Annotated in this window: 46 protein-coding genes, 1 tRNA gene and 1 rRNA gene (1 of these 48 only partly in view); 18 read left to right on the forward strand and 30 right to left on the reverse strand. The window is 59.2% G+C overall.

Annotated elements, in window-relative coordinates; translation table 11 throughout:
• A protein-coding gene (locus ACM110_RS08955) for a GGDEF domain-containing protein (RefSeq protein ID WP_416127521.1) crosses the window boundary here: on the forward strand, positions 1-758 show its 3' portion. It extends 232 nt beyond the left edge of the window; the window shows 758 of its 990 coding nt (coding positions 233-990); its start codon lies beyond the left edge, outside the window; the stop codon is at positions 756-758.
• A 122-nt stretch (positions 759-880) separates the two neighbouring features.
• On the opposite strand, the gene ACM110_RS08960 is transcribed toward ACM110_RS08955, so the two are convergent.
• The 3 genes from ACM110_RS08960 to gabD all read right to left on the reverse strand — a co-directional run bounded on the left by ACM110_RS08960 (position 881) and on the right by gabD (position 5,137).
• A complete protein-coding gene (locus ACM110_RS08960) occupies positions 881-2,095 on the reverse strand; it encodes an HDOD domain-containing protein (RefSeq protein ID WP_416127476.1) in 1,215 nt (404 codons plus the stop codon).
• 136 nt (positions 2,096-2,231) lie between these two features.
• Positions 2,232-3,509, reverse strand: coding sequence for a 4-aminobutyrate--2-oxoglutarate transaminase (gabT, locus tag ACM110_RS08965; RefSeq protein ID WP_416127477.1), 1,278 nt, complete (start codon positions 3,507-3,509; stop codon positions 2,232-2,234).
• A 185-nt stretch (positions 3,510-3,694) separates the two neighbouring features.
• Positions 3,695-5,137 carry an NADP-dependent succinate-semialdehyde dehydrogenase gene (gabD, locus tag ACM110_RS08970; protein ID WP_416127478.1) on the reverse strand — a complete coding sequence of 481 codons (1,443 nt, stop codon included), beginning with the start codon at positions 5,135-5,137 and terminating at the stop codon, positions 3,695-3,697.
• A 349-nt stretch (positions 5,138-5,486) separates the two neighbouring features.
• Between gabD and ACM110_RS08975 the strand changes: the two genes are divergently transcribed.
• From ACM110_RS08975 to ACM110_RS08990, 4 genes are all read left to right on the forward strand, one after another.
• Positions 5,487-5,563: transfer RNA gene (locus tag ACM110_RS08975), tRNA-Arg, on the forward strand.
• A 182-nt stretch (positions 5,564-5,745) separates the two neighbouring features.
• The gene (locus tag ACM110_RS08980; protein WP_253434592.1) at positions 5,746-6,741 is read left to right on the forward strand and encodes a restriction endonuclease; all 996 of its coding nucleotides are present in this window, start codon (positions 5,746-5,748) and stop codon (positions 6,739-6,741) included.
• Positions 6,742-6,822: 81 nt separating this feature from the next.
• Entirely contained in the window at positions 6,823-7,830 is a 1,008-nt protein-coding gene (locus ACM110_RS08985; RefSeq protein WP_416127479.1) for an Abi family protein, read from the forward strand.
• Between the two features lie 646 nt (positions 7,831-8,476).
• On the forward strand, positions 8,477-8,770 hold the full coding sequence (locus tag ACM110_RS08990; protein ID WP_253434590.1) for a DUF3077 domain-containing protein: 294 nt from the start codon (positions 8,477-8,479) through the stop codon (positions 8,768-8,770).
• Between the two features lie 82 nt (positions 8,771-8,852).
• Here ACM110_RS08990 and ACM110_RS08995 read toward each other — a convergent pair whose 3' ends face one another.
• From ACM110_RS08995 to ACM110_RS09015, 5 genes are all read right to left on the reverse strand, one after another.
• On the reverse strand, positions 8,853-9,119 hold the full coding sequence (locus tag ACM110_RS08995) for a hypothetical protein (RefSeq protein ID WP_416127522.1): 267 nt from the start codon (positions 9,117-9,119) through the stop codon (positions 8,853-8,855).
• 20 nt (positions 9,120-9,139) lie between these two features.
• The gene (locus ACM110_RS09000; RefSeq protein WP_416127480.1) at positions 9,140-9,742 is read right to left on the reverse strand and encodes a hypothetical protein; all 603 of its coding nucleotides are present in this window, start codon (positions 9,740-9,742) and stop codon (positions 9,140-9,142) included.
• Positions 9,739-10,305 carry an RNA polymerase sigma factor gene (locus tag ACM110_RS09005; RefSeq protein ID WP_416127481.1) on the reverse strand — a complete coding sequence of 189 codons (567 nt, stop codon included), beginning with the start codon at positions 10,303-10,305 and terminating at the stop codon, positions 9,739-9,741. The genes ACM110_RS09000 and ACM110_RS09005 overlap by 4 nt, the downstream gene beginning before the upstream one ends.
• A gap of 1 nt (position 10,306) precedes the next feature.
• The gene (locus ACM110_RS09010) at positions 10,307-12,019 is read right to left on the reverse strand and encodes a vWA domain-containing protein (protein ID WP_416127482.1); all 1,713 of its coding nucleotides are present in this window, start codon (positions 12,017-12,019) and stop codon (positions 10,307-10,309) included.
• Between the two features lie 87 nt (positions 12,020-12,106).
• On the reverse strand, positions 12,107-12,670 hold the full coding sequence (locus ACM110_RS09015; protein WP_416127483.1) for a YbhB/YbcL family Raf kinase inhibitor-like protein: 564 nt from the start codon (positions 12,668-12,670) through the stop codon (positions 12,107-12,109).
• Between the two features lie 139 nt (positions 12,671-12,809).
• Between ACM110_RS09015 and ACM110_RS09020 the strand changes: the two genes are divergently transcribed.
• Positions 12,810-14,333, forward strand: a complete 1,524-nt coding sequence (locus ACM110_RS09020) for an FAD-dependent oxidoreductase (protein ID WP_416127484.1) — start codon at positions 12,810-12,812, stop codon at positions 14,331-14,333.
• 69 nt (positions 14,334-14,402) lie between these two features.
• Here the strand turns inward: ACM110_RS09020 and ACM110_RS09025 are convergent, their stop codons facing one another.
• The 11 genes from ACM110_RS09025 to ACM110_RS09075 form a co-directional block, all read right to left on the reverse strand.
• Positions 14,403-15,908, reverse strand: a complete 1,506-nt coding sequence (locus ACM110_RS09025) for a YdgA family protein (RefSeq protein ID WP_416127485.1) — start codon at positions 15,906-15,908, stop codon at positions 14,403-14,405.
• A 245-nt stretch (positions 15,909-16,153) separates the two neighbouring features.
• Complete coding sequence (locus ACM110_RS09030; protein WP_416127486.1) at positions 16,154-16,789, reverse strand: NADH:ubiquinone oxidoreductase subunit N; 636 nt, start codon at positions 16,787-16,789, stop codon at positions 16,154-16,156.
• Between the two features lie 93 nt (positions 16,790-16,882).
• A complete protein-coding gene (locus ACM110_RS09035; RefSeq protein ID WP_416127487.1) occupies positions 16,883-18,331 on the reverse strand; it encodes an efflux transporter outer membrane subunit in 1,449 nt (482 codons plus the stop codon).
• Positions 18,328-19,215, reverse strand: a complete 888-nt coding sequence (locus ACM110_RS09040; RefSeq protein ID WP_416127488.1) for an efflux RND transporter periplasmic adaptor subunit — start codon at positions 19,213-19,215, stop codon at positions 18,328-18,330. The genes ACM110_RS09035 and ACM110_RS09040 overlap by 4 nt, the downstream gene beginning before the upstream one ends.
• Complete coding sequence (locus ACM110_RS09045) at positions 19,212-19,421, reverse strand: DUF1656 domain-containing protein (RefSeq protein ID WP_338584109.1); 210 nt, start codon at positions 19,419-19,421, stop codon at positions 19,212-19,214. Before ACM110_RS09045 ends, ACM110_RS09040 begins: the two co-directional genes overlap by 4 nt.
• A complete protein-coding gene (locus ACM110_RS09050; protein ID WP_416127489.1) occupies positions 19,418-21,490 on the reverse strand; it encodes an FUSC family protein in 2,073 nt (690 codons plus the stop codon). The genes ACM110_RS09045 and ACM110_RS09050 overlap by 4 nt, the downstream gene beginning before the upstream one ends.
• On the reverse strand, positions 21,487-21,915 hold the full coding sequence (locus tag ACM110_RS09055) for a MarR family winged helix-turn-helix transcriptional regulator (protein ID WP_416127490.1): 429 nt from the start codon (positions 21,913-21,915) through the stop codon (positions 21,487-21,489). The genes ACM110_RS09050 and ACM110_RS09055 overlap by 4 nt, the downstream gene beginning before the upstream one ends.
• 112 nt (positions 21,916-22,027) lie before the next feature.
• Positions 22,028-22,312, reverse strand: coding sequence for a type II toxin-antitoxin system RelE family toxin (locus ACM110_RS09060; protein ID WP_416127491.1), 285 nt, complete (start codon positions 22,310-22,312; stop codon positions 22,028-22,030).
• Positions 22,302-22,547 (reverse strand): type II toxin-antitoxin system Phd/YefM family antitoxin, encoded by a 246-nt coding sequence (locus ACM110_RS09065; protein WP_338584105.1) that lies wholly within the window; start codon positions 22,545-22,547, stop codon positions 22,302-22,304. The genes ACM110_RS09060 and ACM110_RS09065 overlap by 11 nt, the downstream gene beginning before the upstream one ends.
• A gap of 81 nt (positions 22,548-22,628) precedes the next feature.
• The gene (locus tag ACM110_RS09070; RefSeq protein ID WP_416127492.1) at positions 22,629-22,874 is read right to left on the reverse strand and encodes a DUF2789 domain-containing protein; all 246 of its coding nucleotides are present in this window, start codon (positions 22,872-22,874) and stop codon (positions 22,629-22,631) included.
• A gap of 129 nt (positions 22,875-23,003) precedes the next feature.
• The gene (locus tag ACM110_RS09075) at positions 23,004-23,465 is read right to left on the reverse strand and encodes a YbaK/EbsC family protein (protein ID WP_338584103.1); all 462 of its coding nucleotides are present in this window, start codon (positions 23,463-23,465) and stop codon (positions 23,004-23,006) included.
• A gap of 196 nt (positions 23,466-23,661) precedes the next feature.
• Here ACM110_RS09075 and ACM110_RS09080 point away from each other — a divergent pair, with 196 nt between their 5' ends.
• Together ACM110_RS09080 and ACM110_RS09085 are read left to right on the forward strand one after the other, a co-directional pair.
• A complete protein-coding gene (locus ACM110_RS09080; RefSeq protein WP_416127493.1) occupies positions 23,662-24,192 on the forward strand; it encodes an NfeD family protein in 531 nt (176 codons plus the stop codon).
• A 2-nt stretch (positions 24,193-24,194) separates the two neighbouring features.
• Positions 24,195-24,953: a slipin family protein gene (locus ACM110_RS09085; RefSeq protein WP_218440998.1), complete on the forward strand. Its 759-nt coding sequence runs from the start codon at positions 24,195-24,197 to the stop codon at positions 24,951-24,953.
• Between the two features lie 7 nt (positions 24,954-24,960).
• Here ACM110_RS09085 and ACM110_RS09090 read toward each other — a convergent pair whose 3' ends face one another.
• From ACM110_RS09090 to ACM110_RS09105, 4 genes are all read right to left on the reverse strand, one after another.
• Positions 24,961-26,502 carry an efflux transporter outer membrane subunit gene (locus ACM110_RS09090; protein ID WP_416127494.1) on the reverse strand — a complete coding sequence of 514 codons (1,542 nt, stop codon included), beginning with the start codon at positions 26,500-26,502 and terminating at the stop codon, positions 24,961-24,963.
• Positions 26,499-27,563 carry an HlyD family secretion protein gene (locus ACM110_RS09095; RefSeq protein WP_416127495.1) on the reverse strand — a complete coding sequence of 355 codons (1,065 nt, stop codon included), beginning with the start codon at positions 27,561-27,563 and terminating at the stop codon, positions 26,499-26,501. Before ACM110_RS09095 ends, ACM110_RS09090 begins: the two co-directional genes overlap by 4 nt.
• A 26-nt stretch (positions 27,564-27,589) precedes the next feature.
• Complete coding sequence (locus tag ACM110_RS09100; protein ID WP_416127496.1) at positions 27,590-29,122, reverse strand: MFS transporter; 1,533 nt, start codon at positions 29,120-29,122, stop codon at positions 27,590-27,592.
• 218 nt (positions 29,123-29,340) lie between these two features.
• Positions 29,341-30,258 (reverse strand): LysR family transcriptional regulator, encoded by a 918-nt coding sequence (locus ACM110_RS09105; RefSeq protein ID WP_416127497.1) that lies wholly within the window; start codon positions 30,256-30,258, stop codon positions 29,341-29,343.
• A 358-nt stretch (positions 30,259-30,616) separates the two neighbouring features.
• On the opposite strand from ACM110_RS09105, the gene ACM110_RS09110 reads away from it, so the two are divergent.
• Positions 30,617-30,871: an RHS repeat-associated core domain-containing protein gene (locus ACM110_RS09110; protein ID WP_416127498.1), complete on the forward strand. Its 255-nt coding sequence runs from the start codon at positions 30,617-30,619 to the stop codon at positions 30,869-30,871.
• A gap of 737 nt (positions 30,872-31,608) precedes the next feature.
• Here the strand turns inward: ACM110_RS09110 and ACM110_RS09115 are convergent.
• From ACM110_RS09115 to ACM110_RS09130, 4 genes are read right to left on the reverse strand one after another with little or no spacing between them, the layout of a single operon-like run.
• Positions 31,609-32,475: an ABC transporter permease gene (locus ACM110_RS09115; protein ID WP_416127499.1), complete on the reverse strand. Its 867-nt coding sequence runs from the start codon at positions 32,473-32,475 to the stop codon at positions 31,609-31,611.
• Positions 32,476-32,496: 21 nt separating this feature from the next.
• Complete coding sequence (locus ACM110_RS09120) at positions 32,497-33,357, reverse strand: ABC transporter ATP-binding protein (RefSeq protein WP_416127500.1); 861 nt, start codon at positions 33,355-33,357, stop codon at positions 32,497-32,499.
• 5 nt (positions 33,358-33,362) lie between these two features.
• On the reverse strand, positions 33,363-34,388 hold the full coding sequence (locus ACM110_RS09125; RefSeq protein ID WP_416127501.1) for an ABC transporter substrate-binding protein: 1,026 nt from the start codon (positions 34,386-34,388) through the stop codon (positions 33,363-33,365).
• An 18-nt stretch (positions 34,389-34,406) separates the two neighbouring features.
• Positions 34,407-35,294 (reverse strand): TauD/TfdA dioxygenase family protein, encoded by an 888-nt coding sequence (locus tag ACM110_RS09130; RefSeq protein ID WP_416127502.1) that lies wholly within the window; start codon positions 35,292-35,294, stop codon positions 34,407-34,409.
• 229 nt (positions 35,295-35,523) lie between these two features.
• On the opposite strand from ACM110_RS09130, the gene ACM110_RS09135 reads away from it, so the two are divergent.
• Positions 35,524-35,889 carry a tryptophan synthase subunit beta gene (locus ACM110_RS09135; RefSeq protein ID WP_416127503.1) on the forward strand — a complete coding sequence of 122 codons (366 nt, stop codon included), beginning with the start codon at positions 35,524-35,526 and terminating at the stop codon, positions 35,887-35,889.
• A gap of 153 nt (positions 35,890-36,042) precedes the next feature.
• Here the strand turns inward: ACM110_RS09135 and lapD are convergent, their stop codons facing one another.
• Together lapD and lapG are read right to left on the reverse strand one after the other, a co-directional pair.
• Complete coding sequence (gene lapD, locus ACM110_RS09140) at positions 36,043-37,989, reverse strand: cyclic di-GMP receptor LapD (protein WP_416127504.1); 1,947 nt, start codon at positions 37,987-37,989, stop codon at positions 36,043-36,045.
• A gap of 14 nt (positions 37,990-38,003) precedes the next feature.
• Positions 38,004-38,696 (reverse strand): cysteine protease LapG, encoded by a 693-nt coding sequence (gene lapG, locus ACM110_RS09145; RefSeq protein WP_416127505.1) that lies wholly within the window; start codon positions 38,694-38,696, stop codon positions 38,004-38,006.
• A gap of 197 nt (positions 38,697-38,893) precedes the next feature.
• Here lapG and ACM110_RS09150 point away from each other — a divergent pair, with 197 nt between their 5' ends.
• The 8 genes from ACM110_RS09150 (at position 38,894) to ACM110_RS09185 (ending at position 50,170) form a co-directional block, all read left to right on the forward strand.
• A complete protein-coding gene (locus ACM110_RS09150; RefSeq protein ID WP_416127506.1) occupies positions 38,894-39,604 on the forward strand; it encodes a GntR family transcriptional regulator in 711 nt (236 codons plus the stop codon).
• A gap of 654 nt (positions 39,605-40,258) precedes the next feature.
• Positions 40,259-41,035 (forward strand): DUF3050 domain-containing protein, encoded by a 777-nt coding sequence (locus tag ACM110_RS09155; RefSeq protein WP_416127507.1) that lies wholly within the window; start codon positions 40,259-40,261, stop codon positions 41,033-41,035.
• Positions 41,032-41,961 (forward strand): diiron oxygenase, encoded by a 930-nt coding sequence (locus tag ACM110_RS09160; protein ID WP_416127508.1) that lies wholly within the window; start codon positions 41,032-41,034, stop codon positions 41,959-41,961. The genes ACM110_RS09155 and ACM110_RS09160 overlap by 4 nt, the downstream gene beginning before the upstream one ends.
• A gap of 13 nt (positions 41,962-41,974) precedes the next feature.
• On the forward strand, positions 41,975-45,391 hold the full coding sequence (locus ACM110_RS09165; protein WP_416127509.1) for a non-ribosomal peptide synthetase: 3,417 nt from the start codon (positions 41,975-41,977) through the stop codon (positions 45,389-45,391).
• Between the two features lie 29 nt (positions 45,392-45,420).
• A complete protein-coding gene (locus ACM110_RS09170) occupies positions 45,421-45,888 on the forward strand; it encodes an SRPBCC family protein (protein ID WP_416127510.1) in 468 nt (155 codons plus the stop codon).
• Between the two features lie 178 nt (positions 45,889-46,066).
• Positions 46,067-46,567: a sigma-70 family RNA polymerase sigma factor gene (locus ACM110_RS09175; RefSeq protein ID WP_416127511.1), complete on the forward strand. Its 501-nt coding sequence runs from the start codon at positions 46,067-46,069 to the stop codon at positions 46,565-46,567.
• Positions 46,567-47,580, forward strand: a complete 1,014-nt coding sequence (locus tag ACM110_RS09180) for a FecR domain-containing protein (protein ID WP_416127512.1) — start codon at positions 46,567-46,569, stop codon at positions 47,578-47,580. The genes ACM110_RS09175 and ACM110_RS09180 overlap by 1 nt, the downstream gene beginning before the upstream one ends.
• Before the next feature lie 88 nt (positions 47,581-47,668).
• Positions 47,669-50,170, forward strand: coding sequence for a TonB-dependent siderophore receptor (locus tag ACM110_RS09185; RefSeq protein WP_416127513.1), 2,502 nt, complete (start codon positions 47,669-47,671; stop codon positions 50,168-50,170).
• Positions 50,171-50,300: 130 nt separating this feature from the next.
• On the opposite strand, the gene rrf is transcribed toward ACM110_RS09185, so the two are convergent.
• Positions 50,301-50,416, reverse strand: a 5S ribosomal RNA gene (gene rrf / locus ACM110_RS09190).
• Positions 50,417-50,419: the final 3 nt, after the last annotated feature.

Genomic DNA, 50,419 nt, shown 5'->3' on the forward strand with positions numbered 1-50,419 from the left:
AGCTGCTGCTGTCCGACTACAACCAGTGGCGCGACAGCATTTACCCGGACGATCTGGAATACGCCGAGCGCAGCCTGGCGGAGGTGCTGGACAAAGGCGCCGTCGAAGACCGCGAATACCGCATCATCGACGGCGAAGGCCAGGTGCGCTGGCTCAGCGACAAATGCTTCATCAACCGTCAAGCCGAGCCGGGTCAACCGGTGATCATTGTCGGCCTCGCCGAAGACATCACCGACAAAAAGCACATGGAAACCGAGCTGCAACGCCTGGCCACCACCGATGCCCTGACCCAGAGCAGCAACCGCCATCACTTCTTCGATGGCGCGCATCAGGAGTTCGAACTGGCACGGCAACAAGGCACGCCGCTGTCATTCCTGATGCTGGACATCGATGACTTCAAAGTGATCAACGACACCTACGGCCACCAGGAAGGCGACAACGTGCTGCAGCACATCGCCGACAGCGGCCGCGCGGCGCTTCGCCGTGGCGATCTGTTCGGGCGCATTGGCGGCGAGGAGTTCGCTGCGGTGTTCCCCGGCTGCACGCCGGAGATGGCCCTGCAAGTGGCCGAGCGCCTGCAACGGGAGATCCAGCGCCTGAGTTTCGACCACGATGGCCAGATTTTCGGCATCACCGTCAGCCAGGGCCTGACCAGCATCACTGCCGAGGATGAAAACGTGGAAAACCTGTTTGCCCGGGCGGATGCGGCGATGTATCAGGCCAAGCGCGACGGCAAGAACCGGATTGTCGTGGGCTGACAGCCCCGACACAGAACAAATGTGGGAGCGGGCTTGCTCGCGAAGAGGCCATATCAGTCGCCTTGGATGTCGACTGGCATACCGCTTTCGCAGCCCGCTCCAACAAGAATTTAGCGTGAAGTTTACTTCTTGCGCATCCGCATCAACTCCGGCAACCCGATCTTGAGCAGCCGCGCCGTCCGGCTCTTGGCCAGCTCTTCGATGCCTTCATGCTCAGTCAGGCGCGCGAGTTGCGCCGCCATGTTCATCACCAAGGCTTCGCGGGAGTAAACCCCGCCACCGAGCTGGTAGGCCGCCGCAATCAGCTGTCGCAGTTCCAGCGGCAGGCGCCAGCGGGTGCGTAGCGCCGAACCGTAGGCTGCGCCAAACTCGGCGAGCGCTTCGCCCACCTCCTCCTGCTCATCCAGCTCGCCACCGGCCTGCTTCCATTCCTGCAAGCAACGCAGCAACGCCAGATCACCCAAGCGATGCAACATGCCAGCGCAATAGCAGCGCGCCTGATCCAGATCGAGCAGCCGCGCCAGCGTCCGGGCGTATTCGGCCGTGTGCAGCGACAGGTCCCAATAACGCTCGGCGTAGTCCGCCAAATATGGATCGCTGAGCTTGGCACTGCGCTTGAGGGCCAGGCCCAGAATCAGGTTCATGCTTTGCCCGGTGCCCAAACGCTGCAGCGCTTGGGCCAGGGTTTGCACCGCCGCGCCATGGTGCTGCGCTGCGCTGTTGGCAGCGGCGATCAGCACAGCGGTGATTTGCGGATCTGTGCGGATCTCGTCTTCCAGCTTTGTCAGATCGAGCCCATTGGGATTGAGGCTGCGCTTGACCGCCAATTGCACGTCCGTCATCAGCGGCGCACCCTCCGCCAGTTCACGACGGCGCTCCAGATACACCGACAAGGTCATGCCCGGCGCCAGCGACGGCACCTCACACGAGACTTCTTCACCTGCGTTAAGCAGCAAATCCTGCAGGCGATGGGTCAGGCTTTCCATGTTCAGCGGTTTGGTCAGGTACGCGGCAGGCGCCAGCGGCAGCGCTTCGCGCACACTGGCGCTGTCGTTGCGGCTGCTCATCAGGATGAAGGGCAACGGTGGATTGCGATTGCGCTGACGGACGCTGCGCAACACATTCAGGCCGTCGACACCGGGCAGTTCCCAGTCGACGATCACCAAGTCATAAGGGTTGGCCGCCAGCAGCTCCAGCGCTTGTTGGCCGTCGGCGCACAGATCCAGCCGCGCATCGCAACGTACATTCAACAAGACTTCCTTGAGCAGGTCACGCGACCACGGGTCAGCCTCGGCGATCAACACTCGTGGAACGGCGGGTAAATTGACGACTGTCATACGGCTCTCCCTGGCAATGCCTGAACCTTAGCGAATGCTGGCCTTGCGATACAGCGCTAATACGCGGGTTATATTTCGGTTGGCATAAAAAAACCCGCCGAAGCGGGTTTTTTGTCGATCAGGTCACACTAAGCGATCACAGCTCGGAGAAGCACTCTTCGATGATCGCCAGACCTTTATCCAGTTGCTCGTCCGGCGAGGTCAGCGGTACCAGGACGCGCAGAACGTTGCCGTAGGTGCCGCAGGACAGCAGGATCAGGCCTTTGTCGCGTGCCTTGGCCACAACCGATGCCACAGCGGCAGCGTTCGGCTTGTGGCTGTCGCCGTTTTCGAACAGCTCGACAGCGATCATCGCGCCCAGGGCACGGACTTCGCCGATCACTGGGTACTTGGCCTGGATAGCCTTCAGGCCAGTGACCAGACGCTCGCCGACAGCCTTGCAGCGGTCCAGCAGGTGCTCTTCTTCGAACACTTCCATCACGGCCAGGGCCGCGGCGCAAGCGATCGGGCTACCGGCGTAGGTGCCGCCCAGGCCGCCTGGAGCGATGGCGTCCATGTATTCGGCCTTGCCGCACACACCGGCCAGCGGGAAGCCGCCAGCGATGGATTTGGCGAAGGTGGTCAGGTCGGCAGCAACGCCCATCTGTTCCATGGCGAAGAAGGTGCCGGTACGGCCAGCGCCAGTCTGTACTTCGTCAGCGATCAACAGGATGCCGTGCTGGTCGCACAGGGCACGCAGACGCTTCATGAATTCTTTAGGCGCAACGTAGAAACCACCTTCGCCCTGAACCGGCTCGATGATGATCGCTGCGATGTCACGCGGCTCAGCGTCGTTCTTGAAGATGCGTTCGATGGAAGCGATCGAGTCGTCGATGCTCACACCGTGCAGCTCGTTCGGGTACAGCGCGCGGAACACGCCGCCTGGCATCAGACCCATGCCGGCCGAGTAAGGCACGACTTTACCGGTCAGGCCCAGGGTCATCATGGTGCGACCGTGGTAAGCGCCGGTGAAGGCAATCACGCCGGCACGGCCAGTGGCGGCACGGGCGATTTTCACGGCGTTTTCTACAGCTTCGGAACCGGTGGTGACCAGCAGGGTTTTCTTGGCGAAATCACCTGGCACCTTGGCGTTGATTTTTTCGCACACTTCTACGTACGGCTCGTAGGCCAGAACCTGGAAGCAAGTGTGGGTCAGCTTGTTCAGCTGTTCGGTCACGGCAGCGATGATTTTCGGGTGCACGTGGCCGGTGTTCAGTACAGCGATACCGCCAGCAAAGTCAATGAACTCGCGACCTTCAACGTCGGTCACGGTAGCGTTCTTCGCGGACTCGGCGAAGATCGGGTGAATCTGGCCAACACCACGTGGAACTGCATTGGTACGGCGGGCCATCAAAGAAGCGTTAGTCTTGCTCATAAAGTCCTCATTCGCCGCTCATCGGGCGGCGTGGTTCAAGGAAAATGCAGCGGGGAAACAACGGTGGCAGCATGCGATGATCGACTGCCACGGCGTTCCCGGCCACAGAGAAAATTCCGGTTTGAAGCAACGCAAAGGGACAGCGCTCTCGTGCCCTTTGCGCTTGAAGCAATGCCTCGCCGGGCTTAGATGCCCAGGCAGAGGTATTTGATTTCCAGGTAATCTTCGATGCCGTACTTGGAGCCTTCACGGCCCAGGCCCGAGGCCTTGATGCCGCCGAACGGCGCGACTTCGTTGGAGATCAGGCCAGTGTTGACGCCGACCATACCGTATTCCAGGGCTTCAGCCACACGGAACACACGACCCAGGTCGCGAGCGTAGAAGTACGAGGCCAGACCGAACTCGGTGTCGTTGGACATCGCGATCACTTCGGCTTCGTCTTTGAAGCGGAACAGCGGCGCCAATGGACCGAAGGTTTCTTCCTTGGCCACGGCAGCGTTCTTCGGCACGTTGGTCAGGATGGTCGGCTCGAAGAAGTTGCCTTCCATCGATTTGCCGCCGGCCAGTACGGTAGCGCCTTTGGCAACGGCGTCAGCGATGTGCTCTTGCACCTTGGCGACAGCTTTTTCGTCGATCAGCGGGCCAGTGGTGGTGCCGTCTTCCAGACCGTTACCGATCTTGAGTTTGGCCACGGCCACTTTCAGTTTCTCGGCGAACGCGTCGTAGACCGAATCCTGAATATACAGGCGGTTGGCGCAGACGCAGGTCTGGCCGTTGTTGCGGTACTTGGAAATAATCGCGCCTTCGACGGCCTTATCCAGGTCCGCGTCGTCGAACACGATGAACGGCGCGTTGCCGCCCAACTCCAGGGACACTTTCTTGATGTCCTTGGCGCATTCCGACATAAGTTGACGACCGATTTCGGTCGAACCGGTGAAGGACAGTTTGCGTACGATCGGGTTGCTGGTCAGCTCGCTGCCGATGTCGCCGGCGCTGCCGGAAACCACGCTGAACACGCCAGCAGGAATGCCGGCACGCTGAGCCAGTTCAGCCAGAGCGAAAGCCGAGAACGGCGTTTGCGAAGCAGGCTTGAGCACCATGGTGCAACCGGCGGCCAGGGCCGGGCCGGCTTTACGGGTGATCATTGCCGCCGGGAAGTTCCACGGGGTGATTGCAGCGGTCACGCCGATTGGCTGCTTGATCACGATCAGGCGCTTGTCTGGCTGGTGGCCCGGAATCACGTCACCGTAGATGCGCTTGGCTTCTTCGGCGAACCACTCGATGAAGGAAGCGGCGTAAACGATTTCACCCTTGGCTTCGGCCAATGGCTTGCCTTGTTCCAGGGTCATCAGGCGAGCCAGGTCGTCCTGGTTCTCGATGATCAGCTCGAACCAGCGACGCAGCTTGTTCGCACGTTCCTTGGCGGTCAGTGCACGCCAGGCCGGCAGCGCTTTGTCAGCGGCTTCGATTGCACGGCGGGTTTCGGCCGCGCCCATTTTCGGCACGGTGCCCAGAATTTCGCCCGTTGCCGGGTTGTTGACCTTGATCGTCTGACCATTGTCCGCATCTACCCAAGCGCCATCGATGAAGGCTTGTTGGCGGAACAACTGGGTGTCTTTAAGCTGCATGTCGGCTTTCCTTAACAGCACCGCGCACGCGCGGAGCAAATTATGATTGTAGAAAGGCGCCTCAGTAGGCTGCCGTCAGGGAAATCATTCACCGGGCTGAAGCACATAAATAGCGCACTGATTGAACTCGTGCGGTTCAGCACCCAGACAAGAGCGTTTGAAATCTCAAACGAATCCTAGGATCAAAGGGGGTAAAGGACAATAGGGCGTTCGAAAAAAAGAACGAAAACCTCTTTTTTGCTGCATTTTTCTGATCAACGTAGCAAACGCAGGTTACGCTTTGGAAAAACGCAGGCGATTCAGCAGCATGGACGCCCGCAGTGCATATGAGTATCATGGCGCCCGCATTGCACCAGTAGCTCAGCTGGATAGAGTACTGCCCTCCGAAGGCAGGGGTCGTGGGTTCGAATCCCGCCTGGTGCACCATATAGCAGAAACGAGAAAGCCTCAGGCCGTAGGGTCTGGGGCTTTTTTTGTGTCCAGAATTCGTCAATTGCTGTTGGGGCATGAAACACCTACCTTATCCTGCGTTTGTCTCAATGCGTTCAATATGGCGATCAACCCCAAACCGCGTACATACCGGCGCGATCGATGTCCAAGGAAGTGATATGGCGAAAATGTGGATGATCCGTGGCGAATCTGGCCGGCTATACGATGATTTTCGTGAGCGTGGCGTCGCCGCAATTGGATGGTCAAAACTCGCGCCATTAGCCAAACCTGGTATGACGCGCAAAGAAGTCACTCGCCTCTACCAAGACATTGAGCCCAACATCAAACCCGGCACCGCTATTTCAGGCGCCTCGCAAGTATGGCGCTTCATCAATGAAATGCAGCCTGGTGACTGGGTGGTGACCTACTCGCCCGCCAACCGCACCTATTTAGTGGGCAAAATCACTGGCGACTTCAAACACAATCCTGATCTGGCCGATCTGGGAATGTCGTTGACCCGTCCGGTGCAATGGCAGGCTCAGGAAGTCGACCGCGATAGCCTGAGTACTGCCAGCAAGAACAGTCTCGGCTCAACGCTTACTGTATTTGTTGTACCTGATTTTGCCCTTCAGGAGCTGAAAGCGATGGCGGCCGGGGACAAGCCGCCCGCGTTACCACCAGTTGAAGAAGAGTATCCCGACAGCGATCCTCTGGCAGGCATGGAAAGTTTGGCTCTCGAACGCATTAAGGACCTGATCAACGCTTTGCCCTGGGATGATATGCAGCACTTGGTCGCAGGAATCTTGCGGGCCATGGGCTACAAAACCCAGGTCTCCCCGGCTGGCCCTGATCGTGGAAAAGACATCATCGCGTCACCCGACGGGTTTGGCTTTGAGAACCCGCGAATCATCGTTGAGGTCAAGCATCGCAAAGAGAAAATGGGCCGCCAGGAAATCTGCAGTTTTCTGGGCGGACGGCACAAAGATGATCGCGGGCTGTATGTCAGTACCGGCGGTTTCAGCAAAGATGCTTACTACGAAGCCGAGCGAGCCAGTGTGCCGCTGACGCTATGGACGTTGGACAACCTCGTACGAACATTGATTGAGCACTATGCCCAGACGGATTCGGAAACCAAACGACTGGTACCGCTGAAGCTGACGTACTTGCCGCTATAAATTCGTCTTTTGATTCAGGTTTCAACCCCAAATTTTAACCAACAAAACGAGGCTGCCATCGGTAGCCAAGGTGGTGTGCCGATGACGCAAGGCTATCCAAAACCGTGGCAGAGCTATCAAGAGCAGCTTGAATTGCTGATGGCTCGCGGGATGGTAGTGACTGATAAACCCAAAGCAATGGAGTATCTGGAGCGCATCGGATACTACCGCCTCAGTGGTTATTGGTTTGCCTTTCGCGAGCGCACCGAGCTCTGCTGCCCAATCAATCAGCAAGGCAGAAAACAACCATCCAAAACAAAACCGACTCGCTTTCCACTCGATGATTTCAAGCCTGGGACTACATTCCAGAATTCGGTCGACCTTTACGTTTTCGATAAGAAACTGCGGCTATTGATTCTGGATGCTTTGGAGCGCATAGAAATTGCGTTACGGGTGGACATTTCCCACGGGCTTGGCAAACATGAAAAGTTTGCTTACCTAAGGTCCGAGCTGTTCCACGAAAGCTTTTCTAAACAGCTGGACGGCAAAACTGGTCTGACTAAACATCATGTCTGGCTTGGCAAGCACGCTGCGTTGATCAATCGCTCGAACGAAGACTTTATTCGCCACAATAAGGAAAAATATGGCCTTCCGTTAGCGGTCTGGGTGGCGTGCGAGGTTTGGGATTTCGGCACGCTTTCGATGCTTTTTGCCGGTATGACTGAGGCGGATCAAGATGATATCTCGCAAGAGTACGGCATCAGCAATGGCAGGGTCTTCGCCAGTTGGCTTCGAAGCCTGAACTATCTACGCAATGTGTGCGCCCATCACAGTCGTCTGTGGAACCGAAACATCGTCGATCAACCGAAGCTGCCACCGATAGACCAAGCGCCGACATTGTCCGCGTTCCATGACGACGCACACCGTCGAGCTCGTCCGTTTATGCTTTTTTGCATCACTCAACACCTGATGAAGGTCATCAATCCATCATCGAGCTGGGGAAAACGCTTGAAGGCACTGCTGCTAAATGACTTCCCCAATCTGACCCATCTGGATCTCAACCTTGACGGCATGGAAATTGACCAAGACTGGCAGAAACGCGACTGGTAGGCGGCAAAAGCCAGGCAATAAAAAACCCCTGAGCAGTCTCAGCGCCGGAGCGCATCAACCGACAGGGGCCGTGTTGTGGGCGATTATAAGGATTGAGGACTTCTCGTCAACTACCGATAAGCAGGCGCAACCACATGAACGCGGAAGCAACTATCAAGGAAAACTTGACAGTTCGGTTCGGTGGATTGAGCCGAATTCGTCCAATTTCTGGGCAGTTTCTTGGGTGGCTCGCTAAAATTGTTGCTGACGTTTTTCCCAGCACTTCGTTACGAATTTCAAGGTTGCAGGAGATAAGTCCGCACGATACCCTTCCGCCGTCGCTGCCAATTCAGCGGCCGGGCTTGGTAACCCGATGGAATAAAGGCGCAACAGCGCCCCAAACACGTTTGCAGGCGTTTTTTTTCGTCTGTGATCTTGTGCTATGGCGGCTGTGCGTGGGACGTCTTCGGACGTGCCGGTTTCCTTGATTCCCCGGTTTACCAACCTGCGCACAGTTGCCACCCATTCGCTTGGTATCGAATGCGCGGCAACTTCTTAAATCAAGGAAGTGAACAATGCGCAGCATCAATCCGTACGAAATTCGGCTTACCCCCCAACGCGATTTCCAATCGCAATCCCACCGTACCTCCATCAACGGAGGTGGCAAATGACCGATCCAACAGAACTGAAAACCATCGGCTTAACGCCTGCCATCTATTGCCTGGATAAGGCAGTCTTTCACGTCACTCGCGATGTGCCTCTCGGCGACGCGCTAGGCATGGCTTCTGACTTTCTTTTCCTTGCCAAGGCACTGACCAGAGATGCGGCCTATGACAAAGAAAGCGATCGCCATGCCTGGGCGGCACATTATCTAACGGCGCTGAGTAAGGCATTGGTAGATGATGCTGTGAAAGTGCTGACGCGAGACGAACCTTCGCGGAAGGGTAAAACCAAAGAATAGCGGCAACCCACCATTCAAATTGCGGATCCTGATTTGTACGGATCTGCAATTTGAAAGAGCAGTGCTTTCCTAAGTGCCGCTTTCACTCAGTCGTCCAGTCAAACTCGTCGTACTCATCATCCTCGTCGTCCTCAATCTCTTCATCATAAAGAACGTCTTCCTCAGGCGCTTCTTCCGCCTGCTTCGCCAGGAGAAACTCCTTACGACTCTCCGTCACTGCTCGCCGCAATTCCTCACCCTTGACCGGGCAGCTGAGCATTTGGGCGATGCGGTCCATTTTTTTTGCCACGGCATCCTCCAACGCATCGGCTATAGGCCGATAGTGCGCGCTTTCGGGGGTTGATGCCAAATCGTGGAGCATCGCTCTCTTCAGTTTTTCTTCAATTCCTCGAGTCGGGCGCTGAGGTTTTCCTTGGGAAAGCGCTTGTGCAATGTCGCCATCAAGTCATCCGCTGCGTGTGTCTGACCGGCCTTCTGCAGGCGAATCACTTCAAGCAATTGCTCATCCAGGGTTGTCACCGGAGCGGCTGCGCGTTTGCTGACCTTTGCTTCATCGGCCATTTCGGCGCTGATCGATTCGCTCTGCGCGGGGGCGGCGAAACCTGCCATCGGTGCGGCCGGCGCTGGCGCTGCGAGGGAGCGCGCAACCGACGACGGCGCTGGCGCAGCTTCTTTTTTAGTGACCGGTGCGGACGCTTTGGGCGCGAAGTCGTAACTCGCGGGCTGTTCTGGGTTTCGCTGTACCAGCGCCAGCATCAGCGCCACGCCGACAAGGCTGGCAAATGCGACCTGCCAACGAGGTTGCTGGCAAGCCTGAACCCAGCGTTGCCACAGGTTCTGTTTCGGCGCAGGGACTTCACGCTGTGCGGCAGACAGGATAAACACGTCGAGATGAGCCGGTGGTTCGCCGGTCGAATGCTCGCGGAAATGCTGAAGCACCTGGTCTTCCGGTGGTTTGCGGGCGTCAGTCATGTCAGTACCTCCTCGGCCAGCAGCCGACGCAATTTTTGCTGGGCGTAACGCAAGCGGCTTTTGACGGTTTCCAGCGGGGTTTCGGTGAGGGTGGCGATTTGTGGCAGATCGAGTTCGCCGTGGGCCCGCAATAGAAACACTTCACGCTGGTCGGCGGGCAGATTTTGCAGGGCCGCTTCCAGGCGTTGACCGTCGCGACTCAGGCTCAGTAATTGCTCGGGATCAGCAGCATTGTCGATCACCGCGTGGGCCTGCTCGTCATAGCTGTCATGCAAGGGATTGTGGATTCCGTGTTTGCGCCAATGATCAATCAGACGGTTGCGGGCAATCTGGTAGAGCCACGTACGAAAATTCGCCCGGCCCTGTGGCTGACTGGTGCTGCGGATCAGACTAAACCAGGTCTCCTGATAAACCTCTTCCGCCAGCTCGGCCTTGCCGCTGAGGCCGAGCAGGAATCGGTAAAGCCCCTGGCGGTGACGGGCGTACAAAATCTCGAACGCCGACCCATCCCCCGAGCGATAGCGCGCCAGCAGTGATTCATCGCTCGCTTCAGCGGCTGACATATCAGTTGTAGCCTCCCTTAAGCGGCTGACTGTTGGATGCCGTGGTGGTGCGTAGACTTTGCGCCAGCTCAACCAATTGCACGAACTCGCTGCGCAAACCGAATCGATCTTCGCCCCGTGCGCCACGGGCCAGCGCTTCGGTGTCTTTGAGGCTGAATTCGCCAGTGTAGCGCCCGTCCTTGAGCTGCTGGGAAAACGCCGCCACCGCCGCCGCAAAGCGCAGATCATCGCTGGGTTTTCCAATCGGAGCGTTGACGATCGGGCGTTCGATCAAGCGACTATTCCCACCTTCCGGTAACTGATAACGCACACGCAGCATCGCCAATTCGCCGTTTTTATCAGCCACAGCAACGCCCGATTTACCGTAGCGCAACGGTTCCAACCAACCTTTCTCGCCCGCTGGGACAATTTCGTACAACGCCGTCACTGTGTGTCCCGCACCGATTTCGCCGGCATCGACTTTGTCGTTACTGAAATCCTCACGCTTCAACGCGCGGTTTTCGTAGCCGAGCAAGCGGTACTCACTGACCTGCGCCGGGTTGAACTCCACTTGCAGCTTCACATTTTTCGCTACCACGGCGAGGGTCGAGCCGAGCTGATCCACCAGCACCTTGCGCGCCTCACGCAAGTTGTCGATGTAGGCGTAGTTGCCATCGCCGGCATCGGCCAATTGTTCCATCAAGTGTTCATTGTAGTTATCCACACCGAAACCCAGGGTGGTCAGGGAAACGCCGGTCTTGCGTTTATCCACAGCCATTTGCTTGAGGCTGTCGAAGTCGCTGATACCGACGTTGAAGTCACCGTCCGTGGCGAGCAGGACACGGTTGATGCCGTTGGGGATAAACGCCTGTTGCGCCTGTTGATAAGCCAGTTCGATACCCGATGCCCCGGCGGTGGAGCCGCCTGCGGTCAATTGATCGATGGCTGTACGAATCTTCGCTTTTTCCCCTCCAGAAGTGGACTCCAGCACCACGCGCGATTCGCCGGCGTAGACCACCAATGACACCCGGTCCTGCTCACGCAATTGGTCGACCAGTAATTTCAGCGTGCTCTTCACCAGCGGCAGACCTTCGCGGCGATCCATCGAACCGGACACGTCCACCAGGAACACCAGGTTCGCCGGCGCCAGTTCCGCGACGGTACGGTCTGACGCTTTGATACCGATGCGCAGCAAGCGGGTATGCGGATTCCACGGCGACGCAGCCAGTTCAGTGGTCACGCCGAAGGGTGAGCCATCAGTCGGCAAGGCGTAGTCATAAGGGAAGTAATTAACCATTTCCTCCAGCCGCACCGCACCTTCCGGTGGCAAACGCCCCTGATTGAGCAAGCGGCGGACGTTGGCGTAAGCGCCAGTGTCGACGTCAGCGCTGAAGGTCGAGACCGGCGTTTCGGCAACGCTGTGGATCGGGTTATCCGCCAGCGCTTGATACTGCTCCCGCTGTTCATCGCGATAGCCCTGTGGATAAGCCTCACCAACAGGCATCGGCGTCAAACTGGCGCCGGGGGCCGCACGCACGTTGCGCTTGGCCATCAATGCATCGGCCGCGACCCTCTCGTGCTGCACCAACGCTTCGGTTTTCAGCTCAGGCTGGGCCGGTGGCGGCGCCGCTGCAGACTCAGGTTTCGATGAAACTCCGCAACCGGCAATGGCCAGCAGCAACCCGGCGGCGAAGCCCTGGGCGGCCGAGCGGAGGAAATGCAGAGGGAGGGACATGTGGGCTGACCTCAGGAGGAAATTGATCCATTCATCCTCTGAGACGGGCAGCCCTTTCGATTCGGGTTAAGTCGCGCCAAATATTTTTCAGCGGTGATAACGCCGCACCACGCTGCTGTTTCTCAGCACATGGCCTTTGATTTTTTCCAGAAATTGCGCACGGGTCAGGCCGGCCGGCAACGCATCCGGCGCCAGGTCCAGGGCATAGATCTGGATGATGTAGTGATGCGCGCTGTCGCCAACGGGCGGGCAAGGGCCGACGTAACCGGTAGAGCCTTTGCTGTTGGTACCGCCCACGCCTTCAAGCGCGGATTTGGCGCCGACACCGGAAGCAATCTGATGGGTGCCGGCCTTGATGCCGTAATGCACCCAGTGATCGACGCCCTGGCCTTTCTGGCCATCCGGGTCGTGCATGACGATGGCGTAGCTGAGCGTGCCCGCCGGGCCGGCGTTCCAGGCCAATGCCGGTGAAACGTTGTGCCCGCCGCAGCCCGGTGCGTCGCTGGCAGCGGCTGAAGTGAACAAGCGGTCATCGGAAACACCCGGGATGTTCAGGGTGAAACGCTCCTGGGCGGCGTGTGCCGGAAGTTGCACGCAAAAGGCGACGGCTACGGCCGCTAGCCAAGGTTTCAGTGAGGTCAATCGGGTCATTCCGGAGCACCTTGTGCGTGTTGGGCCGTCGTCGGCGTGCAAACTATAGCCGGACCGTTCGCGCGTTGGCAGTGGCATTTGGATGAACCTCGCGTTACGCGCCAGACTCTCTAGAGAAACGCCTGTCTGGAGTGCGATCATGACCTTGCATCGCGTCGCCCGTTTTACCGACGTCTCCGAAAACCGTGGCCTGGAAGTCCGCATCGACGACAGTAAAATCCTGCTGCTGAAAGTCGGCGACCAATTGCGTGCCTATCAAGGCGAATGCCCTCACGCCGGGGCCCCGCTGGCCGAGGGCGCACTCTGCAATGGGCGCCTTACTTGCCCGTGGCACAAGGCCCAGTTTCGCATCGAGGATGGCGGATTATGTGAGCCACCCGCTCTGGACAGCCTCAAGCGTTATCCGCTTGAGGTGCGTGATGGCGAGGTCTGGGTGGGCGACCAACCGCTGCAGGATGCCCATACCCCGCCCGCCGATGACGAGCGCACTTTTGTGATTGTCGGTGCAGGCGCCGCAGGCACGGCGGCGGCCTCGGCACTGCGCGAAAAAGGCTTCGGCGGCCGGGTGCTGTTGATCGATCGTGAAGCCGGGGCCGGTTACGACCGTACGGTGCTGAGCAAATTCGTGATTGCCGGCGAGATGCCAACGGAAGAAGTCCCGTCGCTGCGTGATGACGACTTTTACCGCGAGCAACGCATCGAGCGTATCAATGCCGAAGTGATGAGCCTCGACGCCATCAACCGCAAACTGCGACTGACTGACGGCCAATCGCTCCAATATGATGCGGCTCTGTTGGCGACTGGTGGTACGCCAAAACCATTGGAACTGCCCGGCGCAAAACTGCCGCAAGTGTTCGTCTTGCGCTCAAGGGCTCATGCGCAGCAGATTCTCGACAGCGCCAAGCCCGGTCAGCACGCGGTGATCATCGGCGACAGCTTCATCGCCATGGAGTCCGCTTCATCCCTGCGCCAGTACGGCCTCGACGTCACGGTTCTGGCCCGTCAGCCAGTGCCGTTCGCCAAACAATTCGGCGAAACCATCGGCAAAGCAATCCTTGCCCTGCATGAAGCCAATGGCGTGGTGTTGCGCACCGATGGCGAAGCCACACAGATTGAAGGAACGAACAAGGTCGAAGCGGTGCAACTGGATAATGGTCAGCGATTGTCGGCGGATCTGGTGCTGGTGGGGATCGGCGTCACCCCGGCAACCGCGCCGTTCGCTGATCTGCCGCAGGAAAAAGACCATTCGCTGCGCGTCGATGGCGGTATGCGCGTCACCGACGGACTCTGGGCCGCCGGTGACATCGCCACCTTCCCGCTCAACGGCCAGCCCCGGCGCATCGAACACTGGCGCCTGGCCCAGCAACAGGCGCGGATTGCGGCGGCAAACATGCTTGGCGGCGATGAGCATTACCTCGACGTGCCGTATTTCTGGACCTGGCACTTCGGTAAGAACTACGACTACCTCGGTCATGCCGAGGCGTGGGATGAAGTCGAGTTCAAGGGTGATCCGTTCAAGCCCCCCTTCATCGGGCTGTTCGGCAAAAACGGCGTGGTAACCGCCGTCGTAGCGTGCGAAGAAGAGCGGACCATGGCGATGCTCGCCGAGCGGATGAAACAGCCGCTGCCGGTGGATGAGGCGTGGCGGATGATTCGCGATTGAAGCCAGACAGCAAAACGCCCGCCTTCCGCATCGCGCAGAAGCCGGGCGTTGCTGTGTAAAGCCTCGGTGTTACTGGACTTCGCCAGCGCCGCCGAATTTGCTCATCAGGAAACCGGCAAACTCTTCGACGGTCATTTTCTGGCCGTTGAAGTCCACCTGATTGTTGGCGTAATGCAGTTTGGTCACGATGTTGTTGCCATCCAGCTTTGCCAACTGGCTACCAACGGCCATGCTGCTGAACATGTCGGCGGTGGCGGTGGCCTGATCGGCGATGAGTTTGGCGTCGGTCTGGCCGTCGATTTGCGATTGCACGGTGAGCACGTCGACGATCATCGGCTTGGACACTTGCAGATTGAAGTCCAGCAATGCAATCAGCTGTCTGGCCAATTGGTCGGCCGGCAGGTCGATCGTTTGTGGCTTGGTCAGGTCAAGCACCAGGTTGGCGCGGCTTTCGCCATTAGTGGTGTTGAACGACAGGTTCTCCAGCGCCACCTGCGGGCCGGCAGCGAGCAACTTCTCCAGATTGGTTTTGAGCTGTGCCTCTTCGGCTTCGGTCAGGTTCAATTCCGGTGTTGGCAAACCAGCCTCGGCAGCCTCGGCGGCGGCCTGCTCGTACGGTTGCAGTTTGGTCTGGTAAATCTGCATCAACGCCATCGTGGCGGGGATGTCGAGATTCTTCAGGCTCAGGGCCATCTGCGCAGAACCAACGGCCTTGCCGTTCAGGGACACTTCACCGACTTTGTAATCGGCACGCCCGGATGCGTTGGTGCCCGACTCCGCGGTCTGGTTCTTCATTTCGAAATTCTTGAAGCCCAGCACCGACTGTTTCGGACCGAAAGTGGTTTTGCTGTTGCTCAGCTCGACGGTGTTGTCGCCAGTGTAATAACCGTAAGTGCTTTTGGTCAGGTTGCTGGCCAGGGTCAAGCCACCCAACTCGACTTGCACCGGTGCCTGATCTTCCGAAACGGTAGTCAGCTTCAGGCTGTCCATGTAGCCGTCGGCCTTGACCTTCTGAGCCTGGGCACTGGCTGCAACGTCGAGCTTCAGACCAGAAAACTTCAGGCTGGACTTGTCGTCCAGGGCCGTTTCCAGTGGCAGCAGCTCAAGCGTGCCGTTGGTGGAGTTGTCGTAGCCGATGTTGACCACGCCGATAAGCGGCGAAGCGCCCTTGGTGGCGGCGAACCATTTTTCGGTGAGCGGGGTTTTTTCCAGTTCGTAGTGACTGGTGGCCATGACCGGCAACCACTTCAGCGACAGCAGGCGCGAGAACGGCAGCGGACCGTGTTCCAGGTGGTCGACGAACAGCAGCTCGACCGGCGCTTCGCCGAACATTTCACCTTCGCCCTTGAGGCGATAGTGTGCGGTGCTGCTGAATACGTGACGTTCCAGCGAGACCAGCTCCAGCGTTGCCGTGCCTTTGTGCCCGACCAGCGCAGCCTGCAATTGCTGGTTGGCGTCGGCAAGGGAAGTGTTCAATACGCTTTCGATTTTGGTGCCGGTGTACCAGGCACCGCCGACGCTGATGGCCCCGATGGCGACCACAATTCCCAGAAGCACGCCTGCTGATTTATTCATGTATGACCCGTTCAATGTCCGTTGTTGAAGGTGTGGTCGTCTTCCCTGAACCCAGACGGGTTGCGGTCACGACTGCGCTTGAAATGGGTAGCAGATTAGCATCAGGCGCGTAGAGCGGCCCAATGATTAAAGGTTAAAGAGTGTCTGTGAAGTTGTGTCGTATACAAAAAATCGCAGCCTTCGGCAGTTCCTACAGGTATATGCACAACCTGTAGGAGCTGCCGAAGGCTGCGATCTTTTAGCAATCAGGAATACTGAACCTCGATCTCATCCAGCTGATGATCAAAGGTTTTCAACCGCGCGGTCCAGGTGTACACCAGCACTTCAAAATCCCGATTGATCACCGCCCCGCCCGTCACTTCCCCTCGGGGGTCGCAGAAGTCCAGTTGATAGCGTTCGCGGGCCATGGCTGTCGCGACGTCGGCCAGTTCCCGGGCGTTGTTGAGCCAGTGCCGGCCATCGTCGGCCACTTGCTTGTCCAACTCCAGACATTGCTTCTTCAGGGTTTCGAGGCTTTTTTCCAGCGGCGTGCCGGTCAATTCGCCCATGACTTCCTGGAACGTGCGCCCCGGTTGCCAGTAGCTGCCCCAGAAATAGCGATCGAACACCGTTTCGACCCGGCGCAATGCGACCTTGGTGTCCCAGATCAGCACCAGCGTCTTGCCTTGTTCGAGTTGTCTTTTTTTGATCCGCTGGTTCTGGACCGACGCCCAGGCCACCACTGCAATCGACATCACCGCAATCAGCGCGGCGGCACTGTCGAGGAACGCCATTGCCTTATCGATCTGGTGAGCCAGCATGATGCCGTAGAAATAGGTGCCCGTGAGCAGCACCAGCGCCACGATGGCGCACCAGAAGCCGAGAGCATAAGGGTTTTTCATTATTGGTTTCCCCCTGACCTGCGCGAGCCTTGTGCGAAGAAAGGGCGCTTTGCACGGGGCGCCCTTCCAACACTTCAAAGCATAGCAACGGCCTCAGGGTTTGCCGGAGTTCGACGCTTGCGTTCGTCCGCTTTCCCAACCGCCGCCCAAGGCGAGGAACAAATCGATCTGGCTCGCGGCAACCTGGGTGTTGGCGGCAGCCAGTTGCGCCGTGACATCGATGTAGGTGCGGGTCGCCTGCAAGTCCGCCAGAAACGACGCGCGGCCGGCCTGGAAGAAGCGGTGAGTCTGATCAGCGGCCAGTTTCGCCGACTGCTCGGCGTCCGCCAGGGCATCGCGACGTTGCAGCAACGCGCTGTATTGGGCGAGGCCGGTCTGGGTTTCACGAATGGCGTTGAGCACCACACCATCAAAGTGCGCCAGCGTCGCCTGGGCCACCGCTTCGGCTTCACGGATTCGGGCACGGGCGCCGTTGGTCGGCACGGTCCAGGTCAACGACGGACCGAAGCCCCAGCGGTTGGTGGATGGCTCGCCGAGATTGTCCAGGATACCAACGGTGCCAACCGTCGCGCCGATGCTGATGTTGGGGTACAGCTCACCCGTGGCGACACCGATACCGGCAGTCGCAGCCGCCAGTCGACGCTCGGCCTGTCGCACATCGGGACGACGCTTGAGCAACGATGCACCGTCACCCACCGGCACCAGTTGCGCGATTTTCGGCAGTTCGTCGCAGGTGGCGGTGCCTGCCGGCAACTGATCCAGCGGTTTGGCCAGCAACATCGACAAGCGGTACAAACCGGCCTGACGCGCCGCTTCATAACGCGGCATGTCGGCGCGCAGGGATTTGTATTGGGTTTGCGAACGGGTCACCTGGGTTTCGTCGCCTCGCCCGGCGTCGCGCAAGCGCTGGATCAACGTGGTGCTTTGGGATTGCAGGTCGAGCGAGTGCTGGGCAATCTCCCGCTCTTCGTTGGCCGCGCACACCTGGGTGTAGGCCCGCACCACATCGGCGACCAAGGTGATGCGTGCAGTATCGGCGGCAGCCTGGGTCGCATCGGCATTGGCCTTGGCCGCTTCGATGCCGCGCTGCAAGGTGCCGAACAAATCGAACTGGTACGACGCGCTGATGCCGATGTCGCCAATGTTGGCCACCGGCACTTTTTCCGGCAACAGGAAGGCTTCGCCGGACTCCTGCAAGCGCTGGGCGCCCATCTTCACGCCGCCGCTCCAGCCACCCGCCGCTTTGGCCTCATCGACCTGCGCGCGGGCCCGCTGCAGGCTGGCCGCTGCCACGCGTAGGTCGGTATTGGAGGCCAAGGCTTGCTGGACCAATTGGTCGAGTCGCGGGTCCTGATACAGGCGCCACCAATCGTCCGGCACCGGCGCCGAAACCACCGGCTTGCCGTTCACCGCCAGTTCGCCCTGCAAGTCGTTACGCTGGATCGCGGCCTCGTCCGGCAAATGATAATCCGGCCCGACCATCTGACACGCCGACAGCAGCAAGCCTAATCCGGCGATCGCCAAACCCGAGGCCTTGCTCATTGCGCGGGCTCCCGGTTCTTGTCGTCAATGATCGATACCGTCGCGGTGCGCCCGGCAATCATGCGGAAATCCGCCGGCACATCATCGAAGGCGATTCGCACCGGAATCCGCTGGGCCAGCCGCACCCAGCTGAACGCCGGGTTGACGTTGGGCAGCAGGTTATTGCCGCTGGTGCGGTCGCGGTCTTCGATACCGGCGACGATGCTTTGCACGTGCCCGCGCAGCCGCGCACGGTCGCCGACTACCCGGATATCAACGGTCTGGCCGACATGGATGCCGTCGAGTTTGGTTTCTTCGAAATAGCCGTCGATGTGGAACGAATTGCTGTCGACCACCGACAACACCGGCCGCCCGGCACTGACGAATTCCTGCGCGCGTGGTGCGCGGTCGTTGACGTAGCCGTCCACCGGGCTGCGGATCACCGAGCGGTCGAGGTTCAGTTGCGCGCTGTCCACCGCCACTTGAGCTTCCATCAACGCGACTTGGGCGCGGGCCACCCTGGACTGGCTCTCTTCAAGTTGCTCGCCGGGCACCAGATTGCCGAGCCCCTTGTTACGCTTGGCTTCGCGCTGGGCCTGGGCCAGGGTTTCTTCACGGTCGGCAACCGCCGCTTTCGCCTGACGCAAGGCCAGTTTGAAACGGTCCTGATCGATGGTGAACAGCACCTGGCCACGCTTGACGAGTTGGTTGTCGCGCACGTCCACCTGCTGGATCAGCCCGGACACGTCCGGCGCGATCTGCACGATGTCGGCACGGATGTGCCCGTCGCGGGTCCAGGGCGCGAACATGTAATACATCACCATGCGCCAGACTACGACGACGGCGAAGGTCACGATCAACAGGGTCAGCACCACGCGACCGAGGGTTAGAAACGGTTTTTTCATGTCATCAGGTATCGACTGAGTGAATCCACGGCGCCAAGCAGCAAGGCGTAGAGGGCCACGTTGAACAATGCCCGGTGCCAGACCAGACGGTAAAAGTGCAGGCGCATCAGCACCCCGTGCACCAACAGGTACAACACATACGTAATGCCCATCAGCACCAGCAGCGTAGGCAGGAAAACCCCGCTGATATCCAGATCACCAATCATAAAGGCGCTCCATCGATGCCATGGGGAAGCGGTTCTTCAGCGTCGGCAGTACCGACAAACTCGACGCCGGGCAGCAACGCCAGGCGCAAGCCGCTCAAGGCGTGCAGCAGGTGCCGACGGGTTTCATCGTCACCCGCGCCAGCGAGGGCGCGGCGGGTACGGTCGAGGGTCATCAGGAGCGGACTCGGTGCCGGCAGGCGTTCGCCGGCCTTGAGGCATGCCTTGAAATACTCGCCGACCTCGGCCACTACCTGATGCAGTAACGCCTGAGGCGCGCCGTGAACCCGTGGCGTATAGGCGAGCAGATCCAGCAGATTCAACGCCACGCGGACCTCGCGCAGAGCGATGCCGGTGTCCTGGCCGGTCATGGCCAGACGCGGCAAATGCTGCATCAGGCGATCCAGTATCTGTACGCCCAAGTGCCGGTGATCGGCCAAAGTGGCCGGCTCGGTGAGGCTGACGATATCGCGCCAGGCAAAACGGGTCAGGCGCTTGGCCGCCAGCTCGGAACCGAATGGCCGGGCGATCAGGGTCCAGACGAAGGCGAACAGCAAGCCGACCGGACCGGCCAGGTTGGAGTTCACAAAACTGAGGAAGTCCGCGTCATAGGCGCCTTGAATGCTGATGAAAGAAGAGGTGTTGACCAGGGTCAGCAGCATGCCCAGATAAAACTGCGGCTTGACCGTCAGCGTGCCGACGATGATAAAGGGCACGGAAAACGCCAGCACCAGCATCGGAAAATCGTGCAGGTTGGGCAGCACCAGAAACAGGTAAAGGCTGGCGAACAGCACCGACATCGCCGTCCAGAAAAAGAACCGGTAAATCTGCGGCGCCGGGTCGTCCATCGAGGCAAAGAAACTGCACGCCACAGCGGCCAGAATTACAGCGGCGCCGCCGTCGGTCCAGCCCAGCAGAATCCACAACACCGAGGCAACAATGATCGCCATGACGGTGGAAGCGGCGGAATAGAGCATCAGGCCACGATCGAGAAACGGAGTCAGTCGGCCCAGACGCCAGTGCCGATAGACCGCGCGCCAGCTGTCCTGGCTTTCACACTGGATGGCGCGTTGCAGGCTACGGCAGTCTTGCCACAAATCGATCATCTCGCCCAGGCGATACACCGCGTTGGAGAACAGCAGTTGCTTGCGATCATCCAGCGCCTGAGCACTGGGTTGCACGGCGTCGAGCTGATCTTTCAGTGCCTGCCAGCGATCAATGTCGGCGTCTTTATGCGCGAGCCATTCAGTGGTTGCGCTGAGCAGCGGCGCGATCTTGTCCACAAGCTCCGGCGTACGTCGCTCCAGGGCATAGAGCGCGTCGTCGAGGTCATCCACCACCGTCAGCAAGTGGATCATCCGCCCGCGCAGTTCTTTGGTGTTGCTTACGGTTTGCCGCCGCGCACCTTCGTGGGGCAACTGGCCGATCATCAATTCAAGGGTGTTGAAAGTCGCAACCAGCGATGAACGCAATGCGCTGACTTCTTCCGGCTGCACGTTGCGGCTAAGGAAGCGCTGGCTGTAGGTGGAAGCATCGGCGAACCATTTGCTCACCGAGTCGTTGAACACCGGCGCCAGTCGGCGCGGCCAGAACATTGCACCGACCACCGCCGCGACAGCGATGCCAAGGAAGATTTCTTCGGTGCGCGCCTCAGCCACATCCCACACCGCCAATGGGTTATCCACCACTGGGAGCGCGATCAGCGGCAAGGTGTAACCGGCGAGCATCAAGGCGTAGTTGTTGGCGGTGCGCAGGTGCAGCGACAGGAACAGCAGCGTCCCCGTCCACAGCGCAATGACCACCACCAGCACGTAAGGGCTCTGGACGAACATCGGCACGAAACAAACCGCCGCGGCAGCGCCGAGAAACGTACCAATCGCGCGGTACAGCGCCTTGGAAGTAGTGGGGCCGAGAAACGGATTGGAGACGATGTACACCGTGGCCATCGCCCAATACGGACGCGGCATTTGCATGAGCATGGCGATGTACAGCGCGATCATCGAGGCCGCGAAGGTGCGCACGCCGTAGAACCAGTCTCGCGCCGGTGGCATCCCTGAAAAGAAGCCGCTCAAGGGTTGTCGTCCGAAGGTTGTCCGGCCGATTCAAAGGCCTTCAATACTCGCAGTGCGGCTTCCAGATCCCGCTGGTCGATGCCTTCAAGTACCTCATTACGCAATCGCACCAATTCAACCTCGACCGCTTGCACCAGGGTACGACCAGTATCGGTCAGGCTCAGGCATTTGGCGCGGCGGTCCTGGGCATCGGCGGTGCGGCAGACGTAACCGGCGTGGCACAACTGATCCAGCAAACGCACCAGTGACGGACTCTCCATCCCCGCCGCCTGCGCCACTGTCACCTGCCGCACGCCCTCACCCAGACGCCCGATCATCAACAACGGGACGGCACAGGCTTCGGAGATTCCATAGTTGACCAGCGTGGTCTGGCAGATCTTCCGCCAATGCCGGGCGGCCACCACCATGGTGCTGCTGATGTTCATCTGGAGAGCGTCGAGATTATTCGGCACGAGGGAAAACACACACTGTTAGTTTGCTAACTATCAATATGGCATTTGAGGGGATTTTCCGTCAAGTTTTGAAACAAATTGGTGACTACTGACGCTTCATGGCTCGCTCGTAGACTTGGCTGCGCTCGCGCTTTCCAACCGCAACTACAGAAACGACGACGCGCTCTTCAATTACTTCGTAGACCAGTCGGTATCCCGATGACTTGAGCTTGATTTTGTAACAGTCAGGCATGCCATGCAGTGCGTCGGAAGGGATTCGAGGTAGCTCGAGTCGTTCAGCCAGTTTCTTTTTGAACTGCTCACGCAACGTATGCCCCAATTTTTCCCACTCCTTGAGTGCGGATGGCAGGAATTCGAGCTTATAGGTCATCCAGCGTTACCGGGATCGGAGTTTCATTACGCCGAGCGCGAACGATATCCGCCAACGCAAGGTCATCAAGACGCTCGACCATGGCCTCGAAAACATCCGCCGGAACCATGTACCCCATCACTCGATTGTGATTGAGAACCGCGACAGGCCCTCCATGAGCACCATTCAAGACCGCAGATGGATTTTTCTTTAACTCAGACACACTGACAGCCATATCGGCCAGGACACTTTGCATAATTAAGACCTCAAATAAGGTCGTAATTCTGGTCTATTTCTCCTATGGCAGCAATGCAGAAAGCTGCGCTTCATCCGATTTTCATACTCCCCGCCCCTTCCTCAACATTACATCCAACTGATCCACCACCTCCGCCCAATCGGCGTCATCCAGAATTTCACTGCGCAACAAATCCGCCTGGCTCGAGCTCCAGAAAAACGCATCCGCCAGATGCAGTTCGGGTTTGAGCGGTGAATGGGTGGCGATGAATTTGTCGATGCTCTCGGCGTCATCGGCCAGGCCGAGTTGCTTGAACAGGGATGGGAGAGTGTGAGTTGGATTTTCCATGTCGGACTCCTTGGTAAAAGGGTGACCGCTGCGCGGTCAATCGCGGGCAAGCCTTGCTCCTACAGACACGGCGAAACCCTGTAGGAGCAAGGCTTGCCCGCGATGGCAGTAGTCAAAACACTGCAAGATTTAATAACTCAACTCCCGCACCTCCGCATGCGGCACCATTTTCAGGAAGTCCGGCATGTTCATGTGCAGCAGATTGGTGTGGTTGCCTGCCTCCAGATAGATGTCTTTCTGCCGGGTCAGCAGCGGGTCGATGACCACGTCCAGCCCATAAGCCTCGCCCAGGGCCGGTATGGCGCCACGTTCGCAGTCATCGAACAGGTGCGGCAGATTGCTTTCCCGGGACACCTGCCATTCGCCGCTGCTGCGGACTTTGCTCAGGTCCAGATGGCGGCTGGCGGGCAGCACGGCCATCAGGTAATGCCCATGGTGATCATCCAGGATCACCGATTTGGCCACCCGTTCGGCAGGAATGCCCGCGACCCGCGCCGTTTCAAGGCTGCTGGCCGAGTGTGGGTGGGTGACGATGTCGTAGTCGCATTGAGCTTTTTCCAGGCTTCTCAGCACGGTTCTTGCCATACGCATGATGCACCTCGGTGTCCGCACTAACGGCCGGCGGACGATGGCTAACACTTTTCCACGTACTGAAAGTCTAGGCCCGCCGCTGAAATCCAGCGGGAAATCCGCCCATCGGACAGGTCGACATCTGAGCAAAATTCATACAATCGTTCAGTCAACTAAACTGTATACAGAACCACCAGCGACTCTCGCGGAGGGTCACGTGAACACACGTTGTTGTGCCATTGCATTTTTGTTGGCGTTGAGCGGCCAAGCCTTCGCCGCCGACACTGGATTACTGGCTGCCAACCCGGCCGGAATCTGGCTGATCACCTTCGGCATTGCGTTTCTGATCGCCGAGGCAGCCTTGCCCAATTACGGCGTGATCGGCCTGGGCGGGATTGTGATGTTCGTGATCGGCGCGGTGATCCTGACCAACACTGAAATGCCCATCCCATTGATGATCGGCCTGGGACTGATCAGCGCACTGCTGCTGATTTTCCTGCTGATCCGCGCACTGAAAACCCGACCGCGGCAAAACGTCAGCGGTGATGCCGGACTGCTGGGCAGCGTGACGCCGGTTTTGTCGTTACAGGCCGGCGATGCCTGCCACGGTTGGGTGCATTTGCAGGGTGAGCGCTGGCAAGTGTCGAGCGCCAAGCCGTTGCACATCGGACAACGGGTCCGGGTGGTGGAACGCAAGGGATTATTGCTGGAAGTGGCCGCGACTGACGCGGTGGCGGCTGGAGAATAGCCATGGGATTGCAACTGGGTTTTGTCGCACTGCTACTGTTGTTGATCGCATTGGCGGGGGCGACCTTCCGCATCCTGCGCGAATACGAACGCGGGGTGGTGTTCCAGCTCGGACGCTTCTGGCAGGTCAAGGGCCCCGGCCTGATCCTGTTGATTCCGGTGGTCCAGCAAATGGTTCGCGTCGACCTGCGCACCGTGGTCCTCGACGTACCGGCGCAAGACGTGATCACCCGCGACAACGTGTCGGTCAAGGTCAACGCCGTGCTGTACTTCCGCGTGCTCGATCCGCAGAAGGCAATTATCCAGGTCGAAGACTTTCTCATGGCCACCAGCCAATTGGCGCAAACCACCTTGCGCGCCGTGCTCGGTAAACATGAACTCGATGAACTGTTGGCCGAACGCGAACGGCTGAACATCGACATCCAGCAAGTGCTCGACGCCCAAACCGACGCCTGGGGGATCAAAGTGGCCAACGTCGAAATCAAGCACGTAGACCTCAACGAATCGATGATCCGCGCCATCGCCAAACAGGCCGAAGCGGAACGGGAACGACGGGCCAAAGTGATCCACGCCGAAGGTGAACTGCAAGCCTCGGAAAAACTCATGCAGGCTGCCGAAATGCTCGGCCGCCAACCCGGCGCAATGCAGCTGCGTTACATGCAGACGCTGAGTTCGATTGCCGGCGACAAGAGTTCAACCATCGTCTTTCCGTTGCCGATCGAGTTGCTCAAGGGCATGGCGGATTTGTCGTCGAAACCTTGAACAACACTCAGCGTTGCGCCGCCAGCGGATACACCGACTGCCATCCGCCACCCAGCGCCTTGTACAAGCCGACGGCTGCCAGCGACACGCCGGTGGAACTCTCGACCCATTGTTCCTGCGTCGCCAGCAAGGCGCTTTGAACCGTGAGCACGTTGACGAAATCCACCACGCCTTCAACGTATTGCTGTTGCGCGGTTTGCAAGGCGATCTGGTTCTGGCGAACCGCTTCGGCGAGGCTGTCGCGGCGCAGTTGACTGGCGTTGTAGGCGCTCAACTGATCGTCGATTTCATGCCAGGCCCGCAGCACGGTTTGCTGGTACGCGATGGCCGCTTCCTGTTGTTGTGCTTCACGCAGATTCAGCACGCCGCGCAATCGTCCACCGTCGAACAACGGCACGCTGAATTGCGGGCCGATACCGAATGCACGCGAGCCCCACGAACCGAAATCGCTCAGTTGCATGGCTTGCGAACCGACATTGCCCGACAGCGTGATGCGCGGATAAAAATCACCCTTCGCCACGCCGATACTCGCGGTCGCGGCATGCAGTCGGGCTTCGGCTTCGCGGATGTCCGGGCGGCGTTCGGCCAATTGCGAGGGCAAGCCGATGGCGACTTGGCGCGGCGTTTGCGGCACTGGCGCGTCGGTGGATAACTCGGCGGCCAACGCTTGTGGCGGCTCGCCCATCAAAAGGCTCAAGGCGTTGATCAATTGCGCCTGACGTTGTTCCAGTGCCGGCAGTCGCGACTCGATAGCGGCGACTTGTGCGGCGGCTTCGGCGACATCCAGATCGGTCGCAACGCCATCCGACAAACGTAGCTGCGACAGCTTCAAACTGTGGCGAGCGACGTCGAGATTCTGCTCGGTGACGGCGCGAGTGTTCTGCACACCGCGCAACTGGATGTAGCTTTGCGCGGTTTCCGCAAGCACCGACAGCAACACGCCGCGACGGTCGTTTTCCGCGACTTCCAGGGTGGCGTCGGCGGCTTCGGTTTCGCGGCGCACGCGGCCCCAGAAATCCAGTTCCCAGGAGGCGGAAAAACCAGCATCCCAAAGGTTGAACGCGGAATTGCCATTGTTCCCTGACGGGTCCATCAGGCCTTCGCCGCTATTGCGTTTGCGTGTGTAGCTGCCGCCGGCGGCGCTGGTGGGATAGCGGTCAGCTGTCACCACCTGACGTACGGCGCGGCTCTGCTGCAAGCGGCTGCTGGCGAGCTTCAGGTCGAGGTTGTCGGTCAGTGCGCGTTGGCTCAGGGCGGAGAGCTTCGGGTCGTTGAATACTTCCCACCAACGCTCGTTCATCGTCTCGGTGATCGCCTGGCTGGCGGCGGCTTTTGAGGGTTTCGACCACTCGGCGATTTGCTGTGCTTCGGGCTTCTGAAAATCCGGGCCGACGGTGCACGCCGAGAGCCCCATGACGAGTACGGCACAAAAAGTCAGTTGCGGCTGACGGCCTCTTCGCGAGCAAGCTCGCTCCCACATTGAAATGCGGTCCCCTGTGGGAGCTAGCCTGCTAGCGATGGCGCCGGGACGACCAACGAAAATCTTCATCGCTGAACAACCTCATTCGCCCCAACACTGGCCGTATCAATCCGCGCCTCCACCGACATCCCAACCCGCAACCGCTCAGCCAACGGCTGCCCTGGTTCCAGCACGATCTTCACCGGAATCCGCTGCACAACCTTGGTGAAGTTACCGGTCGCGTTATCCGGTTTGACCGACGCGAATGTCACGCCCGTGGCCGGTGCGATGCTTTCGACACGCCCGCTCAGCAACGCGCCGCCAAAGGTGTCGACCCGCACCTGCACGTCTTGCCCAGGCTGCACATTCGTCAATTGGGTTTCCTGAAAGTTGGCCACCACATAAGCCTGCACCAGCGGCACCACAGCGAGCAGTTTGCTGCCCGGCGTAACATAGGCGCCCACCCGCACGGCACGCTCGCCGACCATGCCGTCCTGCGGCGCAACGATGCGTGTGTAGGACAGCTCGTAACTGGCAATTTCCAGTTTCGCTTGCGCTCGTTTCAAGCCACCTTCCGCCGCGTCACGCTGCGCCGTCAGGATATCCACCTGCTTGCGTTCCGCCGCCAGCACCGCCGTGGCGTTGGTCAATTGGGCGCCGGCCTGATCGATGCGCGTACGCGCCTGCTGCGCATTCTGCACCGTGCCCGCACCGACGCCGGCGAGGTGGTTGTAGCGGTTCAATTCATGTTCGGCGAAAGCCATTTCAGCCTTGGCCGATACCACTTTTGCCTGCGCCTGAGCGATCAGCGATGCCTGACGATCGAGCGTGGCCCGAGCGTTTTGCAGTTGTGCCTGCGCAACTAATGATTCGGCAGCGGCGGCTTCGGCGGCAGCGCGCAGATCGCGGTCATCGATCAAGGCCAGCAACTGCCCCGCCTTGACCTGCTGGTTGTCTTCCACCAGCACCTGTTTGATGAACCCGGCAACCCGCGGCACCACCAGGGTGTAGTCCGCCGAGACGTAGGCGTCATTGGTGATTTGTTGCGTGCGCTGGCCAAACAGATTGGGCGCCAGCAGATAAAACAGCACGCCCAGCGTGATCACGACGGCAGCGCCCACGGCCACTTTTTGCTTTGATTGAGTCGTCATAAAAACCTTCAGTTTCAGTGGAGCATTCAGGTCGGTGCACGTGGCGGATAGATCCGTGTCGGCAGCCAGAAAATCAACAGGATCAGCGCCACCGCGACGCCGGCCATACACAGGTAAAGATCGGAGGCTGCCAACACCACGGCCTGCTCATGCAGCCGGTGGGCAAGGCCCGGAGTGTTGCTGTCGACCAGAGGGGAATTGCCGAGGCGATCCACCAGCATCGTCGAGTGAAAGTGCAGGCGCTGGGTGGTCAAGGTTTCCAGCACGCCCGTGGCGATCACCGCCGCCAGGCCTTTCACCGTGTTGAACCAGGACGAGGCGAACGGTCCGTCCATCGGGTTGATGCTGCCGGTCGAAAGCATCAACAGCGGCAGTACCGCCATTGGCTGACCAAAAATCTGCAGCAGTTGCAGCACATAAAAATCGTCGCGAATCCATGCCGATGTCAGCAGTGAACCGCCTATGCAGGACAGCACCAGCATGCTCAGACCGAGCCCCAACACCCAGCGACAATCGACCCAGCGAAGGTTGCACAACGCCGCCACCAACGGCAGCGCAATCAACTGCGGCAGCGCCGCCAGCAGCGTGATCGGCGCGGTCTGCACCGGGCGATAACCCTGGACCTGCGCCAGATAGCTCGACGGGATAATCACCACCGCCGACAACACCACCAGCACCCCGGCCAAGGTGATCAACGCGAACGACAGGTTGCGGATGCCGAGCATCTGCATCTTGAAAAACGGCACCGGCTGCGACCACTCATTGATCAGGAACAGCACCAGCAACAGCGCCCCGCCGACCAGCAATCCGCAGATCAGGCTCGACTCGAACCAGTCCAGCCGATTGCCCTGCAGAATGCCGATCACCAGCATGCAGATCGCTGGAAAACCCAGCAGCAAACCGCGCCAGTTGAACTGTTTGAAACGCTCCAGTCGCAGCGGGTCCTGAGGAATGCCGTAACCCACTGCGACCATGGCAATCAGGCACGGCACGACGATTTGCCAGAAGGTCCATTGCCAGCCGACGTACTCGGTCCAGAGCCCGGCCAGCGGCGTGCCCAGCCCCGGGCCGAAGGTGGCCGTCAGGGTATAACCGGCCAGGCCATACAGTTTCACGTTGGCCGGCAAAAAACGCAGGGCGACGGTCATCAGCATCGGTGGCAGTGCGCCGCCGGCGAGGCCTTGCAGCGTGCGCAGCACCAGCAAACTTTCGTAGTTCGGCGCCAACGGGCACAACACCCCCAGCAGGGTGAAGGCGCCGATGGCGCAGAGGGTGAAGCGCCGCAACGAAAACGTCACCGAGCACCACGGGGCAAACGCCATGGCAGCCACCGAGGTCGCGGCGTAACTGGCGACCAGCCAGGTGCCTTCGTCATAGCCGATGCCCAACGCACCACGAATATCCGCCAGGGCAATCTTGGTCACCGCCTCGTTCAGGCCCGAAACCAGCACCGCCAGTAACACGCCCACCAGGCCGATGATGATCCGCGGACCAAACACCATGGGCGCGGCGGCCGGCATAGGGGCAGCCAAAGGCACCGAGGCCGTCAGGGAGGTCATCGGTTCACAACTCCGAAAATAGAAGGTGGCAGTCTACGAATGCCCATCGCTGACGAAAACTGACTTATCAGCACTTTATAAGTGCGTGGGACGCAGCATTCGAACGACGGCAATCAAGCGAAGACGAGCATCGCCACGCCAAGAGATGACGGAAAAAACTAACACTGCTGCCTGCGCTCAACCACCATCCATAGGTATTAATGGCGCCTTGCGCACCCTCACGGTTGAGCGGCGAGCCACGTCTCATCGCAACAGGTTTTGAGGGTTTCACGCAGCCAGCGATGGGCAGGATCATTGTCGAATCGCGGGTGCCAGGCCTGGTTGAGCACGATGGTCGGCAACGGGATCGGCAGGGTGAACGAACGCAGCTTCAGTCCCAGCCGACGCACGCTCAACAGCGTCTCCCTGGGCACCGGCAGAATCAGGTCGGAGTCGGGCAAGGCGAACATTGCCGCATGGAAACTCGGCGCGATCACCGCCACCCGCCGCTCCAGCCCCAACGCATTGAGTGCCGTATCGATCGGCCCACGAGCAATGCCGCGACGGGACATGCTGATGTGCGAATACCCGGCAAAACGTTCGGCGGTGATTTCCTGATCGAGCAGCGGATGATCTTCCCGTACCAGCCCGACAAACTGGGTGGAAAACAGGTTCTGCACCTTCACTTCCGGCATCAGCGGTCGGTTGTTGCTGACGCTGATATCGATACGACCCTCGCGCAGAGCCTCGTCATCGCCATCGCCTTCCGGCGCAAAACGTAATTCGCAATGCGGGGCCTGACGCTCCATGGCGTCGAACAGCTTGCCGCCGTAGATGCCGATGAAGAAATCGTTGGCGCGGATGCTGAAACGCCGACGCAAACTGCCCAGATCCACCACGCGTGCCGAATGAAACAACTGCGCGGCCTGCTCCACCACATCGCGCACCTGCTCACGCAGCTCCAACGCCTTGGGCGTAGGCACCAGACCTCGACCGGCGCGCACCAGGATCGGATCACCAATCGCCTCGCGAACCCGCGTCAACGTCCGGCTCATCGCCGCCGGGCTCAGGTTCATCCGCCGCGCCGCGCCCACCACACTGCCCTCGTCGAGCAACGCGTCGAGGGCGACCAACAGGTTCATGTCTGGCAATTGCATGGCGAGCACTCGTGACTGATCGAAATTGATTCAGACGCAATGCTAGCAGACGTCCTCCGAATAGAGCGTTGGCGGTGCCGGCCCCATCGCGGGCAAGCCCGCACAGTGATTTCCGGTGGTAGCAGAATTTATGCATCACACAAAAACCTGTGGGAGCGGGCTCGCCCGCGAAGGCGGCCGAATAGTCACCGCATCTATTGGCACCAGCCCAAAAAGCGACTCATACCACTATCAGTTCTGATAGTTCTCAAGCCTCGCTCAAACGAGTAAAACTCAAGACCCGCACCACTGCCGAGAAGATGCTGGTATGACTCAAGCCAGACCTGTTGATCAAGACAACTGCAGTAGGCCACGCGTAGTGCTGCTGGCACCCGACCGTAGTCAGTCCATCATCGGCGAAATCGTCGATGGCCACACTAACCCCATCGCTTACTCTGCTTACGGCGAGCAATCCGCGCAGCAGAACGTCGAGACACGACTGGGGTTCAATGGCCAATTACGTGAAGCAAGCTTTGGCTGGTATTTGTTGGGCAACGGCTATCGCGCCTACAACCCGAGATTGTTGCGGTTTCATAGCCCGGACAGCTGGAGCCCGTTTGGTGGGGTGGGTTGAATGCGTATATGTATTGCGTGGGGGACCCTGTGAATCGGTCGGATCCGACGGGCCATTGGGGCGTACTTGCGTTATTTTCCAGAGTAAGAGAGATCGGAACAATTGGTTACGTGACTTCCACCCTGGGAACAAGCATGAATCTTGCTTCCTTAGTAGCTGGTCGCGGACAACTCACGCTGGCAAATGGACTAGGGACGATATCCGGGATGACAGGTATGGCTGCTGGACTTGCAACCATGTTTGATTTCGCTCCCCAAGCATCTCAAGTGCTTTCCGCTACTAGTGTGATAACGGGAGCCGCGTCTTCGTATCTGGGTACTCGTTCGATTCAGCGGATAGTCAGGCATGCCGAATGGTATGAGGCTCCGTTCAGCAGACCTAGGGGTAGCCCTCCCGATTACTTCGATCTTTTTCCCCGGCGGGCCTCGATCGAAATGCCATCGTCACCACCACCCTACCCCCTCAATCGCTCAACGCTATTGCCAGCATCGGCAGGTGAAAAGCCGCCTTCATACTCAAGACAAGACCCAAGCTTGTTCTCGACGTCGATGCCAGACGCAGGCAATTCTCGGAATCTACTATCTATTCCAGATCCAATCGGAGTATTGGGAACGCCACCTCCGGGATATCAAACTCGACTTCGTCTAGTACTCAGGAATCGTATGGATGGGCTTTCTACTTCGAGCACCATACGACAAAGAAGGTAGAACCACGTTTAGTTTTGTGACAGATTCACCTCACCGCACCATCCCCCACCGCCTAACCGTCACCCGCTCCAACGAATCAAACACCAGATTCTCCACCAGCAACCCAATCAGAATCACCACCGCCAACCCGGCAAAAACCTTGTCGGTATACAGCTCATTACGATTCTGAAAGATGTACCACCCCAACCCGCCCTTCCCACTGGTTGCACCGAACACCAACTCAGCGGCAATCAACGTGCGCCAGGCAAACGCCCAGCCGATTTTCAGGCCGGCGAGGATCGACGGCAGCGCTGCCGGGATCAGGATGAACAACACGAAACGCATGCCCTTGAGGCCGTAATTGCGACCAGCCATGCGCAGGGTTTCCGAAACGCCGAGGAACCCGGCGTAGGTGTTCAGCGCCAGCGCCCACAGCACCGAATGCACGAGCACGAAAATCAGGCTGTTCTGCCCCAGGCCGAACCACAGCAGCGCCAGAGGGAGCAAAGCAATCGCCGGCAACGGGTTGAACATCGAGGTCAGCGTACTGAGCAGGTCGCGACCGAATTGCGTCGACGCCGCCAGCGTCGTCAGGGCAAACGCCAAGACGATGCCGATCAGGTAACCCTTGAGCAGCACCACCAGTGAAGTCCACACCTTGCCCAGCAATTCACCGCTGAGCAGACCGTCGTACAGCGCATGAGCGGTTTGCACGAAACTCGGCAGCAGCAAGTCGTTATTCGTATAACGCGAAGCGGCTTCCCACAGTACCGCGAGCAAAATCAGGATCAGGCTTTTGCGCAGCCAGCCCTGTTGCCACAGACGCTGGCCGAGGGGTAATTCACGCTCCAGCGGCACGCTGGTCAGTGGCTGCAGAACCGTTTCGAACTCTTCACGCGGGGATGATAAATGGCTCATCGGGCCCTCCTCTCAACTGGCTCAATAAGCGATGCGGATGTCGGCGAAATCCAGCTCGCGTTCGGTTTCCGGCGACTGGCCTTCATCGAACAACAACCGATGGATGCGCCGCGCCGATTCCTGAAACGCCACGCCGCCAAGGCTGTGCAAATCGTATTGATGGCTGTGCACTTCCGCCCGCACTCGGCCCGGATGCGGCGACAGCAACAGGATGCGGTTGCCCACCACCAACGCCTCTTCAATGGAGTGCGTGACGAACAGCAGCGTGAAGCGTACTTCCTCCCAGAGCAGTAGCAATTCTTCCTGCATCTTGCGTCGGGTCAGCGCATCGAGGGCGGCGAACGGTTCGTCCATCAGCAGGATTTTCGGCTGCATCGCCAGCGCCCGGGCAATCGCCACACGCGCTTTCATGCCGCCAGAAAGCGTGTGCGGATAGGAGTCGGCAAACGCCGCCAGACCGACTTTTTCCAGGTAGTGCAGCGCCCGCTCTTCGGCCTCTTTACGCTTGAGGGTTTTCGAAGTCAGCAGTGGAAACATCACGTTCTGTTTGACGGTTTTCCACGGCGGCAGCTGGTCGAACTCCTGGAACACCACGATCCGGTCCGGCCCCGGCGCATCAACGCGCTGACCTTGCAGACGGATCTCGCCTTCCACTGGCTGGATGAACCCGGCGGCGGCTTTGAGCAACGTCGACTTGCCGCAACCAGACGGCCCGAGCAGGACGAAGCGGTCTGCCGGATCGATCTCGAAACTGACTTGATGGGTCGCCCGCACCACACGCTGCGGCGTGCGGTATTCGAGGCTGACGTTATCGACCGACAGCAGCGCCTGGGCTGCCGCGATCGGTTTGCTGACCGTGTGGCCTTGCAAAGGGGCGTTCATTTCGGTCAGCTCCCTTGCAGCGGTTTGGCATCCTGGAAGAAGTAATCCTTCCACGAATCCGGTTTGTTTTTGATCGCGCCGACGCGGTAGAGGAACTCGGCCAATGGGTAAGTGTTTTTCGGCGTAACGCTAAATTCGAACTGCGGGTTGTCGATGATTTTCAGCAGCGCGGCGCGGTCGATTTTGGCTTTGGTGACGCGGATGTAAGTGTCGGCTGCCGCGCCTTTATCGTTCTGGGCAAACGTGGCTGCTTCGGTTAGCGCGTCGATGAAAGCTTTGTAGGTTTTCGGGTTTTCGTTGCGGAATTTCTCGGTGGCAAACAGCACCGTCGGCGAGTTCGGGCCGAGCAGGTCATAGGTGTTGAGCACCACGTGCACATTTGGATTGCTCAGCGCTTGATCCTGGAAGGGCGGATTGGAGAAATGCCCGGTCAACTCAGTGCCACCAGCTACCAGCGCGGCGGTCGCATCAGGGTGCGGAACGGCGATGGTATACTTGTCGAGGCGGTTGAATTCCTTGTCGCCCCATTGCTTGGCTGCCGCGTATTGCAGGAAGCGCGACTGCACCGAAACACCCACGGCCGGCACGGCAATGCGGTCCTTCTCGGTGAAGTCGGCGATGGTTTTGACCTTCGGATTATTGCTCACCAGGTAGTACGGAAAGTTGCCCAGGGACGCCACGGCTTTGACGTTCTGCTTGCCGTGGGTGCGATCCCAGATGGTCAGCAGCGGACCGACGCCGGCACCGGCAATGTCGATCGAGCCGGAAAGCAACGCATCGTTGACCGCCGCGCCGCCCGAAAGCTGCGTCCAGTCGACCTTGATGTCGATGCCTTCCTGCTTGCCGTACTTCTCGATCAGGTTCTGATCGCGCACCACGTTAAGCAGCAGATAAACGATGCCGAACTGTTCGGCGATGCGGATTTCACCTTCGGCATGGGCCACAGTCGGCGCCACCAGGCTGCCGGCGATCAGGCTGAAACCCAGGCCGATGGCGGCGGCCAGCGGTGCAAAGGGAAGACGTTTGGACATGATCAAATCTCCGGCAAATCAGAAAGGCGCGTCGCCCTGGATGGTGGTGCGATACAGCTTGCGGCGCAGATAGCTGGGGCATCCGGCGGCGAGGTGGATCAGCGAACGGTTGTCCCAGAACACCAGGTCATGGGCCTGCCATTGATGGCGGTAGATGTTTTGCGGCAGCACGCTGTGGGCGTAGAGCTCAGTCAGCAGCTGCTGGCTCTCGTCCTCCGGCAGGCCAACGATGCGGGTGGTGAAACCTTCGCTGACGAACAACGCCTTGCGGCCGTTTTCCGGGTGGGTGCGCACAACCGGGTGCACCACTTCGGCGACTTGAGCGAGCTGCTCCGGTGTCAGGGTCGGGCGCCAGTTGCCTTCAAATTTGGTCTCGCTGTAACGCGCCGTGTAGGAGTGTGCGGCCGAACGACCTTCCACCGCTTTGCGCAGCGCTTCGGGGAGGTTGTCCCAGGCTTTGTGCATGTCGGCGAATAGCGTGTCGCCGCCCTCGGACGGCAGTTCCTGAGCGTGCAGCATTGAGCCCAGGCTCGGCAGTTCTTTGTAGGAGAGGTCGGAATGCCAGAACTTGCCGGCATCACCCAGGCCAATGTTCTGGCCGTTCTCGACGATGTTGGAAACGATGAGGATTTCCGGGTGGTTGGCCAGCAAAAACTGCTTGAGCACATGGATCTGCAACACGCCAAAACGGCGGCTGAAATCGATCTGTTGCTCAGGGGTTATGCGCTGGTCGCGGAACACCACCACGTGATGATCCAGGTGCGCGCGGTGAATGCGGGCGAAGTCCTGATCATTGATCGGGCGGGACAAATCGAGGCCGATGATTTCGGCGCCCACCGCACCGCTGAACGGGCGGATTTCAAAGTGTTGTGGCGCGATGGCTGGCGATGCGGATACGGCTGACATAAATCACTCCCACGCACGGCACGCTCAAGGGCGCGCGCGTCGATCAGAAACTCACGGAGGTCCCGTGTTGGTTCGTGTCGTGCGGCGCGCCGATTGGTCGGCAGGTACGCAGGAGAGTGACTTTATAGATATAAGCAGACTATTTTAAATACCGTTAGCGAATAACCATATGGCTGATTTCGCCTATGCTGCTGACAGCATGACGCGGTTCTTCTCAGAGGGATGTTCCATGTTCTACGTGCAACGCAATACAGACGGACAACTGATGCGCGTGGAAGCCGAAGCCTACGCCGAATCCACGGAAACGCTACCGGCCGACCACCCTGACCTCCAGGCCTGGTTCGCCAATGAAGTCATGGCCACCAGCCTCAAACAGCTCAAGCAAATCAAACAGCTCAAGCAACTGCAGAACAGCGACCTGGAGATGATCCGGGTACTCGACGACTTGATCGAGGTGCTGATCAGCAAAGGCGTGATCCTCGTCACCGACCTGCCGGCGCCGGCACAGGCCAAACTCATGGACCGGAGCCAGGCGCGGGAGGCGTTGGGCGGGTTGAGTCACTTGGTGGGTGATGATGAGGATGGATTGATCTGAGCGTTTTCTTCATCGCCTGCACTGACGCCATCGCGGGCAAGCCCGCTCCCACAGTGATTGCCGGTGGTCGTAGAATTTGTGCATTACACAAAAACCTGTGGGAGCGGGCTTGCCCGCGATGACGGCCTCACAGACGACTAAAGCCCCAAAGCCCTACCCCCAAGGCTTCGGCTCACCGACCAACCGCCCCTGAACCCCGTACACTCCCATCTCGCGAATCACCGCCAGCTCACCCTCAGTCTCGACCCGCTCGGCAATCAGCGGCAGATCAATGCTGTGGGCCGCACGCTGAACCGCTTCGATGAACAAGCGCTTGTCGCTCTCCTGATCGATCGCACGGATGTAGCTGCCATCGATCTTCAGGTACGCCAGACCGAGCCGCGCCAGGTTGCCGATCATGCTGAAGCGCCCGCCAAAATGTTGCAGGCTCAAAGAGAACCCGAGCTCGCGCAATCGTCGCGTCAGGTCTTCAAGCACGGCTTGATCGGGCAGTTGTTCTTCGCCGATTTCCAGTGTCAGCCTCGATCCCAGATTGGAATGCGAATGCAGCAGTTCGAAGACCGAACTCAACGCCTGCGGGTCTTCCAGGGTTGCCGAAGACAGGTTCAGCGCCAGCGACGATTCGTGGTCGGCCATCTGTTCCAGCACCAGTTCCAACATCAGGCGGTCCAGCCGCGCCGTCCAGTCGAACCGCTCCAGCCACGGCAGGAAGCGCCCGGCCGGAATGCTCTGGCCCTGGGCGTCGATCAGCCGTGAAAGCACTTTGTAATGCAGCACTAGTTGCGGATCCTGACTGGCCACGACCGGCTGGAAAAACAGGATGAACCGCCGCTGATTCAACGCCTGATCCAGCAAGTTGTGCCAGGCATGGTGATCGTCGCCGACACCGGCCAAGGCGCTGTGATCGAGGCAGACCCAGTTCGAATCGGTCTGCCCCTCAGCCTGCGCCAGCGCCTGATCCGCCAGTGCGAGCACGGCTTGCGGGGCGTCTCCATACACGAACGGCGCCAGCCCGATCGCGGCCACCGAGGCCACGTCCGTCGCGCCGGTCGCATGCAGGCTGGCCATGGCGCTGTCGAGGTGCTGCGCCAGTTGCAACGCTTCTTCGCGCATCAACCCCGGCGCCAGCACGGCAAATTCGCCACCTCGAATCCGCGTGACCAGGTTCAGCGTTTCCGGATACCGAGCGCACTCTCGAGACAGCTGCTCGCCGACTGCCTGCAAGAACTCATCTGTACGTTGACCACCCAAACGCTGGTTAAGGCCCGCCAGATCCTGCACCCGCAACAACAGCAAATAGCCGGAGCTGGCCTGCTCGGGGTTGCTCACCCGCGCGTGCAATTGCATCTCGAAATAACGTCGGTTGGCCAAACCGGTCAGGTTGTCCTGATAGGACTCGACCCGCAGTTTTTCACTGCGCTCGGCCTGTTCCTGAAACAGCGCCTTGAGCTTCTCGACCATCTGATTCATGGCCTGCACCACGCGCCGCAATTCCGGTGTGCGCGGCAGGTGCGGCAGGCTGAGAAACTCACGACGGGCAATGGCGTGGGACTGCTGAACCATGTAATCGAGCGGTTTCAATTGCCGACGCAACAACAGCGCGCCCAATATCGCGCTGACCACACCGCAGATCAGCAACCAGGCGAGACTGCCCAAGGCGCTCCGCCACAGCTTGGCGAGGGCAAACATCGGATGGCTGACCACCTCGACCCGCGCCGCCTGCTCCCAGCCACGGCTGACGATCGCATCGCCACCAGCGGGTTCCAGGCCGATCAGTTTGACGAACCAGTCCGGCACGCGGGTATCGGCCGGGATGCCGCTGCGCTCCACCAGTGTCTTGTCGTTGGACAGATCGACCACGCGGATGCTCGCGTAGTAACCGCTGTCGAAGATCGAGCTGACCAGCAACTCGGTCATCGCCGGGTCGTCGATATTCGGCGTCAGGGACAGCGCCAGCGCCGTCGCCGCGTCCTGGGCGTGGGAGCGCAACTGGTTGACGTATTGGGTACGCGAGCTCTCGAGGCTGACCATGAAGCTGCCGGTGAAGGCGACGACCAGGAACAGACAGATAGCGATCAACAGCTGTTTGAACAATGACATCTGTGGGCGTGCTCCTAGTGAGTCGTCTCGACCGGGAATCCTTCGGCCTGCATTTTCTTCAGCACATCCTGCCAACGGGACAGGCGCTTGGTGTCACCGACCTTCTGATTGCCCTTCGCACCCGGCAACCACAACCCCTCTGCATTGAAAGAGTAGACCGGCAGCAGATCCTTACGTTGGCTGGCCGGGCGGATATCGTCGATCAGGCTGTCGAGCACCAGCGGCATGGCGTCCGGCGTCGCGTAGTAGGTCAGCACCATGTGCGCGCGGTTCAGGCGCAACGCCTTTACGTAGGTAATGCGCAGCTTGTCACTGGCGATGCCGAGGTGACGCAGGCTGAAGTACTTGGCGATAGCGTAGTCTTCGCAATCGCCGGCGCCTTTCCACAAGGCTTCGATCGGGGTTTCCCAATAATCGGTCTGATGCCACAGGTCGATGTCTTCGACGTAGCGCACACGCTGGTTGAAGAACCGGTTGACCCGGTTGAGCTGTTCCAGCTCGCTGACCTGCTTCTGGGTCGCCAGCAAGTGTTGCCAATCATCAATGCGCTGCTGACCTTCGCCCGAAGGTCCGTACAATGCCTGCGCCCGACGGCTGATCAGGGAAAAATCCCAATCGGCCAGCACACTGCCCAGCATCATGGCAGCCAGCAGCAACGCGCCGCACAGCCAGCGCAACATCCGGGAGATGGGGAAACGTACCGCCAATGCGAGGCATCCAGGGTAGGCAGGTGGAAGTCAGCTGATGGTGTAGGTTAGCCCGGCAAAAGACAATGGCACGGTGAGATCACAACGGCGCGCTAAACTGAAGGGAAAGCGCTCCGTTGCGCGTTTGACAAGGTGTCAGGGTGTTACTAGTGTCAGTTGGATCCAAAAAAAAACTCAGTCATTCAGGGTGCGCAGTAGTGACACAAAAGCCCAATCCCCTCAGCAGTATCAAGGTTAACGGGCCGATTCCCGCTCATCTGGCGCGCTCGGTGATCGAACAAACCCTGCGCTCGGCCATTCTCGATGGCCGCCTGCCTTGCGGTATTGCCCTGCGTCAGCAGGACCTGGCCGACCTTTTCGGTGTCAGCCGCATGCCGGTGCGCGAAGCCTTGCGCCAACTCGAAGCCCAGGCGTTGCTCAACGTGGTTGCTCATAAAGGCGCAGTGGTCGCGCCACTGGTTCAGGGCGATGCGGCGGAAACCTACGCCCTGCGCATCCTGCTGGAGTCCGAAGCCTTGCGCCTGTCGGTCCCGCTGCTTGAAATCGCCGATCTGGAACAGGCTGCCGGCTACATCGACGCGTTGGAAACGGAACACGATTACAGCGAAATCGGCCGGCTCAATCGCCTCTTTCACATGTCGCTTTACTGCAAGGCACCCAATAAACGTCTGCTCAGGCTGGTTGAAGACGGGTTGAACGAGGAAGAACGCTTTCTGCGCTTCAACCTGGAAGCCATGGGCCTGGGCAAATTGTCCCAGGAAGATCACCGGGCCATGTTGCGCGCCGCCGAAGAGCGGGATGTCGAAGGCTCGGTGAAGTTGCTCGTACATCACCTCAACCGTGGGGTGGAGGTCATCACCCGTTACCTCAACAGCCCTGAAGCACAGAGCCGAAAAACCTCGAAGTAAACCCATGATGAGGGAGCTTGCTCCCTCTCGGCTGTGCAGCAGCCAGACCGCTTGAAACCGAACGATCCGCTTACAAATCTTCCCCCTCTACAGCCTTCCCCGATCCCCCTGGCTTCGGTGATAGCGGCTGCCTTGAATTACGCTCACTGTTGGGGTGCCGACACCAATGAACGGGCGACGCATCGCCAGCGCGGCGCAGTCCCTGCACCAAGAACCTACGGAAGGAGCCTTGTCACGGGAACGGAAGAATCGGCGTCACCCCCAGCCAACTTCCACCCCCTCAGATCACGTCAATGAGTTCAATAAGAAAGTTGCTTCGAGTGAGGCATTCACTCTTTATCTTGAATTCTGACTTATATAAGACGGAAGGAGCAGCCACGCCCAAATAAAATTTGAACAGAAAGTTTTATTGAAACTTGTCACGCCCGAGAAAGTTTAACTTTTAAATATTAAATAAAATAACTTGCCCAGAACTTTATTTATGAACTAGCTTTTCCACGCCGCCATTGACGCTGGCTGCAAAGCCCTAAAACAGAGACACGCAAGCAACTAAAACAATCAATTCGATTGAGGCGCACGCTCGCCAACATAAAACTTAAAACCGCAGAGAGCGGGTGATCACGCCTTCACATCAGACCACCTAGAGGTTCGCCAATGAAAACAACTAAAGAGCATCTTGAACAAAAGAAAGCCGAACTGAGTGCGCATCCGATTTTCGCCGAAATTCATTCGCTTGCGGTGTTGCAGCGCTTTATGGAAAGTCATGTGTTTGCGGTGTGGGACTTCATGTCGCTGACCAAGCGTTTGCAGCAGGAGCTGACCTGCACGCAATTGCCCTGGCTGCCACCGCGAGACCCGCAGGCGGCACGGTTGATCAATGAAATCGTGCTGGGTGAAGAATCCGATGACCGTCCGGCCCAAGGTCACTACAGCCATTTCGAGCTGTACCTGGATGCGATGCGTGAAGTCGGCGCGAGTACCGCCGCCGTCGAGCGCTTCGTGGCGCTGCAACAGGAAGGCGTGAGCTACGACGTGGCGTTGCAAAGTGTCGAGGTCGACCCGGCAGCCGCACGGTTCGTGCGCCATACGCTGCACATCGCGCTGCATGCGCCGGGGCACAGCGTTGCGGCGGCGTTCCTGCATGGTCGCGAAAGTGTGATCCCGCAGATGTTCCAGCGCATTCTCGACGACTGGGGGATCGGTATCGAACAGGCTCCGACCTTTCGCTACTACCTCGAACGGCACATCGAAGTCGATTCTGAAGACCACGGCCCCGCCGCGGAAAAACTCCTCGCCCGCCTGGTCGATGGCGACCCGCAGCGCGAGGCAGACGTGTACGCCAGCGCCATCGAAGCCGTGGAAAGCCGCATTGCTCTGTGGGACGGCCTGCGCCTGAGCATGAGCGAATCACTGGCGGAGGTGAACGCATGAACGCCGCCGACTATCTGTCGTTCGCCGACGCCTGGGAGAGCCGCGCCACCATCCGCACCCGTCCGCGTCGCATGCTGGAGAACGACGACAAACTGATCTATCCCTTGAGCCGGCAACCGCTGGTGCTCAGTGAGACGTTTCTGCGCGAATGCCCGGAGCAGCGCGACTTCGCTCTGGTGCAGACACTCTACAAATTCATCAACGACGTGGTGATTTTCGAAACCGAGATCGTCGACAAGACCGCCCGCAGCATCGCCAAGAATCGCTTCGCCGTGGCGTTCCCGTTCGCCTGTCGCTACGACGCGATGACCGTGGTGGTGGATGAGGATTACCACGCGCTGGTGGCGATGGACTTCATGCAGCAGACCGTCGCCATGACCGGCATCACGCCCATCGGATTGCCCGACGAAATCGAGTTGAGCCGGGCGATCCCGGCGGCCATTGCACTGGCGCCGGAGCATCTGCGCAGCGCCGTGGAGCTGATCTGCGTGGCCATCGCCGAGAACACTGTGACCGGCGACGTGGCGGCATTCGCCAAGGACGATACGGTCAAGCAATCGATCAAGGGCTTGATGGCCGACCACTTGCTCGACGAAGGCCGGCACTCCGGATTCTGGTCACGGATGGTGCGCATCTACTGGCACACCGCGAGCGACGACGACCGCCAATTCATCGCACACATCCTGCCGGTGTTCGTCGGTCACTACCTCACCAACGACATCCAGAAGTCCTTCGACTTTCGCCTGATCGACGCCTTGCAGATCAGCGACACCGCACGCCAAGCCCTCAAGAGCGAGGTGTCCGGGCTGGCCTTCCCGATCAACCGGCATCACCCGCTGGTGGCCAACATCGTGCGGTTTTTCCGCAGCAGTTCGCTGCTCGATTCGCCGTGCGTGCAAAACGCCTTGAGCGACTACCTGATTTGACGAGGAACCCGTCATGAGACGTCTCGACATTCTGCTCGCTGGACAAAGCCAGGCCCTGACCGACCTGGCGCTGGAACTCGAACAACACGGTCATGCACTGACGCGAATAACGACACTCGACGAACGAGCGCCGGAGCATGCGGACCTTGTGATCGATGATGCCAGCCTGCCTGCGCAGGTTTTCAATGATGCGCCGCACCTGACACTGCAACTGGGCATCGGCCTGCCGGGCACATCTGGATTGCCCTCGCTGGATCTGCTTTGCACTGTCGGCTCCACGCTGCTCACTCGTGTGCCGATCGCCGATGAACGTTCGGGCAACGGTCAGGCGCTGCGTCAGCGAGCGGTGGCGGAACTGGTGGATCACCTGGCGCTGCTGGTCAGCCGTTACTCCCGGGATACCGAGTATTTCCAGCTCTGCGAACCCACCGCTCCCGCTCACTTCGACAAGGTTGAAAACCTGCTGTTTCTCGACAGCCTGGCGTTCGTTCATCGCCGCAACGCGACCGCTGAACCACGGCTGCTGGAACTCGCTCAAGTGCCGATGATCGAGCGACTTGAACAGCGCTTCGTTCAGAGTGGCAGGCGACCGGCGTTGAACGTTGCCGGCGCCAGTCTCGACTATCGCCAACTGCACGCCCACAGCCGTGCAATTCAACAACGTTTGCAACCTTTGCTCGATCAGCATGAAGGTCCGTTGGTGGTGGGAATTTGCCTGCCAAAATGCAGTGCATTGTATGCGGGGATTCTGGCGATCCTGGGCAGCGGCGCGGTGTACCTGCCGCTGGAGCCGAGCCATCCGCTGCAACGTCAGCAGTACATCCTGTCGAATGCCGGCGCGGTGTTGCTGCTGCATGACGGGCAGCATCCGCTCGCAGTCGAAATGCCTGGCCTCGATATCACCGCCATCGACACCGAGACAGTCGATCTCGATCAACCGCTGATGCGCCAGCTCCCCGACCTCGCCGCGCCGTGCATGGCGCTTTACACCTCGGGCACCACCGGCCATCCCAAAGGCGTGATGCTCAGCCAAACCAACCTCGCTCATTTCAGCGCGTGGTACGCCGACTATGTGCAGTTGACCGAACAGAGTCGGGTGCTGCAATTTTCCTCGCTGAGTTTCGACTCGTCGCTGATCGATATTTTCCCGACCCTGTTGCAGGGGGCCGAGCTGGTCGTGCCCAGCGACGACCAGCGTCGCGACCCGCTGCAACTGGTCGAGCTGATCCGTCATCAGCAACTGAGCCATGCCTTTCTGCCGCCAGCGCTGTTGAGCATTCTGCCGCTGGAGCAATTGCAAAATCTCGATCACGTAATGACCGGCGGCGATGTCTGCGAGCCTTGGGTCATCCAGCAACTGACCCGCCAGGGCAAGCTCTACAACCTTTATGGTCCGACCGAAGCCACGGTGCTGATCACCGCGCGACGGCTGCAATCCGGCGATAACAACCGGACGCTCGGCGACCCGATCGCCAACAGTCAGGTGCTGATTCTCGATGAGGATTTGCAACCGGTGACCGAGCAGACGGTCGGTGAGTTGTACATCGCAGGTCCAGGCGTGTGCCTGGGATATCTGAACAACCCGCAGCAGACCGCCGAACGCTATCTGGACCTGACATTGCCCGATTGGCAGAACCTGCGTGCCTATCGCACCGGCGATATGGCGAAGTGGACAAGCGAAGGCATCGAGCTGTGCGGAAGGCGCGACAATCAGGTGAAGATTCGCGGTTTTCGGGTCGAGCCGGAAGAGATCGAACGCTGCCTGCGTGACAGTCAGTTGTACCGTCAGGTGGCGGTAGTCATCGACAGCCATCGGCGGATTCTGGCCTTCCTCGCCCAACCTCAGGAAGACCGGACCGGGGCGGCTCGTGATGCGCTGAAGGCACACGCCACGCAGTTTCTGCCGGACTACATGCAGCCTGTTGCGTGGACGGAACTGGCGAGCATGCCGTACGCCAGCAATGGCAAGGTCGATCGCAAGGCATTGCTGGAGCTGCCGGTCAGCGTCAGCGAAAACACCACCCGACGCCTGCCCGCCAGTGCCGATGAAGCGCTGTTGCTAGAGATCTGGGCCGAGCTGCTGGAGTTGCCGGCCAGCGATATTTCCACCGACGAAAGCTTCTTCAATCTGGGCGGTCACTCGATCCTGCTGTCGCGCATGCTCCTGCGTTTGCGCGAAACGTTCGGTCGCAGCATTTCGATCAACCGCTTCATCGAACTGCCTACCATCACCAAATTGGCAACACTCGTGCGCGGTTCCGGCAGCGAGGAAGTATTGAGCGAACAAGCGATGGCCGACGCTTCGCGCGCACTGGATGTGCAGCCATTACCCTTCAGCCGTATGGGCGATGTGCACAAAGTGATCGTCACCGGCGCCAACAGCTTTGTCGGTGTGCACATTGTCGAAGCGTTGTTGGCGCGGGGCGCCAGTGAAGTCGCCTGCCTGGTTCGCGGCGGCAACGGGCAATCGGCTGTCGAGCGGTTCGCTCAGGCGTTGCGCGAGAACCGTCTGGAGCATCTGGACCTGGGTCGGGTACGGGTCTACGCAGCGGATATCACGCGCCCGCAATTGGGGTTGGCCGACGAGGTTTACGAGCGACTGGATCGAGAGTTCGGTGCACTGGTGCACAACGCCGCCAACGTCAATCACGTCCTCGATTACGAGTCGCTGGCACGGGACAACGTCGAGCCGATTTTCGAATGCCTGCGGCTGTGCGAAGGGCGCAGTAAAAAGATCTTCAACTTCGTCTCGACGCTCTCGGCGTCCAGCACAATTTCTGCTGATGGCCGGGTACTTGAACTGCCTGCCGCACTGACTCCGCCGATCTACATCAAGAACGGCTACAACCTGTCCAAATGGGTCGGCGAACGAATCCTGGAGCGCGCACGGGAACGCGGTGTGCAGGTCAATCTCTATCGCCCCGGCAACATCAGTTTCAACAGCCTCACGGGCGTGTGCCAGCCGCACAAGAACCGCTTGATGTTGATGCTCAAAGGGTCGATCCAGCTCGGCCAGGTGCCGGAATTCGCGCTGAATTTCGACCTGATGCCGGTGGATTTCCTCGCCCGTTTCATCGCCTTCCATGCCAGCCGTTATCAACCGGAAAAACCGGTATTCAACCTGCACAACCCCGAGCCACTGAGTTGGGACAGCTACGTGGCGTCCTTTCGCGAAGCGGGGCGGGAGTTCTCCCTGGTCAGCGTCGCCGACTGGCAGCAGCAACTGGGCCGGGTCGACAGCGACAACGCGCTGTTTGGCGTACTCGGTTTTTATCTCAACGGCTTCGAGGAAGACATCGGCGACATCTCGATGATTGGTCACGACAACGCCCAGGCCGGCGTGTGGCAAATGGGCGCGCGCTACCCGGAAAAGTCCCCGGCATTGCTGCGGCGCGGCTGCGACTACCTCAAGGAAATCAATTTCATCTGATTCATCCCAACCCAGCACGGAGCAAAACCATGAGCACTCTGCAACCCGATACCCTGATCAAAAATCCGCAAGGCTGCCTCGTCGTGTCTTCGGTGGAAGTCCCCGCCGATGCCGCACAGGTGTGGGCCGTTGTCGGTAACTTTGCCGGTTTCGACCGGTTCGTTCCGGCGCTGTCGCACATCGAAATGACTGGCGAGGGCGTGGCGTCCTTGCGCAAGAAGTTTTTCAAGGACGGCAATCTGGTGGTCGAGCAACTCAACTCCCGCGACGATCAAGCGTTGAGCATGACCTGGACCACCATTTACAACACCTTGGGCGTAGCGAATTTGTGGGCGGCAATGCGTGTTGAGCCGCTGGATGCGGACAAGTCGCGGGCGACCTGGACCATCATTGCGGAACCGGCTCAGGGCGGCGCCGAAGTTCTGCCGGGGTTCAAGGATTTCGTCCAGGGTTTTGCCGATGATGCGATGAGCAATGTGTTGAAGTTGTTTGCATAAGGCATTCGTTCAGCGGTGACGGATAAACCGCTATCGCGAGCAGGCTCGCTCCTACAGGAATATCCATGTAGGGGCGAGCCTGTTCGCGATTGACTGAGTTTCACAGCAGTTGCAAATTCCCAATCCCTTCATGACAATGCGACTAATTATCATTTGTGACGTCAGAGCAGTCGCGTTCATGTCCTCACCCGAGTTTGCAGTACAGGTGCTTTACAGCAGCCATCACGGATGGCTCAACGCGTGGCTGCGTGCCCGCCTGGGCAATGCCGCCGATGCTGCGGACCTGGCACAGGACACCTTTGTCCGTCTGCTGCAAAGAACCGAACGCCTGGAGCTCAACGCCCCTCGCGCTTTTTTACGCACCATTGCCCGAGGTCTGGTGATTGACCATTGGCGTCGTGAAGAAATCGAGCGCGCGTATCTGGAAACCATCGCCCATCTGCCTGAGGCCGAAACGCCAAGCGCCGAATCCCGCGCGTTGGTGCTCGAATTGCTGGAAAGCATCGCCCGCATGCTTGAAGGATTGAAGCCGAAGGTCCGTCAGGCATTTCTGCTGGCGCAGTGCGAAAGCTTCACTCATAAACAGATTGCCGAACGGATGGGATTGTCGCTGCGCTCGGTGGAGCGCTATGTCGCCGATGCGCTTTTCCATTGCTACACGTTGCGGTATCAGGCGTGATGCCTGTGGATAACTTGTCGTTGAACCGGCACGGTGAACCGCAGCAACAGGTGGTCAAACAGGCCATCAACTGGCTGTTGCGTCTACGCAACAACGCTGCCAACTCAAAGCTGCGTCAGCAATGCGATGTCTGGCGCGCTGCGCACCATGAACACGAACTGGCCTGGCAACGGGTGCAGTCGCTGCACTCAGAGTTGAGCAACAACTTGCGAGCCGTGCCTGGCGCGCAAGTGGCTTTCAACTCTTTGGAAAACGGCGCTCAGGGCTTGGGTCGACGCCAGGCGATGAAGTTGCTGTCGGGCGCAGTGCTCATGGGCTCGGCCGCGTGGCTGGGCAAGGACGTTCTCGGCTGGCAGCAATGGAGTGCCGACTTCGCCACCGCCACGGGTGAGCGCCGGGCGTTCCAGCTGTCGGACGGCACGCGGCTTGAACTCAACACCGACAGCGCTGTGGCTCTGGATTACACGCCACAGCAACGGCTGATCAAACTGACCCGTGGTGAAATTATCGTCACCTGCGGCGGTGCCGATGAAGGTGCTTCGTTCGATCGTCCCTTGCGGGTTCAAAGTCGTCACGGAGTGTATGAAGGCGTGGGTGCACGGTTCATCCTGCGTCACGAGGCCAAGTGCACTCGGCTCAGCGTTACCAATGGCCAAGTGGTGATTCATTCGCCACTGGATGCCGATGGTCAACCGATACACGTTCAGGCCGGTCATAGCTACTTGATTGATCACCAGCAGGCGAGGCTGGCACCGCCGCTGGACATGGATGTCGGCGCCTGGGCAGACGGGTTGATCGTGACCCGCAACATGCGCTTGGGGGATTTCCTTCAGGAGGTCGCACGTTATCGCCACGGCTACTTGACGTGCGCGGCCGATATTGCCGACTTGCGGCTTTCCGGGGTTTTCCGCCTGGAGGACACCGACAAGTTGCTGGCCATCCTTCCGCAAACCCTGGCGGTGCAGTTGCGTTATCGCACCCGCTGGTGGGTGACGCTTGAGCGGCAAGTCTGAACAATTTTTTGGCGGGTTTTCCGAGCAAGTCCGGCTTAGTCAGTAAGTACTTCAACTTAGCCTCAGCGACTTCCTACGGAAACCGACAATGACCGTCCGCTCCATCAGTAAGAATCCTCTTCATTTCATGGCGAAATCGGGCGTCTTGCGCCATGCCGTTCGTGCCGCTCTGTTCTCCACCGCATTAGGTGTCGGCCTTGTTCCGAGCATTGGCCATACCGCCGAGGGTATTGAGACCAGCAGCCAACGCATCAACATTTCTGCCGGGCCGTTGAGTGATGTCCTCAACCAGTTCGCGCGTCAGGCCGGCATCACCTTGTCGATGACTCCGGATCAAGTCCAAGGTCATCAATCACCGGGCTTGCACGGCAGATATTCGGTGGATCAGGCCTTGAGCCATTTGCTAAGTGGTTCGGGCCTGATGGCCGTCAGCCCGGATGGCAGCAGCTATGTGCTGCGACCGGCCGCCAACAGCGAAGCACTGGCGCTGCCGACCACGGACATCAAAGGCTTTGCACTCGGTAACGCCTTGGGCAGCATGGAGGGCTACAACGCGACGCACAGCCAGATCGCCACCAAGACCAGTACCGCGTTGCTGGAAACATCGCAAAGCGTGTCCGTCGTCACTCGCGAGCAGCTGGACGACCAGGGTTCCCAGACGGTATCGCAGGCCATGCGTTACACCCCCGGCGTGCTGACCAATCCTTACGGCGCGACCCACCGCTACGACTACGTGGCAATGCGCGGCTTCAACGACGGCTCGGTGGATAACATTTACCTCGATGGCCTCAAATCCATGGGGGACAGCGGCACTTACAGCACCATGCAGGTCGACCCGTATTTCCTCGAGCGCGTCGATATTCTCAAAGGGCCTTCGTCGGTGCTTTACGGACGCAGTTCACCCGGCGGCCTGGTGGCGCTGACCAGCAAAAAACCGCTGTATGAGCCTTATCATCAGATTCAGGCCACGATCGGCAATCAGGGCCAGCATGGCATGGGTTTCGACTTCAGCGGCCCTGTTGATGACGACAAACGCATCGCCTATCGCCTGACAGGTCTGGCGGATCAGTCCGACACACAGTTCGATCACAACAAGGAAAAACGCTTCGCCCTCGCGCCGACGGTCAGCATCGATTTCACCGAAGATACTTCGCTGACTCTGCAGGCCTATCTGCAGCACGACCCTGATGGCGGCTACCACGGCGGCGTCCCGGCCGATGGCACCCTTCACCAGCGCAATGGCAATCGGATCTCCCCACACTTCTTCGAAGGCGAACCCAGTATCGATGGCTATGAACGCGACCAGCAGTCCTTCGGCTATCAGTTCGAGCATCGCTTCAACGACATCTTCACTGCGCGGCAGAACTTCCGTTACCTCGACTCCAAGGTGAACATGGATCAGGTCTATGCCTATGGCTGGACGACATCGACCAGCAACGAGCTGAACCGCTACTACACCGGTGGCGATGAGAGGCTGCATGCCTTCATCGTCGACAACATGCTGCAAGCAGAATTCTTTACTGGCGCCACCAAGCACACCGTATTGCTGGGCGCAGACTACCAGCGGCGCAAGACCGTGGTTGATTGGACCAGCGGCGGCCTGGCGCCGATCAATGCGTTCAGCCCGGTGTATGGCAATTCGGCGATCGACCTTTACGGCGAGACCAGTTACTTGCGTCGCCTTGAGCAAACCGGCGTCTACCTGCAAGACCTGATCGAGATGGATAAGTGGCGTTTCTCCCTCGGCCTGCGCCAGGACTGGGTTGAAACCTCCGATGAAAATCGGCTGGCGGAACCCGGACGCCCGCAAGGCACCGAAATCAATGACAAGCGAACCAAGCTGACCGGGCGCGCCGGGGCGCTTTACCTCTTCGATAATGGTATTGCACCGTACATCAGCTATTCCGAGTCGTTCAATCCGAATTCCTACTCGGACAGCGCCGGTAATCCCCTGGCACCTACCGATGGCACGCAGTGGGAAGTCGGCTTGAAGTATCAGCCACCGGGCACCGACAACCTGTTCACTGCGTCGCTGTTCCGCATCGATCAGGAAAACCTGGCAACCAAACTGCCGCAGGAAAACTTCTATCGCGCCGTAGGTGCAGTTCGCTCCCAGGGTCTGGAGTTGGAAGCGCACATGCAACTGACCGAGAACCTCAAAGTACTCGGCAGCTACACCTTCACCGACATTGAGTATTCGAAGTCGATGATCAGTACGTTGAGTACCGCTACCGATGTGATCGAGAACAAGGGCAACTCACCGACCCAGGCGCCGCGGCATATGGCTTCGATCTGGGCTGACTACGCATTCGACAGCGCGGGGCTTGAGGGTCTGCGTCTGGGTGGCGGAGTGCGATATGTGGGTTACAGCTGGGCCGATGCGGAGAACACCATGAAGGTGCCTTCGTATACCTTGTTTGACGCCTCTGTCGGCTATGACCTGGGTAAGGTGGGGTTGAAGGGCGTGGATGTACGCCTGAATGCGAACAACCTGACCAATGAGTCCTATGTGGCCTCTTGTGCCAGCCTGAACTTCTGCTACATGGGTGAAGAACGTAATGTCACGGCGACGGTGAGCTACCAGTTCTAATCATTTCCCGCGGATATGAAAAAGCCAGCCCCTGAATCCAGGGGCTGGCTTTTTTACGTCTATGGTTTTTGCAAACCCTGAAATGAAAAAACCCCAGTCTGCGTTAGCAGACTGGGGTTTTTGAATTTAATCTTGACGATGACCTACTCTCACATGGGGAAACCCCACACTACCATCGGCGATGCATCGTTTCACTGCTGAGTTCGGGATGGGATCAGGTGGTTCCAACGCTCTATGGTCGTCAAGAAA

The organism is Pseudomonas sp. NFX98, from assembly GCF_047784845.1.
Taxonomy (GTDB): Bacteria; Pseudomonadota; Gammaproteobacteria; order Pseudomonadales; family Pseudomonadaceae; genus Aquipseudomonas.

Excerpts from the sequence above, each read along its gene's own strand:
- ACM110_RS09045 (WP_338584109.1), bottom strand. The coding sequence starts at position 19,421 with ATGATTGGTGATCTGGATATCAGCGGGGTTTTCCTGCCTACGCTGCTG.
- ACM110_RS09035 (WP_416127487.1), bottom strand. The coding sequence starts at position 18,331 with ATGAGCAAGGCCTCGGGTTTGGCGATCGCCGGATTAGGCTTGCTGCTG.
- ACM110_RS08990 (WP_253434590.1), top strand. The coding sequence starts at position 8,477 with ATGACCGATCCAACAGAACTGAAAACCATCGGCTTAACGCCTGCCATC.
- ACM110_RS09030 (WP_416127486.1), bottom strand. The coding sequence starts at position 16,789 with ATGAAAAACCCTTATGCTCTCGGCTTCTGGTGCGCCATCGTGGCGCTG.
- lapD (WP_416127504.1), bottom strand. The coding sequence starts at position 37,989 with ATGTCATTGTTCAAACAGCTGTTGATCGCTATCTGTCTGTTCCTGGTC.
- gabD (WP_416127478.1), bottom strand. The coding sequence starts at position 5,137 with ATGCAGCTTAAAGACACCCAGTTGTTCCGCCAACAAGCCTTCATCGAT.
- ACM110_RS09100 (WP_416127496.1), bottom strand. The coding sequence starts at position 29,122 with ATGACCTCCCTGACGGCCTCGGTGCCTTTGGCTGCCCCTATGCCGGCC.
- ACM110_RS09155 (WP_416127507.1), top strand. The coding sequence starts at position 40,259 with ATGAAAACAACTAAAGAGCATCTTGAACAAAAGAAAGCCGAACTGAGT.
- ACM110_RS09160 (WP_416127508.1), top strand. The coding sequence starts at position 41,032 with ATGAACGCCGCCGACTATCTGTCGTTCGCCGACGCCTGGGAGAGCCGC.
- ACM110_RS09005 (WP_416127481.1), bottom strand. The coding sequence starts at position 10,305 with ATGTCAGCCGCTGAAGCGAGCGATGAATCACTGCTGGCGCGCTATCGC.
- ACM110_RS09025 (WP_416127485.1), bottom strand. The coding sequence starts at position 15,908 with ATGAATAAATCAGCAGGCGTGCTTCTGGGAATTGTGGTCGCCATCGGG.
- ACM110_RS09000 (WP_416127480.1), bottom strand. The coding sequence starts at position 9,742 with ATGACTGACGCCCGCAAACCACCGGAAGACCAGGTGCTTCAGCATTTC.
- ACM110_RS09180 (WP_416127512.1), top strand. The coding sequence starts at position 46,567 with ATGCCTGTGGATAACTTGTCGTTGAACCGGCACGGTGAACCGCAGCAA.
- ACM110_RS09015 (WP_416127483.1), bottom strand. The coding sequence starts at position 12,670 with ATGACCCGATTGACCTCACTGAAACCTTGGCTAGCGGCCGTAGCCGTC.
- ACM110_RS08980 (WP_253434592.1), top strand. The coding sequence starts at position 5,746 with ATGGCGAAAATGTGGATGATCCGTGGCGAATCTGGCCGGCTATACGAT.
- gabT (WP_416127477.1), bottom strand. The coding sequence starts at position 3,509 with ATGAGCAAGACTAACGCTTCTTTGATGGCCCGCCGTACCAATGCAGTT.
- ACM110_RS09185 (WP_416127513.1), top strand. The coding sequence starts at position 47,669 with ATGACCGTCCGCTCCATCAGTAAGAATCCTCTTCATTTCATGGCGAAA.
- ACM110_RS09055 (WP_416127490.1), bottom strand. The coding sequence starts at position 21,915 with ATGAACATCAGCAGCACCATGGTGGTGGCCGCCCGGCATTGGCGGAAG.
- ACM110_RS09120 (WP_416127500.1), bottom strand. The coding sequence starts at position 33,357 with ATGAACGCCCCTTTGCAAGGCCACACGGTCAGCAAACCGATCGCGGCA.
- ACM110_RS08960 (WP_416127476.1), bottom strand. The coding sequence starts at position 2,095 with ATGACAGTCGTCAATTTACCCGCCGTTCCACGAGTGTTGATCGCCGAG.
- ACM110_RS09090 (WP_416127494.1), bottom strand. The coding sequence starts at position 26,502 with ATGAAGATTTTCGTTGGTCGTCCCGGCGCCATCGCTAGCAGGCTAGCT.
- ACM110_RS09060 (WP_416127491.1), bottom strand. The coding sequence starts at position 22,312 with ATGACCTATAAGCTCGAATTCCTGCCATCCGCACTCAAGGAGTGGGAA.
- ACM110_RS09020 (WP_416127484.1), top strand. The coding sequence starts at position 12,810 with ATGACCTTGCATCGCGTCGCCCGTTTTACCGACGTCTCCGAAAACCGT.
- ACM110_RS09170 (WP_416127510.1), top strand. The coding sequence starts at position 45,421 with ATGAGCACTCTGCAACCCGATACCCTGATCAAAAATCCGCAAGGCTGC.
- ACM110_RS09105 (WP_416127497.1), bottom strand. The coding sequence starts at position 30,258 with ATGCAATTGCCAGACATGAACCTGTTGGTCGCCCTCGACGCGTTGCTC.
- ACM110_RS09130 (WP_416127502.1), bottom strand. The coding sequence starts at position 35,294 with ATGTCAGCCGTATCCGCATCGCCAGCCATCGCGCCACAACACTTTGAA.
- ACM110_RS09075 (WP_338584103.1), bottom strand. The coding sequence starts at position 23,465 with ATGCGTATGGCAAGAACCGTGCTGAGAAGCCTGGAAAAAGCTCAATGC.
- ACM110_RS09095 (WP_416127495.1), bottom strand. The coding sequence starts at position 27,563 with ATGACGACTCAATCAAAGCAAAAAGTGGCCGTGGGCGCTGCCGTCGTG.
- ACM110_RS09165 (WP_416127509.1), top strand. The coding sequence starts at position 41,975 with ATGAGACGTCTCGACATTCTGCTCGCTGGACAAAGCCAGGCCCTGACC.
- ACM110_RS08985 (WP_416127479.1), top strand. The coding sequence starts at position 6,823 with ATGACGCAAGGCTATCCAAAACCGTGGCAGAGCTATCAAGAGCAGCTT.
- ACM110_RS09135 (WP_416127503.1), top strand. The coding sequence starts at position 35,524 with ATGTTCTACGTGCAACGCAATACAGACGGACAACTGATGCGCGTGGAA.
- ACM110_RS09085 (WP_218440998.1), top strand. The coding sequence starts at position 24,195 with ATGGGATTGCAACTGGGTTTTGTCGCACTGCTACTGTTGTTGATCGCA.
- ACM110_RS09125 (WP_416127501.1), bottom strand. The coding sequence starts at position 34,388 with ATGTCCAAACGTCTTCCCTTTGCACCGCTGGCCGCCGCCATCGGCCTG.
- ACM110_RS09115 (WP_416127499.1), bottom strand. The coding sequence starts at position 32,475 with ATGAGCCATTTATCATCCCCGCGTGAAGAGTTCGAAACGGTTCTGCAG.
- ACM110_RS09040 (WP_416127488.1), bottom strand. The coding sequence starts at position 19,215 with ATGAAAAAACCGTTTCTAACCCTCGGTCGCGTGGTGCTGACCCTGTTG.
- ACM110_RS09070 (WP_416127492.1), bottom strand. The coding sequence starts at position 22,874 with ATGGAAAATCCAACTCACACTCTCCCATCCCTGTTCAAGCAACTCGGC.
- ACM110_RS09010 (WP_416127482.1), bottom strand. The coding sequence starts at position 12,019 with ATGTCCCTCCCTCTGCATTTCCTCCGCTCGGCCGCCCAGGGCTTCGCC.
- ACM110_RS09065 (WP_338584105.1), bottom strand. The coding sequence starts at position 22,547 with ATGCAAAGTGTCCTGGCCGATATGGCTGTCAGTGTGTCTGAGTTAAAG.
- ACM110_RS09175 (WP_416127511.1), top strand. The coding sequence starts at position 46,067 with ATGTCCTCACCCGAGTTTGCAGTACAGGTGCTTTACAGCAGCCATCAC.